The organism is Streptomyces sp. NPDC003327 (assembly GCF_053589515.1).
Genome location: NZ_JBSFSA010000010.1, coordinates 57,208 through 113,093, shown reverse-complemented (window position 1 = coordinate 113,093; position 55,886 = coordinate 57,208). Strand labels below are relative to the sequence as shown.

Sequence of the window (55,886 nt, the reverse complement as noted above, 5' to 3'; positions counted from 1 at the left end):
GCGGATGGCGAAGCTCGTCTCCACCCCGCGCGTCGTCCTGCTGTGGACCGCCGACGACCGCCCGTGGGACTTCCGCCAGACCGGCGACCCGCGCACCGTGGCCGACCTGATCACGCCGGAGGGCCTCGCCTGGATCGCCTCGTACGCGCAGGGCATCGGCCCGCTCCTCGACCTGGTCATCCCCAAGGACGCGACCGGCAGGCTCGGCACCCCGACGACCCTGGTGCGGGACGCCCACGCCGAGGGCCTGATCCTCCACCCGTACACCCACCGCAACGAGAACAGCTTCCTGCCCGCCGACCACCGCAGGGGCACCGACCCGACGGCCTACGGCGACTCGTTCGGCGCGCTGAAGCGCTACCTGGCCACCGGGATCGACGGCATCTTCTCCGACAACCCGGACACCGCGCTGCTCGCCGCCGCGGACTTCGCCCGCCGCTGACGCCCGGCGCCCGCCGCTGACGCCCGGCGGCCCGGTCCACGGCCCACCGCGGGCGGCGGCACCGGTGTCCCGCCCCGGCCCGTGCCCACCAGGCCGGTGAAGCCCCGTGCCCGGCCCGTACCCCCACCCGGGTGGTTTCGGGCCGGGCCCGCAACCGGTCCGCGCCCGCCCCGCATCGTGGCGGGCATGACCACCCCCGAAACGCTGCTCAGCACCCTCACGCCCCTCCTCGCCGCCGAGTCCCGGGCCGAGGCCGCGGCCGCCGGAGTCGAGCCCGACGACCTCGAACAGGCCGTCTGGCTGCGCCTCCTGGAACGCATCCGGCAGGACGGCGCCCCCGAACGCCCCGCCGACTGGCTGCGCCGGGCCGTCCGCGCCGAGGCCCGCCGGGGCCGCCGCGCCGCCCTGCGGGAAAGCCCCTACCGGGACGAACCGGCCCCCGCCCCCGGTGACACGGAGGCGCCCGGCTCGCCGGAGGGCTCCGCCCTCGTCGCCGAACGGCGGCGCACCGTACGCGCCGCCGTCACCCGGACGCCCGGCCGCTGCCCCCGGCTGCTGACGGCGATGCTCGACCCCGCCGACCCCACCTACCGCGAAATCGCAGGAGAGTTGGGTATCTCACAGGGCAGTCTGGGGCCGATGCGTTCCCGCTGCCTGGGATGCCTGCGCAGAATGCTCGCGGCAGAGGTTCCCGCGCCCGGCCGACGGGGAAGGGTGCGGTAGACCGTCGGGTGACCAGATGAGCGGGAGGCGTGCACACATGGGCCTGAGTGTGACCATCTCAGCAGCGGACGCGCGGGACGCGGAGCACATCCTGAAGCTGCAGTACCTCTGCTACCAGAGCGAGGCGGAGCTGTACGGGGACTGGTCCATCGAGCCGCTCACCCAGTCGCTCGCCGACCTGCGCGCCGAACTCGACGAGGGGTACGGACTCGTGGCCCGGCTCGGCGACGAGGTCGTCGCCTCGGTCCGCGCCCGCCTCGACGAGGACGGCACCGTCCGCATCGCCAAGCTGATCGTCCACCCGCGCATGCGGCGCCACGGCCTCGGCGGCCGGCTCCTCGACGGCATCGAGCGCCACTTCGCCGCCGACGCCGCCCCGTCCGAGCCCGCCGCCAAGCGCTTCCAGCTCTTCACCGGCCACCGCAGCGACGGCAACCTGCGGCTCTACCGCAGCAAGGGGTACGCCCAGGTCGGCACCGAGAAGGTCGGCCCCAGGCTCACGCTGGTGACCCTGGAGAAGGCCGCCTGACTCAGCCGGCCGTCGCCGCGCGCGACCGGCGCAGCCACCAGATGCCGCTCAGCGGCAGCAGCACCGGAATGAAGACGTACCCGTAACCGAAGTCCGACCAGACGGTCGAGTCCGGGAACGCCGACGGATCGGCCAGCGTCCACGTCCCCACCACCAGCACGCCCGTGAGCTCGGCGGCGCAGCACGCCAGCGCCGCCCTGCGGGCCGTCTCCCCGCCCCGTACCAGCGTGTACGTGATGAAGACGTAGACGACCGCCGCCACCGCCGACAGGGTGTACGCGAGCGGGGCCGCGTCGAACTTCGTCGCGATCTCGTAGATCGAGCGCGAGACCGCGCCGACCGACATCACCCCGTACAGCCAGACGAGCAGCATGCCAGGGCCCGTGACGAGCCGGGTCCTCGCGCCGCCCGGCCGCTGCCGCTCCTGTTCCCGCTCCCGCGTCCCGGTCATGGTCAGCCCACCGTCCAGATGTCGAACAGACGCACCTCGAGCACGGCGAGCACGACCGCGCCCGCCGCCACCGTCGCCGAACCCCAGCGGCTGCGCTCCGCCAGCGACATGAAGCCGGCGATCGGGACCGCGCACAGCGCGCCGAGGAGATAGGCGACGAAGATCGTGGCCCCTTCCTCCGCCTTCTCGCCGCGCGCCAGCTGCACGATGCCGACGATCAGCTGGACGAGCACCAGGAACGTCACCACGGCCATGCCGATGAAGTGCCAGTCCTTGGTCGGCTGGTCCCGGTACGCGGCGAAGCCGCACCAGGCGGCGAGGGCGAGCGCGGCCACGGAGACCGCGACCGTCAGGGCGTCAAGCATGCGCCCGAGGGTATTACGGTCCGAAACGCCCGACGCGCCCGCCCCCCGCCGCCCGGGCCCCGGGGGACCGTGGTCTTGGCCACACCCGGCGCCACCGGGAGGGGCCACCGCCGCGGGCGGGCCCGCGCCGCCTCCCCCGTACGCACAGGCCACGTACGGGGGAGCGGGGCGGGGCGGCGCGGGGACCGGGGTGTCCGCAGAGCGTCTCATCGACGTCCGCTATTCGGACACCCTGCTTCCCTTCGCAGCTGCGCATGTTTTACTTGCAGACATGACCACGACGAGCAGCCGCACCCTTGCGACCGAGGCGAACACGACGCCCGGTGCTCGTTGTACGTGTCGAATGTGCGCCATCTGAGGGCCCCCGCCAGAGTCTCGCGCCCCGAAGCGAGACCCCGACGGCCGAGCCGATCCGCCCGCCACCCGGCGCCGGACCGTGCCCGCCCCGCGCACCGCCGCTCCCCGGCCACCAGCCGGCCGGAACGGCCTCCCGTGCGCCTGACTGTCCGAAAGACGAATGCCCCGTGCACGGCGGACCCCGCGTCGCGCACTCGACAGTGACGGAAACCCCTGTGATCACCACTTCGGGCCTGACCAAGGTCTACGAGTCGCGCGGCCGACAGGTCACCGCTCTGGACGGCGTCGACCTCCACGTCCGCGAGGGCGAGGTGTTCGGCGTGATCGGCCAGAGCGGCGCCGGCAAGTCCTCGCTCATCCGCTGCGTCAACCTCCTCGAACGCCCCACCTCCGGCACCGTGACCGTCGACGGCGTCGACCTCACCGCCCTCGCCGGCAAGGGCCGCCGCGCCGGCAAGGACCTCCGCCGGGCGCGCAGCAGCATCGGCATGGTCTTCCAGCACTTCAACCTGCTGTCCTCCCGCACGGTCAAGGACAACATCGAACTCCCCCTGGAGATCCTCGGCGTCTCCGGCGCCGAGCGCACCCGCCGGGCCCTCGAACTCCTCGACCTCGTGGGCCTCGCCGACAAGGCCAAGGCCTACCCCGGCCAGCTCTCCGGCGGCCAGAAGCAGCGCGTCGGCATAGCCCGCGCCCTCGCCGGCAACCCCAAGGTCCTCCTCTCCGACGAGGCCACCAGCGCGCTCGACCCGGAGACCACCCGCTCCATCCTGCAGCTGCTGCGCGACCTCAACCGTCAGCTCGGCCTCACCGTCCTCCTCATCACGCACGAGATGGACGTCGTCAAGACGATCTGCGACTCGGCCGCGCTGATGCGGAAGGGCCGCGTCGTCGAGTCCGGCACCGTGAGCGAGCTGCTCGCCACCCCCGGCTCCGAGCTCGCCGCCGAACTCTTCCCCGTCAGCGGCCACGCCGGCGGCCCCGACCGCACCGTCGTCGACGTCACGTTCCACGGCGAGGCCGCGACCCAGCCGGTCATCTCCCAGCTCTCCCGCACGTACAACATCGACATCTCGATCCTCGGTGCGGCGATGGACACCGTCGGCGGCCGGCAGATCGGCCGGATGCGGATCGAGCTCCCCGGACGGTACGAGGACAACGTCGTCCCGGTCGGCTTCCTGCGCGAGCAGGGGCTCCAGGTCGAGCTCGTGGAAGACGACGCCGAAGAGCACGCGGCGGCGCCGGCCGCCACCGCGCCCGCACTGGTCAAGGAAGGTGCCAAGTGACCTGGGACGAGATGCGGCCCCTGCTGGAGCAGGGCACCGTCGACACCCTCTACATGGTCCTGTGGGCCACCTTCGTCACCGTGCTCGGCGGCCTGCCGCTCGGCATCCTCCTCGTCCTCACCGACAAGGGCGGACTGCTCCAGAACCGGCCGGTGAACAAGGTCGTCGGTGCGATCGTGAACATCGGGCGTTCGCTGCCGTTCATCATCCTGCTGATCGCCCTGATCCCCTTCACCACTTTCGTCGTCGGCACCTTCATCGGCCCGACCGCGATGATCGTGCCCCTCGCCATCGGCGCCATCCCCTTCTTCGCGCGCCTCGTCGAGACCGCGATCCGCGAGGTCGACCACGGACTGGTCGAGGCCGTCCAGGCCATGGGCGGCGGCATCCCCACCATCGTGCGCAAGGTGCTGCTCCCGCAGGCCCTGCCCTCCCTGGTCTCGGCCGTCACCACCACCGTGATCGTCCTCATCGGCTACTCGGCGATGGCCGGCGCGGTCGGCGGCGAGGGCCTCGGCTCCAAGGCCGTCACCTACGGCTACCAGCGCTTCGACACGACGTTCATGCTCGTCACCGTCGTCGTCCTGGTGCTCATCGTGACCGTCGTCCAGCTCATCGGCGACGGAGTCGTACGACTCCTCGCCCGCAGGGGCCGCACCGCGTAACCCCTCGCGGCCCCCCCACCCCCCGAACTTCGTCCCTTCGACGAACAGGCCCGGACTTGTTGTCCAGGCGACCACCGCTCCACCGGAAAGAGGCACTCTTCGTGCGTAAGAACGTCAAGCTCACCGCCGGCATCGCCGCCACCGCCGCCCTCGCCGTCGGCCTCACCGCCTGCGGCACCTCCTCGGACCCGTCGTCCGCCAAGGACTCCGCCGGTGCCGCCGACAAGGCCCTCGTCGTCGCCGCGTCCCCGACGCCGCACGCCGACATCCTCAACTACGTCAAGGACAACCTGGCCGAGAAGGCCGGCCTGAAGCTGGAGGTGAAGGAGTTCACGGACTACGTCCTGCCGAACACCGCCACCCAGTCCGGCCAGGTCGACGCCAACTTCTTCCAGCACAAGCCGTACCTCGACGACTTCAACCAGAAGAACAAGACCACCATCGTCCCCGTGGTCAACGTCCACCTGGAGCCGCTCGGCCTCTACTCGAAGAGCCTGAAGTCCGTGAAGGACATCAAGCCCGGCCAGACCGTCGCCGTCCCCAACGACACCACCAACGGCGGCCGCGCGCTCCAGCTCCTGGCCGACAACGGCCTCATCACCCTCAAGCCGGGCGTCGGCACCAACGCCAAGCTCTCCGACATCACCGACAAGAAGGGCCTGGAGTTCAAGGAGCTGGAGGCCGCCACCGTGCCCCGTGCCCTGAACGACGTGGACGCCGCCGTCATCAACGGCAACTACGCCATCGAGGCCAAGCTCCAGCCCGCCAAGGACGCCCTCGTCCTGGAGAAGTCGGACGGCAACCCGTACGCCAACTTCCTCGCCGTCAAGGAGGGCAACGAGAAGGACGCCCGCGTGCGGAAGCTCGCCGAGCTCCTCAACTCCCCCGAGGTGAAGAAGTACATCGAGGACACCTACAAGGGCTCGGTCGTCCCGGCCTTCGGCGCCGTCGCGAAGTAGGTCCCGCAGTACAGTCGTTGTGACGAAGGCCCCCGCATCCCGTCCGGTGCGCGGGGCCTTCGCCGCACCCGGCACGAACTGACGCCACATCGGACCCGGCCATGCGCACCGGCGACCGCATGCTGCATGCTGTGCGTTCACGGTCGATTCGGACGGTCCACAGCATGGAGCTGCGCATGACTACCACCTTTCCGGACATCTCCATCAGCACGGACCGGCTGGTGCTGCGCCCGTACGAAGAGGCCGACCTCCCCGCCTTCGTCGAGATGATGAACGACGAACTCGTCACGGCCTGGACCTCCGTTCCGCACCCCTACACCCGCTCCCACGCCGAGGACTGGGTGCGCAGGATCGCTCCTGCGGAGAGAACCGAAGGCCGCGGCATCGTCTTCGCGGTCACCGAGTTCCTGACGCAGCGTCTGGTCGGCACCGTCCACCTCCACGGCACCGACTGGCGCATCCGCGCCACCCAGGTCGCGTACGTCACGGCCCCCTGGGCCCGCGGCGAGGGGTACGCCACCGAGTCCGTGCTCGCCGTCGCCCAGTGGCTCTTCGGCGACCGCGGCTTCGAGCGCCTCGAACTGCGCACCGCCGCCGACAACACCGCCTCGCAGCAGGTCGCCCAGAAGATCGGCTGCATCAGCGAGGGCGTGCTCCGCAACGCCTGGATAGCGCGCAGCCAGACCGAGGCCGGCGACTGGACCGAGGTCCGCACCGACCTCATCGTGTGGAGCCTGCTCCCCGAGGACCTCGACGGCGTCGCCGACCAGATGGCCGACGCGGGCTACTCGTCCTTCGCCGACTGGAGCTGAGCCCCGACGGGCGGAGTGGTGGCGAGCTGGGCCACCGCCGTGTCCGGGTACCCTCGAAACGCCCCCGACCTGCGCCAACACCACAGGAGACAGACGACGATGGCCGACCGCGTCACGGTGATCGGCTGGGACGGCTCGCCCCTCACCTCGGCGGCCCGGTCCGCGCTCTCCGCCGCCACCCTCGTGGCCGGCGCCGGCCACCACCTCGCGCTGCCCGAAGTGCCCCCGAGCGCCGAGCGCGTCCGCCTCGGCAGCGTCGACCTCGCCGCCCGCCGCATCGCCGGCCACCGCGGCACCGCCGTCGTCCTCGCCGACGGAGACCCCGGCTTCTTCGGCGTCGTCCGCACCCTGCGCGCCCCCGAGCACGGCCTCGAAGTCGAGGTCGTCCCCGCCGTCTCCTCCGTGGCCGCCGCCTTCGCCCGCGCCGGCATGCCCTGGGACGACGCCCGGATCGTCGTCGCCCACCAGCGCACCCTGCGCCGCGCCGTGAACGTCTGCCGCGCCCACCCCAAGGTCGCCGTGCTGACCTCGCCCGGGGCGGGCCCCGCCGAACTCGCCCTGCTCCTCGACGGGGTGCACCGCACCTTCGTCGTGTGCGAGGAACTCGGCACCGACCGCGAGCAGGTCTCCGTCCTCACCTCCGACAAGGCCGCCGACCACACCTGGCGCGACCCGAACGTCGTCCTCGTCATCGGCGGCGGCAGCTCCGGCGCCACCGGCGGCCCCTGGCTGATGGGCGAGAATCCGGCCACCCGCTCCGTACGGGGCTGGGGACTGCCCGCGGAGGAGTACGGCTCCGGGGACCCCGAGCCGGTCGGCGGTACGACGCCCACAGCCGCCCCCGCCCCCGCCGCCGCCCCGCTCCGCGCGGGCGAGGCCCCGGAGGAGGCGCCGGGCGAGGACCCCACCCTGCGCGCCGCCCAACTGGCCCGCCTCGGCCCGCGCACCGGCGACCTCGTCTGGGACATCGGCTGCGGCGGCGGCGCGTTCGCCGTCGAGGCCGCCCGCTTCGGCGCCGCCGTCATCGCCGTGGACACCGACCCGGCCGCCTGCGGCCGCACCGAGGGCGCGGCCCGCCGCCTCGGCGTCCCGCTCCAGACCGTCCGGGGCAGCGCCCCGCACGTCCTGGAGAGCCTGCCCGAGCCCGACGTCGTACGGATCGGGGCCGGCGGCGTCCCGGTCGTCACCGCCTGCACCGACCGGCGCCCCGAGCGCATCGTGGCCCACGCCTCCACCCGCGACGCGGCCGAGTCCGTCGCAGCCGCCCTCACCGACGGCGGGTACGAGGTCGAGACCCTCCTCCTGCAGACCGTCGGCCTCGACCCCGACGACTGGTCGGAGCGCGGGCGTTCGGTCGTGTTCCTGCTCTCCGGCCGCCGGATCCACCGCGCCCCGTGACCGTGCCGCCCCGCTGGGCGAGGTAGGCTGGCCGATTGTTGTACCGGGCCCCAGCGTTCGGCAATTCGTTCGTCAATGTCCTGAATTGACGTCCGTTTTGGCTGGCTGTTGTGGTACGGAGCAACGGGGGGACCGCGCGACGTGGCGCAGTCCACAGCGCACCGTGGCGGATCTCCCTGCCACGATGGCCGAGGGCCGCGACAATGCTTGGGTGTCCGCGTTCTTCGTGCCGCGCGGCGCGCACGCTCGTTCTTGTGGACGGGCGCAGGTCTGTAGGAGCACAACCGATGGGCGAGGGGTACGCATGACGGACACCGGCCAGGTCCCGGGCGAGGGGCTGCCGGAGAACGCAGGCATGGTCGAGCAGCCGGGCATCCCCGCACCGGGCGCGTACACCTTCCTGGACCCCTCCGAGAACGCAGCCGAGGACGACGACCTGCTCCTGATGCCGGGCGCCCAGGGCGCCTGGAGCGAGCACCCGCCGGGCGCCGTGCCCGCGCCGCCGGTCGCCGTGCCGGCCCCGCCCGTCGCCCCCGGCCTCCCCGAGCAGGCGCTGCCGCACCAGGGCGTCCCGCACGCGCCGGCCGCGCACGCCGAGGCCCCCGAGCCGCAGGCGGCCCCCGCCGCGCCGCCGCAGGCCGTCGCCCCGACGGGCGACCCGCTCACCGATCCCCTCCCCGATCCGCTGACCGGCCCCCTGCCGGACCCGCTGACCGGTCCGTACCAGGAGTCGGCCGTCCTCGCCGACCAGCTGACCGCCCCGGCGTCCGCGACGCCGCCGCAGGGCGTCCCGCTCGCGCCGCAGCAGGTCCAGGGCACCCCGGCGCACGGCGTCCCGCTCGCCCCGCAGGAGCCCGCCGCCACCGCCCACGGCTACGAGCCCGGCATCCTCGACACCGGCGCCCACGAGGCCGCCGGCCGCGACTCCGGCTCCGTCGACCTCGGCGGCGTGCGCGTCCCGCCGCCGGCCGCCGCCCCGCCGCGCCGCCCGCTCCACATGGGCCCGCCCGTGCCCGAGGGCACCGGCGTCGTCCGCTCCCTCGCGGACCGCGGCCCGGCCGCCGCTCCGGTCCCGCAGCCCGCGCCGGTCCACGCCGCCGCGCCCGCGCCCGAGCCGGTCGTGGCGACCGCGACCGCGCCGATGCCCGTACGGAACCCGGGGCCGCCCACCACCGGCCCCGAGTACTTCGACATCGCGCAGGACCAGCAGCTCGCCCCCCAGGGCGCCGAGCCGTGGGCCGCGCAGCCCCAGGCGCCCCAGGAGGCCCCGGAGTTCCCCGCAGAAACGGTCGTCCCGGCGGCCGGCCAGTTCGTCCAGGTCGAGGGCAGCGTCCCGACCGCCCCGCACCTGGCCCCGACGCCGGCCCCGGAGGCGCAGGCCCAGGACCAGGCCCCGGCAGAGGCCGAGGCCGAGGTCCAGGTTCCGGCCCAGGCCCAGGCCGAAGCCCCGGTCGTGGAGCAGCCCGTCGAGCAGGCGCCCGAGCGGCCCGTCGAGCCCGCGGAGCCCGTCGAGGCGGTCGAAGCGGCCCCGGTCGCGCCCGATGCCGCCGTCGAGGAGCCCGCCGACGCACCGGCCGAGGCCGCTGTCGAGGCCGTCGCCGCGCCGGAGGAGCCCGCCGAGGCCCCCGCCCCGCAGGCGCAGGCGACCGTTCCCGCCCCGCGCGAGGGCGAGCCCGCCGCCGAACCGACCGAGCCGGTCGCCCCCGAGGCGGAGGCAGAGGCCGAGCCGCAGGTCGCGGAGCCCGTCGCCGCGCCCGTCGCCGCCGAGACCGACGACGTACCGGCGCAGGAGCAGGCCGCCCCGGAGCAGGCAGCCGAGCAGCCCGAGGCCGTCGCCGCCCCGGAGGAGCCCGTCGAGACCCCGGCCGAGGCCGCACCCGTGGCGGAGGACGCCGCGGCCGAGCAGCAGGCCGAAGAGGTCCCCGCCGTGGCGGAGGACGCCGCCGAGCAGGCCGTACAGCCCGAGCCCGCCCAGGCCGTCGCCGAGCCCGCCGTACGGCCCGAGCAGCCCGTGCAGCCCGAGCCCGTCGAGGTCGCGCACGAGGCCGAGCCCGTCGCGCAGCAGCCGGAGTCCCTCGAAGAGCTGCCCACCGGGGTCCCGGAAGAGGTGCCCGCGGAGGCGCTCGTCGAGGCCCCCGCGGACGTCTCCGCCGAAGGCCCCGCGGACGTCTCCCCCGAGGCCCCCGCCGAGGTCGGTCCTCCGGCGCCCGGTTACGACGAGGCCGAGCGCGAGGCCGTCCTGCGCGTCATGCGCGAGCGCCGCGACATCCGCAACGGCTTCCGCTCCGACCCGATCCCGCACGAGGTGCTGCTCCGGGTCCTGGAGGCCGCCCACACGGCCCCCAGCGTCGGCCACTCCCAGCCCTGGGACTTCGTCGTCATCCGCTCCGCCGAGACCCGGCAGACGATGCACGAGCTCGCCCAGCGCCAGCGCGAGGCCTACGCCGAGTCGCTGCCGAAGGCCCGGGCCAAGCAGTTCAAGGAACTGAAGATCGAGGCCATCCTCGACACCCCGGTGAACATCGTCGTGACCGCCGACCCCACCCGGGGCGGCCGCCACACCCTCGGCCGCTACACGCAGCCGCAGATGGCCCCGTACTCCTCGGCGCTCGCCGTCGAGAACCTCTGGCTCGCCGCCCGCGCCGAGGGCCTCGGCGTCGGCTGGGTCAGCTTCTTCGACGAGCGCGAGATGGTCCGCACCCTCGGCCTCCCCGAGCACCTCGAAGTCGTCGCGTACCTCTGCGTCGGCTACGTCGACGAGTTCCCGGCCGAGCCCGAGCTGATGCAGGCGGGCTGGTCGAAGCGCCGCCCGCTCGCCTGGGTCGTCCACGAGGAGACGTACGGCCGCCGCGCCCTGCCCGGCGAGGAGCCGCACGACCTGCTCCAGGAGACCGTCGCTAACATCCGCCCGCTGGACGCCAAGGCGCTCGGCGAGGCGTGGGAGCGCCAGAAGCGCATGACCAAGCCGGCCGGCGCGCTCGGCATGCTGGAGATCATCTCCGCGCAGCTCTCCGGTCTCTCCCGGATGTGCCCGCCGCCGATCCCGGAGCCGGCCGCCGTCGCGATCTTCGCGGGCGACCACGGCGTCCACGCCCAGGGCGTCACCCCCTGGCCGCAGGAGGTCACCGGCCAGATGGTGGCCAACTTCCTCGGCGGGGGAGCGGTCTGCAACGCCTTCGCCCACCAGGTCGGCGCCGAGGTCTGCGTCATCGACGTGGGCGTCGCCTCCGAACTCCCGGCCACCCCCGGACTCCTGCCGCGCAAGGTCCGCCCGGGCACCGGCGACTTCACCACCGGCCTCGCGATGACCCGCGAGGAGGTGCTGGCCGCGATCGAGGTCGGCATCGAGACGGCCCGCGACCTCGTGGCCGCGGGCAACAAGGCCCTCCTCACCGGCGAGATGGGCATCGCGAACACGACCGCGTCCGCCGCCCTGATCTCGGTCTACACCGGGGTCGACGCGGCCGAGGTCACCGGGCGCGGCACCGGCATCAACGACGAGACCCACGCCCGCAAGGTGGACGTGGTCCGCCGCGCCCTCGACCTGCACAAGCCGGACCCGGCCGACCCGATCGGCGTCCTCTCGGCGATCGGCGGCCTGGAGCACGCGGCGCTCGTCGGCCTGATCCTGGGCGCGGCCTCGCTGCGCACGCCGGTCATCCTCGACGGCGTCTCCACGGGTGCGGCGGCGCTCGTGGCCCGGGCCATCGCGCCCGAGTCGCTCGCGGCCTGCATCGCCGGCCACCGCAGCGCCGAGCCGGGCCACGTGGCGGCCCTCAACAAGCTGGGCCTGCGGCCCCTGGTCGACCTGGACCTCCGCCTCGGTGAGGGCACGGGCGCGCTGCTGGCCCTGCCCCTGGTGCAGAGCGCCGCCCGCGCGATGCACGAGGTGGCCACGTTCGACTCGGCAGGCGTCACCGAGAAGTAAGCCACGGGCCCGTCCCCCCGTCGCTCCGCGCAAGCGGCGACGGGCGGACGCGGCGGGGCAGATCCGCGGGGAACGTGCGCGGGACATCTGTCACACCCTGCCTGCCCGAGGTCACGGATATCGTGACCCTGTACGACCACGCACCACCGTGTACGACCGTGCCCGACCACGCACGACCACGCACGACCGTGCAGGACCACGCACGAGCCGCTTCACCGCCGCAGCGGCACCCTCGTCCGCACCGCCACGCTCTCCGAGGAGCCGCTCACCCATGGCCGAGAACGCCGAGCACCCCGCCTACCCCGTCGGACTGCGCCTCGCCGGCCGCCGCGTCGTCGTCCTGGGCGGCGGCCAGGTCGCCCAGCGCCGGCTCCCCGCCCTGATCGCCGCGGGCGCACGCATCACGCTGATCTCCCCGTCCGCGACCCCCTCCGTGGAGGCGATGGCCGAGGCGGGCGAGATCTCCTGGGTGAAGCGGCGGTACGAGGACGGAGACCTCGCCGACGCCTGGTACGCCCTGGTCGCCACCACCGACCCGGCCGCCAACGCCGCCGCCTCCGCCGAGGCCGAGCGCACCCGCACCTGGTGCGTGCGCGCCGACGACGCCGAGGCCGCCACCGCCTGGACCCCGGCCACCGGCCGCGACGCGGGCGTCACCGTCGCGGTGCTCACCGGCCACGACCCCCGCCGCTCCGCCGCCGTGCGCGACGCGATCGTGGAGGGGCTCCGCGACGGCTCGATCGCCGCTCCGGCGCACCGCGCCCGTACGCCGTTCGTCGCCCTGGTCGGCGGCGGTCCCGGCGACCCCGACCTGATCACCGTCCGCGGCCGCAGGCTGCTCGCCGAGGCGGATGTCGTCATCGCCGACCGGCTCGGCCCCCGCGACCTTTTGGACGAGCTGCCGCCCCACGTCGAGGTGATCGACGCGGCGAAGATCCCGTACGGCCGCTTCATGGCCCAGGAGGCCATCAACAACGCGCTCGTCGAGCACGCCAAGGCCGGCAAGGCCGTCGTCCGGCTCAAGGGCGGCGACCCCTTCGTCTTCGGCCGCGGCATGGAGGAGGCCCAGGCGCTCGCCGCCGAGGGCATCGCCTGCACGGTCGTGCCCGGCATCTCCAGCTCGATCTCGGTGCCCGGCGCCGCCGGCATCCCGGTCACCCACCGGGGCGTCGCCCACGAGTTCACCGTCGTCAGCGGCCACGTGGCCCCGGACGACCCGCGCTCCCTGGTCGACTGGGCGTCGCTCGCGAAGCTCACCGGCACCCTCGTCATCCTCATGGGCGTCGACAAGATAGGGAAGATCGCCGAGGCGCTCGTCGCCCACGGCAAGGCCCCCGACACCCCGCTCGCCCTGGTCCAGGAGGGCACCACCGCGACCCAGCGGCGGGTGGACGCCACGCTCGCGACCGTCGCCGACGTCGTCAAGGCGGAGGAGGTGCGTCCGCCGGCCGTCATCGTGATCGGACCGGTGGTCGCCGAGGGGCCGGACAAGCTCACGAAGTAACCGCGGGTGACGGAACCCCGTCGCCCCCATTGGCACCCCACCCGGACAAGGCAGTATCACCACGTGGCCGAACTCATCACGATCGACGACCCCGACGACCCCCGTCTGCGCGACTACACCGGCCTGACCGACGTCGAGCTCCGCCGCAGGCGGGAGCCCGCCGAGGGCCTGTTCATCGCGGAGGGCGAGAAGGTCATCCGCCGGGCGGGGCAGGCCGGGTACGCGATGCGGTCCATGCTCCTGTCCGCCAAGTGGGTCGACGTCATGCGCGACGTCATCGACGAGGCCGCGGCGCCGGTGTACGCGATCCAGCCCGAGCTCGCCGAGCGGGTCACCGGCTACCACGTGCACCGGGGCGCCCTCGCCTCGATGCAGCGCAAGCCGCTCCCGGACGCCGGCGAGCTGCTGGCGGACGCCCGCCGCGTGGTGATCATGGAGTCGGTCAACGACCACACCAACATCGGCGCCATCTTCCGCAGCGCGGCCGCGCTCGGCATGGACGCCGTCCTGCTCTCCCCGGACTGCGCGGACCCGCTCTACCGGCGCTCCGTCAAGGTCTCGATGGGCGCGGTCTTCTCCGTCCCGTACGCCCGCCTGGACAGCTGGCCGCGCGGTCTGGAGACCGTACGGGAGGCGGGGTTCAAGCTCCTCGCGCTCACCCCGGCGGAGAAGGCGACCCCGATCGACGAGGCCGCCCCCCACCGCCTGGACCGGGTGGCGCTGATGCTCGGCGCCGAGGGCGACGGCCTCTCCCCCCAGGCGCTGCGCGCCGCCGACGAGTGGGTCCGCATCCCGATGGCCCACGGCGTCGACTCCCTCAACGTGGGCGCGGCGGCCGCCGTGGCCTTCTACGCGGTCGCGACCGGCCGCCCGGAGTCGTAGAACCTCCGGCGCGCGTCCCCGCCCGTCCGGGGACGCCCGCCCCGGCCCCGCCCGTGGGGAACGCCCGTCCGGGGACGCCCGCCCCGGCCCCGCCCGTGGGGAACGCCCGTCCAGGCCCCGCCCGGCCGGGGACGCCCCGCCCGGGGTCAGCCCTGCAGGGCCTGCGCCGCCGCGATGCCCAGGGCCACGATCAGCGTCACGACCACGAAGACGAAGAGCCGCTGCCGCAGCAGCCGCGGGTTGGCGGGCCGGCGGCCCGTCGACGTCGTACGCGCACCCGGCCTCGTCCCGGCCCGCGACTGCGGACCGCGCGAGCCGCCCGTGCGGGGCCCGGCCGAGGGCCGCGAGGACGGGGACGGGCCGCGTCCCCGCTCGGAGGCGCGCTCCGCGCCCCGCTCCGTACCGCGCTCCGCGTCCCGGCCCCGGGTGTCCCGCTCGGTGTACCGCTCCGTCGGCCGGATCGTGCTCCGCTCCTCGGCCCGGTCCCGCTGCACGGGCGGACGGGAGGCCGGCAGCCCCTGGGCCTCGCGGGCCGCGATCTCCTTGAGCCGCATCGACAGCTGGAGCGTGCTCGGGCGGTCCTCCGGGTCCTTCGCCAGACAGGCCCTGATCAGCGGGGCGAGAGCGTCCGGCACCCCGTGGAGCTGCGGCTCCTCGTGCACCACGCGGTAGAGCATGACCTCCGAACTTCCGTGTCCGAAGGGCGAGTCGCCCATCGCCGCGTACGCCAGGGTGGCTCCGAGCGAGAACACGTCCGTGGCCGGCGTGACCGCGGCCCCGCGGACCTGCTCGGGCGCGAGGAAGCCGGGCGAGCCCACCGCCGTGCCGACGTGGGTGAGGGTGCTGGCCCCGGTGGCCCAGGCGATGCCGAAGTCGATGATCCGGGGGCCCTTGGGGGAGAGCAGGATGTTCGAGGGCTTCAGGTCCCGGTGGACGACCCCGGCCTCGTGCACGGCGACCAGGCCCTCCGAGAGCGCCGCACCGATCGCGGCGACGTCCGCGGCCCGCAGGCCGCCCTCCTCGGCGACCCGGTCGTGCAGCGAGGGCCCGGGCACGTACTGGGTGGCGAACCAGGGACGGTCGGCCTCCAGGTCGGCGGCGACCAGCCGGGCCGTGCAGCCGCCCCGGATCCGCCGGGCGGCCGACACCTCGCGGGCGAAGCGCGAGCGGAACTCCTGGTCCTCGGCGAGGTCGGGCCGGATGACCTTCAGCGCCACCCGCTGACCCCGCCGGTCGGACCCGAGGTACACGACCCCCATCCCGCCGGCCCCCAGCCTGCGGTGGAGCCGGAACGACCCGACGATCCGCGGATCCTCGCGCCGGAGCCGCATCATCGCCATGTCCGTCCCCTCGTCCGTTCGACGTGGCACAGCTTACGTAGTGCCGCCCTCGCGTGCTCATAGGCCGCGCCCTCGCACCGGGATCGATTGTCAGTGCTGAGGGGTACGAGGCCGCCTCTGTCGCCCCGGCCCACTCCCCAACGACCTTCCCCCGAAGCCCAATTGACGTCGTGTCGAAGAGGAGGGTCCGCGTCCCCCGGACGCCCCGGCCGACGGTGCCGCCGCACCCCGTGCGGCAGGGGGCGGGCCGACGTGAGCGAGGTCACCCCGCGCCGTCCCGGAGCCCCGGCGATCCCCTCCGGGAAGACCCCCAGACGGCGGCCGCCGTCTCCACCCAGGGGAGTACTCCGGAGGGGGGCGCGTCATCCTCCCGGAGGCCCGGAAGTCGGTACGCGGGCATGACGTCCCGGCGCCCCGCGCTCCCTAGTGTTGATGTCGAGCGGCGGGTGCAGCACTCGTCCCCCGAGGTCACGCACCCGCCGCGCCAGAACACGACAGGAGAGGAACCATGGCGTACACGGCACCGCGGTCGACCGCCCGTCCCTCGGGACACCGGCACCCCCTGGTGGCGACCGCCATGGTCCTCCCTCTCGCGGCCCTGCTCGTCGTCGTCTTCGGCGGCTGGGATGCAGTGGTCACACAGGCGTCGTCCGTGGGCGTGATGCTGGGGCGCTGAACGGCGCCCCGGACCCGGGAGAGCGGCCCGGGTCGGGGACATCCGGCCAACAGCCCCGTGGGGACGGGGGTGCGGCGGACGGCAACGCGAGGCCGGTCAGCTGGGGAGCTGACCGGCTCTCGCGCTTTCCGCCGACGGCCCGCGTACGCTCCCCCCGTGGACCCCGCCGCCCCGCCCCCGCCTCCGTCCCCGGCCCAGCAGCCGCTCCCCGCCGCGCCCGCGCCCGCCACGAGGCCGGTGACGCAGTCCGCGTCCCCCGCCCGGCTCCCGGCGTCGTCGACGGACCCCGTGACCGAGCGGCTCGCCGCCTTCGCGCGGGACGCCGCCCACGGCGTCGGCGGCCGCACCCGCTGCGCGTGCGGGCACCTGGGGGTCCTGGCGGACCGCGCGGACGGGACCGTCGTACGCCACGGGGCGCTCGTCGCCAAGGCCCACGCCCCAGGCACCGATCCGGAGGCGCACCGCGCCCGGCTGGCGCTCGCCGCCCACCCGGCGGTCGCCGGAGTGTTCCTGCCGCCGCTGCCGCTCCCCGTACCCGCCGCCCGCGCCGGAACGCGGGACGACGGAGGGCCCGTCGGCGCGGAAGTCGACGGCCGCCCGGTGACCGTCTGGCCGTACGGGCCGCCCGTCGACCCCGAGGATCCGAACGTCGCACCCTGGGAGGAGGCGGCCCGGCTCCTCGCCCTGCTCCACCGCACCCCGCCCCCGGCCGCGCTCGCGCCCCGGCTTCCCGCCATGCGCGCCCCGCTCAAGGTCGCCCTCGCCGTCGCCCGGATGCGGGCGACGGCCCCCGACCACGCGGCCGCCGCCACCGTCCTGCGCGCCTGGAGGACCGTGCCCGCCGACGCCGACGCCGAGGCCGGGGCCGACTTCGGGGCCACCGTCCCCGGCTTCCTCTGTCACGGCGACTTCCACCTCGGCCAGCTCGTCCGCGACGCCCGGCACCCGGTCGACCGCCCCTGGCGCCTGATCGACATCGACGACCTCGGCATCGGCGACCCGGCCTGGGACCTGGCCCGCCCCGCCGCCTGGTTCGCCGCCGGTCTGCTGCCCCCGGACGTCTGGGCGCGCTTCCTCGGCGCGTACGAGGCGGCCGGCGGCCCGGCCGTCGGCCCCGACCCGTGGTCCCGACTCGACCTGCCCGCGCGCGCCTTGACCGTGCAGACCGCCGCCCTGGCCCTCGCCAAGTCCAGGGTGGAGGACCGGCCCCTCGACGAGGTCGAGCAGGTGATGATCGACACCTGCGCCCGCATCGCCGGGGATTGAACCGCTCCCGTCCCTTTCCGCGTCCCCGTAGGGTGAAGCGACCATCCGACCGGCGACCGTCAGGGAGTTGAGCCGAGCATGCAGTGTCCCAAGTGCCATGCGGCCATGCACACGTACAACCGCAACGGGATCCAGATCGAGCAGTGCAGCGGCTGCCGCGGGATCTTCCTCGACTACGGCGAGCTGGAGGCCCTTACCCGGCTGGAGTCCCAGTGGGCCCAGCAGGCCCCGCCCGCCCCGCCGGCCTACCCGGCGCAGCCCGCCCCCGCCGCCCCCGCCTGGGGTGCCCCGCACCACGGTGGCCACCACGGCGGTCACTACCGCCAGCGCGGCTTCGGCCGGATGCTCTTCTCCTCCTGAGCCGCACCGGAAGGCCGACGCCGTCGTCCGGGCGGCGCCGGCCTCCCGGCCGTCGGCAGGGGCGGGCACGACGAAGAAGCCCCCGGCCGCGAGCTGCGGCCGGGGGCTTCTTCCATGGGGTGCGCGATACTGGGATTGAACCAGTGACCTCTTCCGTGTCAGGGAAGCGCTCTCCCGCTGAGCTAATCGCGCGGGCGCACCCGAGGGTACGTGGTGCTGCGTGCGCGATACTGGGATTGAACCAGTGACCTCTTCCGTGTCAGGGAAGCGCTCTCCCGCTGAGCTAATCGCGCGGGGGACCCGAAGATCCAGGACCCGAAGGTCCAGTGGACGATACTGGGATTGAACCAGTGACCTCTTCCGTGTCAGGGAAGCGCTCTCCCGCTGAGCTAATCGTCCTTGGAGGTGGAGACGGGATTTGAACCCGTGTAGACGGCTTTGCAGGCCGTTGCCTCGCCTCTCGGCCACTCCACCAGGAGTGAATACAGGGGTTCGGGAAGATCCCCCACATCGAGCGGACGACGAGATTCGAACTCGCGACCCTCACCTTGGCAAGGTGATGCTCTACCAACTGAGCCACGTCCGCTTGTCGTTTCCGTTTCGCTTGCGCGTCCCGGCGACGTGTTGAACTCTAGCGGATTCCTGGGCCAGTACAAAAACGCGTTTCCGCAGCGTGCTGACCTGCGCACCGAGCCGGGCGCCCGGGCGCGCCCCGCCGTCGGTGCGACGGGAGGTTCGCGCGGCGTTCACTCGCCGTGTTCCCGGGGTCGCGGCGCGCCCCCGCCGCGCGCCTCCCCTCGGACCCGCACCCGGCCCTCCAGCCGCGGCCCCCGCGCCCCGCCGCCGCCCGACCTAGACTCGAGCCGTGCACGACCTTGCTCCCCTGGCCCGCTTCGGCGGCCTCGTCGCGACCGACCTCCGGGACGTCACCCACGACCCCGAGGCGCTCGACTCCTCCGGCTTCTGGGCCGTCTGCGCGGACTTCGAGGGCCGCCTCACCTGCGCCCGCTTCGGCGACGTGCGCCGCGACCCGGTGCCCGCGCCCGTCCCCGGTGCCTGGACCGGCCCCCGGGCCGGTCACTGGACGTCCTCGCTCGACCGCGCCGCGTACGTCGCGGGCGTCCGGCGCGTGCGCGAGCACATCGCGCGCGGCGAGGTCTACCAGGCGAACCTCTGCCGGGTCCTCAGCGCGCCGCTGCCCGACCCGGCCAGCGCCGACGTCGACGCCCTGACCGCGCTGCTCGCCCGCGGCAACCCGGCCCCCTATGCCGGAACGATCCGGCTCCCCGCGCACGGCGTGGAGATCGCCACCGCGTCCCCCGAGCTGTACCTGCGCCGCGAGGGCGCGCTCATCTCCTCCGGCCCCATCAAGGGCACCGGCCGGACCGCCGCCGACCTCCTCCCCAAGGACCACGCCGAGAACGTGATGATCGTCGACCTGGTCCGCAACGACCTGGGGCGCGTCAGCGAGACCGGCTCCGTCGCCGTGCCCGCCCTCTGCGCCGTCGAGGAGCACCCCGGCCTCGTCCACCTCGTCTCCACCGTCACCGGCCGCCTCGCCGAAGGCGCGGGCTGGCCCGAGCTGCTCGCCGCCACCTTCCCGCCCGGCTCCGTCACCGGCGCGCCCAAGTCCAGCGCCCTGCGGATCATCGAGGCCCTGGAGACCGCGCCCCGCGGCCCGTACTGCGGAGGCATCGGCTGGGTCGACGCCGACGCGCGCACCGCGGAGCTCGCCGTCGGCATACGCACCTTCTGGATCGACCGGCCGGAGGGCGTCCTGCGCTTCGGAACCGGGGCCGGCATCACCTGGGGCTCCGACCCGGAGCGCGAATGGGAGGAGACCGAGCTGAAGGCCGCCCGGCTGGTCGCGATAGCGTCGGGCGGCTACGAGTCAGGCGCCTACGAGGCGAGCGGAAAGGCCATCTCTCGATGAAACTCTGGGTCAACGGCGGACTGCGCGACGCGGAGACCGCCCTGGTCTCCGTCCTGGACCACGGACTGACCGTCGGCGACGGCATCTTCGAGACCGTCAAGGCCGAGCGTGGTGAAACGTTTGCTCTCACGCTCCACCTGGAGCGCCTCACCCGCTCCGCGCGCGGTCTCGGCCTCCCCGACCCCGACCTCGACGAGGTCCGCCGCGCCTGCGCCGCCGTCCTGGAGGCCAACCCGACGGAGCTCGGCCGCCTCCGCATCACGTACACCGGCGGGCTCTCGCCGCTCGGCTCCGAGCGCGGCGACTCCGGCCCCAGCCTCGTCGTCGCCCTGGGCGGGACCGCCCGGCGCCCGGACTCCACCGCCGTGATCACCGTCCCCTGGACCAGGAACGAGCGCGGCGCCCTGACCGGGCTAAAGACCACCTCGTACGCCGAGAACGTCGTCGCCCTCGCGAAGGCGCGCGAACAGGGCGCCAGCGAGGCGCTGTTCGGCAACACCGTGGGACGGCTCTGCGAGGGCACCGGCTCCAACGTCTTCGTCGTCCTCGACGGCCGGATCCACACCCCGCCCGTCTCCTCCGGCTGCCTCGCGGGCATCACCCGCGCCCTCGCCGTCGAGTGGACCGGCGCCGTGGAGACCGATCTGCCGATGGACGTCCTGGAGAGCGCCGAGGAGATCTTCCTGACCTCGACCCTCCGCGACGTCCAGGCCGTCCACCGGGTCGACGGCCGCGTCCTCACCCCGGCCCCCGGGCCCGTCACGGCCAAGGCCATGCGGATCTTCGACGAGCGCGCCGCCGCGGACCGGGACCCGCGCCTCGGCTGACCGCGCCCCGCTCCACGGCGCGCGGAGCCGGAAAAAGGTGATGACGGCGGGCCGCGGGGTGGGTAGAACACCGGTGATGACCACCACCCTGCGGCCGGCCGGGCCGCTTCAGCAGACGCCCGACGGCGGCCGTGCCCGCACCTACGACGTGTGCGTCAACAGCCGCCGCGTCGGCAGCGTCCACCTCAGGACCGACCAGGGCTTCGGCGCCGCCTCCGGCGTGATCGAGGCCCTGCGGGTCGACGAGCCGGACCGGCGCAGGGGACGGGGCACGGTGGCGGCGCTCGCCGCCGAGGAGGTGCTGCGCTCCTGGGGCTGCGCCGAGGCGCAGATCTCGGTGCCCGCCGACGCGGAGGCGGCGCTGCGGATGGCCGACGCGCTCGGCTACACCGAGCGCAGCCGGAACATGGTCAGGGAGCTGCCCGCCGAACCGCCGGCGCTGCCGGAGGGCGTCGAGGTGCGGCCGATGACGGTCCCGGAGTTCGACGCGTGGTCCGCGCGCGCCAAGGCGGGCTTCGCGCAGAGCTGGATCGACCGCGGCGTCCCCGAGGAGCAGGCGCGGGCCAAGGCCGAGGACAGTCATCGCAGGCATCTCCCGCGGGGTCTCGAGACGCCCGGCGTCGCCGTCCACGTGGTCGTGCGCGAGGGCCGCCCCGTCGGCGTCCTGTGGACCGGCCGGATCGAGCTGGAGCCGGGGGAGTGGACGGCGTTCGTGTACGAGGTGGAGGTCGACGAGGACCAGCGCGGCCGGGGATACGGCCGGGCGCTGATGCTGCTGGCCGAGCGCGTCGCCCTCGCCGCCGGCGAGACCCGGATCGGCCTGCACGTCTTCGCGGGCAACACCCCGGCGCTCCGGCTCTACGCGTCGCTCGGCTACCGCACGACGTACGTCAACAGCGCCAAGCCGCTGCTGTGACGGCGCCCGGCCGCGCGCGGGCGGGCGCGCGGGCGTCCGCCCTTGCCGTGCGCGCCGGCGTCCGCCCTTGCCGTGCGCGCGGTCGTCGGCTCAGCCGTTGAGGAGCCGGTCCGCGATCGACTCGACGCGTTCCCGCAGGCCGTCCTGGCTCTGGCCGCCGTCCAGACGCTCGCCGCCGATGACGTACGTCGGCGTGCCGGTCACCTTGACGGCCTTGCCCTCGGCCTCGTCCGCGTCGACCGTCAGCAGGTGCCGGCCGTCGATCAGGGCGGTGTCGAACTCCTCGGCGTCCAGGCCGAGTTCCCTCGCCACGTCGAGCAGGACCGGCTCGCCCCGCTCGCCGAGTTCCTCCGTGCGGGCCAGCAGCGCCTCCACGTACGCCCAGCCCTTGCCCTGATCGGTCGCCTCCTCGGCGGCCTGGGCGGCGGCGTACGCGTGCTTGTGCTTCGCCAGGGGGAAGTGGCGCAGCTGGACGTCGAGCCGGTCGCCGTACTTCTCGCGCAGGGCGCGGACGTCGTCGAGCGCCCGGAAGCAGTCGGGGCACTGGAGGTCGAACCAGGCCTCCAGGACGACGGGGGAGGCGGGTGCGGTGGTGGTGTCGCTCATGGGAGCAGTCTCCCAGCAGGCCCGGGGGTGCCCCAACCGGGACCTGGGGAGGAGATCCCGGCGGGGACGACCCGGAGATCTCCCTGAGACGGGGCTCGGGGCATGGCCCCGGACGGGCGGGGCGGTGCAGGATGGAAGGGACGTATCGCCCGCGATCAGGAGGACCGCATGCTTGCCGAGACCGTTTGCTCCGCGGTGGCCGCGGCCGGCCTGGGCGTCGCCGCGATCACGGCGTACCGGAAGCGCTTCCTCTCCGCGGCGCGGATCGCGGCCTACTCCCTGGTGCCCCTGGGGCTCGTCATGACGGGTGCCGTTGCCTGGATCGTCGACACGGCGTTCAGTCCGGTCGCCTGGGCGGGCTTCGGCGTGCTGGGCCTGGCGTGGATCCTGTTCGGCACGACCCGGGCGGTGGAGCGCCGCAGGGGCGGACGGAAGGAGACGGGCGGGAGAGCGGAGCGGGCGGCCGTCGCGCCGACCGCCTCGGCGCCCTCGCGCGGCGTCGTGTCCACGCCCCCGTCGGGGGCCGCGGCGGGCGGTGACGACTTCAGCGACATCGAGGCGATTCTGAAGAAGCACGGAATCTGACCACTTCTGGCCGATCCCGTCGCCACGATCCACGGGAAGGGGTGAACTGCCCCCGCGGCGAGGTGTTTTGCGGGATCACCGGGGTGCGCGGTGCGCGATCATCCCCCCGAGATGCTGGATACCTCGCGGGACCCCGTCCCCGCCCCCACCGATGCCCCTGCCGACCTTGAGCGCGACGTCGAGTGCGACGTCGAGTTCGCCCTCGTCGCCGAGGAGCCGCGCGGCTGTCTGTTCGCGCTCTCCCAGCCACCGCTGATGATCTTCCTCGCGGTGATCGGCTGTCTGCTGCTCCTGTCGGCCGTGCACGATCTCTTCTTCCTGTGACGGCCGCTCCCGGCGTCAGCCGGCGGCCTCCTTGCGCCGCGCCCGGTAGGCGGCCACGTGCAGCCGGTTGCCGCAGGTGCGGCTGTCGCAGTAGCGGCGCGAGCGGTTGCGGGAGAGGTCGACGAAGGCGCGGCCGCAGTCGGGCGCCTCGCAGCGCCGCAGCCGCTCCTGCTCGCCCGCGACGACGATGAAGGCCAGTGCCATCCCGCAGTCGGCCGCCAGGTGGTCCGCCACGGAGGCGCCCGGCGCGAAGTAGTGCACGTGCCAGTCGTAGCCGTCGTGGTCCGTGAGCTGGGGGGTGGTGCCCGCGGCCGCCACCAGCTGGTTGATCAGGGGGGCCGCGATCCGGGCCTCGGGGGCGGTGAAGACCGCCGCGAACTTCTCGCGCACCTCGCGGACGGCCCGCAGGTCGTCCGGGCCGAGCTCACCGACGTCGCTGACCTTGTGCGCGCGCACGAAGACGCGCAGCGCGTCGATGTCCGCGAGTTCGTCCTCGCGGTCGCCCTGCGGGGCGGTGTTCATCAGATCGACGACGGTGTCGAGGGCGATCCGGGTGTCGTGGGGGATCAGCACGATTCGCTCCCTGGCCGGCCGCGGGCGGGTGCTCGCGGAATGGCGCTGACTTTAGCGCGCCCGGAAAAGCACACCGGCGCCCGTCACCGCGCAGGCTGCGCGGCGGGGGCGCCGGATGTCGTGCCTATGTGACTGTCCGCGCGGCGCCGTCTCCCCGAGTCGGACGGCGCCGTGCGGCTCTCGGCCTGGCTCAGCTGTCGGCCAGGATGTGGGAGAGCTCCGTGTCGAGGTCGAAGTGCCGGTGCTCGGTGCCCGGTGGCACAGCGGCGTCGGTCCGCTTCAGGAACGACTCCAGGGCCCGCGCCGGGGCCTCGAGCAGGGCTTCGCCCTCGGGGGAACTCAACGCGATGCAGACGACTCCCTGACCGTGACTGCGGGACGGCCAGACGCGGACGTCGCCCGTGCCGGTGGGCCGGTGCAGCCCCTCGGCGAGAAGGTCGCGGGCGAAGACCCACTCGACCGTCTCCTCGGCTCCGGTGTGGAAGGTGGCGTGCACGGCATACGGATCGGCCGTGTCATACCGCAGGCCCGCGGGTACAGGCAGTGAGGACTCGCTCGACACAACGAGGCGCAGGTGCAGCTCGCAGCTGACCGTGGTGTTCATAAGCGCCAGGGCCTTTCGCTCAGTGTGCGCTCGGGGATTCGCACGTCGGCGAAATCGACATGCCACCCCAGGTGGCGTTGTAAACCCCTCTGTCGGTTTTGTGAGTGTTCAGGTAGCTCGTACGGGCGTGTGTAACTTTCGGTAATACCGCCATTCGAGGAGGAGGGCCGCGTCCGGTAAGTTGGAGTGCATGAATGCGGAGAGTGACGAGCACACGGGGGATTCCGCGGACGGCCGCGAGGCCGAGCTGGGATCGCGTGCACCTGAGTTCATCAAGTCCCGCCGGACCCTCCATCTGAGCTGGCAGGTCGGCGTCTTCGTCGTGGGGCTCGCCGTGGTCGGCGCGGGCGTGGTGATGCTGCCCCTGCCCGGACCCGGCTGGCTGGTCATCTTCGCCGGCATGGCGATCTGGGCCACCGAGTTCGTCTGGGCCCAGCTCGTGCTGCGCTGGACCAAGCGGAAGGTGACCGAGGCGGCGCAGCGGGCGCTCGACCCCAAGGTCCGCCGCCGCAACATCATCCTCACCACCGTCGGTCTGGTGATCATCGCCGTCCTGCTCGGCTTCTACCTGTGGAAGTTCGGCTTCGTCATGCCGTGGAAGATCGAACAGTGACCGGCTGATGGTTCGGTAGCCCCGCTGACATGCGGTAATGTTTGCGGTGCGCCCGGGCGATTAGCTCAGTGGGAGAGCGCTTCGTTCACACCGAAGAGGTCACTGGTTCGAACCCAGTATCGCCCACCACCCGGACCGAAGGCCCGGAGACGTCACCGTCTCCGGGCCTTCGGCGTTCCCCCGGCTCCACGCCGACGTGCCGGTGTTCAGTGCATCCGGCCGAGCCGCTCGCGCAGCCTCCGCGCGTCCCGCAGCCGCTGCTCGTACGTCGCTCCCGTCGCCAGCAGGACCAGGCCGGCCAGCGCGGGCGGCAGCCACCGTGGCAGTGCGCCCACCGCCTGCACCACGTACGGCGCCAGCTCGTGCAGCCCCACCAGGGCCAGCGCCGCACCGCCCAGCACCAGCGGCGCCTGCAGCCGGAACCGCGCACCGAGCAGCGTCACCCCCAGCGCCGCCACCCCGAGCAGCAGCGGTCGGGTCCACTCCTGGTCCGGCCAGGCCGCGGCGAGGCTCGGCACCAGCGTCGCCGCGAGACCCGGGCCGTACGCCGTCCACGACGAGGCCGCCGGGTCGCGCCGCCGCCGCAGGAACCCGACGACCAGCGCGGGCACCGTCACCGGCAGCGCGTACGCCTCCGGGACCGTCACCTCCCAGGCCGCGAGCCGCACCCACAGGGCCGGCAGGAACAGCGCCGCCGCCGTCCAGGAGGCGAAGACCCGCCGCTCCGGACGCAGTGCCGTCGCCGCCGCGATCACCCCGCCGAGCGCCAGCGCCAGCGACAGGTGCGGGGCCGAGGCGGCGGCCGGAGCCAGGGCGAGCAGCCCCACGGCCGCGCCCGTGACCTCCACCGCGAGCGCCACCGGGCGGGCCTTCGCGCCCACCGCGGCCGTCGCCGCCGGGACCAGGAGCAGGGCCAGACCCGTGTGGTGCTCCGCCAGGCCGACCGTCTCCGCCGCCGCGAGGACGAGCCCCGCCGCCACCAGCACGGCGCCGCAGGCGGCGACGGTACGGCGCCCGCCCCGGTCCATGACCGCGACGGCGACACACAGCGCCAGCACCACCCCGAGCGCCACGAACGTGGCCCCGCGCGCGTCCAGCCCCCGGGCGAGCGCGCCCGCCGCCGAGGCGAGGCCCCCGGCGAAGGCGGTCCAGGCCAGCACCGCCCCGGCGTCCGGCGCGACCCGCCGCGGCCCCGGGCCCACCGGCCCCCAACCGGCCGATGGCGCCTTCGCGGCGGGCCGCGCCCCCGCACCGGCACCGGCTGGCTCCGGCACCCCACGGGTCAGCGGACCGGGCCGGACGGCCAGCGCCAGCCCCGCCGTCGCCGTCAGGAGCTGGAGCGCGAGCGTCACCGCGTACGGCAGGCCCGGCGAGACCGGTACGGCGGTGAGGACCGCCCAGCCGAGCACGAGCGCGCCGCAGCGGGCCCACAGCCGCGGCGCCGTCGCCAGCGCGGCGCCCACCACGAGCAGGACCACCACGGCGGTCGCCGGATACGACGCCAGGACGCTCTGCGCGTGCTCCCCCGACCAGACCGGCGCGGTCCGCGCGAGCGGCTCGAGGAGCCCCGCCGCCACGGGCGGCAGTGCCCACGCCACGCCCAGGGCGAGCACCCCCGCGCCCGAGCCCGCCAGACCGAGCCGGACACCCCGCGGCAGCCACGCGCCGACTCCGGACCCGCCCCCGTCGGCCGGAGCCGCGTCCGCCCCACCGGACCCCGGAGCCGCCGCCGCCCTAACCGCGTCCGCCCCGCCGCTTGCCGGGCGCCACAGCGCCGCCAGGGCCAGGCCGCACCCCACGTACCCCGGCACCGCCCACTGCGCCGGAACCCCCGACCGCACCAGACCGCCCAGCGCGGCCACCGCGGCGACACCCGCCACCGCCCCGGCCGCCCCCGCCACCGCGGGCCCGCTCCGCGCCACGTACAGCAGCGCCACCGCGCCCACCAGGAGCAGGGCCGCGCCGCTCCACGGCGCCGTCAGGGAGAGCCAGCCGCCCGTGAGGAGCGCCCAGGCGCCCAGCGCCACGCCCCCGACGGCCGCGGTCACCCGCACCGCCACCGGGCGCGCCCGCAGCACGAGCGCCGCGTCCGCCGCCGCCGTCACCAGCGCCACCCACGCGAAGGCCGTCGGACCCCCACCGGCCGCGAGCACAGCCAGCGGCAGCGGAAGCTGCCCCGCGACCACGGCCGCCGGCAGCGGGATCCGCAGCCGGGACAGCGCCGAGCCGTATCCGGCCCAGACCCCCGCGAGCACGGCCGACGCCACCGCCGCGTACCCGAGACCGTCCGCCCCCGGCAGCGCCACCCGGTGCACTGCGTACGCGTCCAGTACGGTGAGCGCCAGTCCCAGCGCCGCCACCGCCTCGGCCGTCGACACCAGGCCCCTGCGCAGCAGCGCCACCGGCGCCCCGAGGGCCGCCGAGGTCACCACGAACAGCACCGCCGCCCGGCCGCCGATCCCCATCGAGCCCCAGCTCACGAGGGTGAAGGCGATCGCCGCGATCGTCAGCAGCGTCCCGCCGAGCGTCAGCAGCACGTTCTGCGCGCTCCGCGGCGCCGCGTCCGCCACCGGACCGGCCGGCCACGGCCCGGCCGCCGCCGGGGAACCCGCGGGGCCCGGGGCGACGGGGGAGTGCAGCACCTGGAGCAGCCAGGCCCGCCGGGTCAGCAACTGGGACCGGCGGGCGTCGAGTCGAGCCAGCTCGCGGTCGACGAGCACCAGCTCGTCCGCGGGTGGCAGGGAGTTGTCCATACCCGGAGTGTGGCTCCGGCCACATGGCCCGGGAATGCGTCGACGTACTCAGATCGGCGCCTGAGTACGCCCACACTGGGGGCATGGACTGGTACCGGTACCGCTTCCGCAGCGTCTGGCGGCTCCCCGCCCCGCCCGACGACGTCTACGCCGTGCTCGCACGCCCCGAGGAGTACCCCCGCTGGTGGCCCCAGGTCCGCGAGGTCGTCCCCCACGACGACACCACCGGCACCGCCCGGTTCCGCTCCTTCCTGCCGTACGACCTCGTCCTCACCGTCCGCGCCCTGCGCCAGGACGCCGAAGCCCGCGTCCTGGAGGTGGGCCTCGACGGGGACCTGGAGGGCTGGGCCCGCTGGACGCTCGCCGCCGACGGCCCCGGCACCCGCGCCGTCTACGAGCAGGAGGTCGAGGTGCGGGCCCGCCTCATGCGGGCCTTCGCCGTCCCCGGCCGGCCCCTGTTCCGCGCCAACCACGCCGTGATGATGCGGGGTGGCCGCCGCGGGCTCGCCGCCCGCCTGCGAGCGGTTTGAACAAGGGGCGCCGAGCCCTGTATGGTTCAACCCGTTCCCGGGCGATTAGCTCAGCGGGAGAGCACTTCGTTCACACCGAAGGGGTCACTGGTTCGATCCCAGTATCGCCCACCGGGAGAGGCCGGTCCGTCGAAAGACGGGCCGGCCTTCCGCATGTCCGCACCCCTCGCGACGCCCGGCACCGCTCACGCGGCCGTACGCAGCTCCGGGCGCAGCGGCCAGGCCGGATCCACCAGCTCCGGCGTGCCCTGCCGGGCGAACCAGGCTTGAAGGCCCCGCGCCTGAGCCGCGTGCCACACGGCCTGGAGCGTGTGCAGCTCCGCCGGCGTCAGCCGCTCCAGCCGCGCCGAGAAGCGCCGCGCCACCGCCCGCACGACCTCCAGGGCCGCCGTCGCGTCCGCCGCCGCGTCGTGCGCCGCGCCCAACTCCACCTCGTAGTGCGCGCACAGGTCCGTCAGCGTCCGGCGGCCCTTGCGGTACCGGTCCAGATGCTTGTCCAGCACCCGGGGATCGAGCACGCACAGCGGCGAGCTCTCCAGATACCGGCCGAGCGAGGACGCCCTGTGCCGGCGCAGCTCGCGGTCGAGGATCGTCAGGTCGAACGGTGCGTTCATCACCACCAACGGCCGCCCCGCCGCGATCTGTTCGGCGAGCGCCCGCGCCACCTCCTCCATCACCGGAGCCGGCCACCGGCCGTTCCGCTGGAGGTGATCGTTCGTCAGCCCGTGGACGGCCGTGGCCCCTTCCGGCACCGGTATGCCGGGGTTGACCAGCCAGCGCGTCACCCGCGGGCGCGCTCCCGCCGTGTCCTGCACGACGAGGGCGGCCGAGACGATCCGGTCCTCCTCGACGTCAACTCCCGTGGTCTCCGTGTCGAAAGCGGCCAGTGGCCCTTCGTACCAGTGCGTCGTCATCCCGAACTCCTCGCGCACGTGCGGCAGATGGCCAACCCCCTGCCCGAACCGGTGATACCCGGACTGTTTGCGGCGTACGCGGACCGGTCACAACAGAAGGGACGGGGAAGGAAATCGACATGGCGCTCGCCCAGCCCGAGTCGGGAGGGCTGCCGCCGCAGCGGGCAGCACCGACACGCGGCTCACTCGCCACCACCGCCTGCATGGAGACCCTGCAGGTGGGCTACCTGCACGCCGTCGCCGCGGCGGCGGGCTGCTCGCTCTCGCAGCCCTTTCCGGACAACGGCATCGACTGGCACGTGAGCCACAGCGCTCCCGGACACACCATCGACGACGAAGTGACCATCAAGGTGCAGCTCAAGTGCACCTACCAGATCGCGCCGCACCCGCCCGGGAACACGTTCTCCTTCACCCTCGACAACGAGCACCTGGTGAAACTCGCCCGGACCCCCGTGTCCGTGCACAAGATCCTGGTCGTGATGCTCGTCCCGCGGGCCCCGGAGGACTGGCTCAGGGCGAGCCACGACCGGCTCGACCTGCGGCACTGCTGCTACTGGACCAACCTGGCCGGACACCCGGTCACGGGACGCCGCCGGACCACCGTGCGCATCCCGACGACACGGATCTTCGACGACCGGGCGCTCTGCGAGATCATGACCCGGGTCGGCGTGGGAGGGAGACCTTGATGCACCGACCGATCGACGACCCGGGATCCGGGGCGCGGGACGGGGAGGGGACCGGACACGGGCCCTTCCCCGTCCCGCCGCCGTACCGCCCCCACCCGTCCCCCGGCGAGAGCCCCGGACCGTGGACCGGGATCCCCGGCCCGCCCACCGGCCCCTGGGCCGACGCCCAGGGCACGCCCGACCCCGGCCGGGTCGACCCGCGCGTCCTCGGCGCCCTCCTGGCCCGCCACGGCTGGCGCCGCCGCGGCGGGGCGGCCGGCCGCTACAGCCGGTGGACCCCGCCGGGCAGCGGCACCGGAAGCGGCACCACCAGCCTCCTCGTACCGGAGAGCCGCGCCTTCCCCGACTGCGAGGACCTGCTCGGCGAGGCGCTCACCGCCCTCGCCCGCAGCGCCACGCCCTCCGCCCGCGAGGTCCTCACCGGCCTCACCGTCCCCAGCGACGAGATCCGCTGGTGGCGCGACGTGCCGCCCGGCCCCGCCGGCACCGTCCCCTGGCCCGTGCAGGAGCAGCTCAGGTCCGCCGCCCGGCAGCTCCTCCTCGCCGGCGCCCTCGCCGTGCGCGGCCGCGCCGGCTACTACGGCGCCCGCCACCGCCGCGCCGCCCAGGCCTCCCTGGAGACGGTCGTCGTCGGCGCGGCACCCGGCGGGCGCGGACTCACCGCCTTCCTGCCCGTCACACCGGGCCGTCCCGTCGCCGTCCGCCTCTACCACGCGCTCCACGCGGCCCGCGAGGCCACCGACTACCAGCGGACCACCGGCGGCATGGAGGCCTTCGACTCCGCCGTCGCCGCCGGGGTCAGCCGCGAACTCCTCGAAGCGCTCGTCGCCCTGGTCCGCGGCACCGAAGGCGCGAGGATCGCCCTCGCGTGGGCTCCCTCCGCCGGGCCGCCCGACGGCTGCGCCCCCCGCCCCGAGCCCGTCGAGTTCTCGCCCGGTGACCTGCCCGCCCTGCGCGCGGCGGGCGCCCGCTACCTCACCGACGAGCCCTCCGTGCCCGTACGGATCACCGGCGCCGTCGTCCGCATGCGCCGCTCCGAGCCGCGCGGCAGCGGCACCGTGCGGCTCCGGGTGCTCGCCGGGGCGGAGGTCCCGCACGTCCGCGTCACCCTCGACGACGAGGCCTACCGCGTCGCCGGCCACGCCCACCTGGCCGGCCTGCCGATCCGGGTCGTCGGCCGCCTGGAGAGCAGGGGCGGCTTCCGGCGCCTGACCGACGCCACCGGAGTCGTACCGGTACGGGTGGACGACGCCGAGCGGGACCGCCTGCTGAAGGCGGTGCACGGGAACGCCGGAGAGATCGACCTCTTCGAGGAGGGCCCCGAGGGCGACGCCTGAAACCGAAGCCGGTGACGGGGACGGCCTGGGGAAGCCGGAGCCGGTGACGGGGACGGCCCGGGAGGGAGGCGCCCGCCGCAAACCGTTTCGCGGTCGGACCGCTCCGCTCGGTACGATCAACGGCGACGCGGCACCTCGTCTCTGCCGCGCACCGCCGGCGCCGGCACGTCGTTTCTGTCTGCGCCCTGATGTATGGAGCAGCAGTGTCTGATGTCCGTGTGACCGTCCAGTCCGCCTCGGGAGCAGAGGAGAGGGCGGTGAGCGCGGGCACCACCGCCGGCGCCCTGTTCGCCGACGACCGCACCGTCATCGCCGCCCGCGTGGGCGGCGAGCTGAAGGACCTGTCGTACGAACTCGCCGAGGGCGATGTCGTCGAAGGCGTGGAGATCTCCTCCGAGGACGGCCTGAACATCCTGCGCCACTCGACCGCGCACGTCATGGCGCAGGCCGTGCAGGAACTCTTCCCCGAGGCCAAGCTGGGCATCGGCCCGCCGGTCCGCGACGGCTTCTACTACGACTTCGACGTCGAGAAGCCGTTCACCCCCGAGGATCTCAAGGCCGTCGAGAAGAAGATGCAGGAGATCCAGAAGCGCGGCCAGCGCTTCGCCCGCCGCGTGGTGACCGACGAGGCCGCCCGCGAGGAGCTCGCCGACGAGCCGTACAAGCTGGAGCTCATCGGCATCAAGGGCGCGGCCTCGACCGACGACGGCGCGAACGTCGAGGTGGGCGGCGGCGAGCTGACCATCTACGACAATCTCGACGCCAAGACCGGCGAGCTGTGCTGGAAGGACCTCTGCCGCGGTCCCCACCTGCCCACCACCCGGAACATCCCGGCGTTCAAGCTCATGCGCAACGCCGCCGCCTACTGGCGCGGCAGCGAGAAGAACCCGATGCTCCAGCGCATCTACGGCACCGCGTGGCCGTCGAAGGAGGAGCTGAAGGCCCACCTCGACTTCCTCGCGGAGGCCGAGAAGCGCGATCACCGCAAGCTCGGCAACGAGCTCGACCTCTTCTCCGTCCCGGACGAGATCGGCTCCGGCCTCGCCGTCTTCCACCCCAAGGGCGGCATCATCCGCCGGGTCATGGAGGACTATTCGCGCAAGCGGCACGAGGAGGAGGGCTACGAGTTCGTCTACTCGCCGCACGCCACCAAGGGCAAGCTCTTCGAGAAGTCCGGCCACCTCGACTGGTACGCCGAGGGCATGTACCCGCCCATGCAGCTCGACGAGGGCGTGGACTACTACCTCAAGCCCATGAACTGCCCGATGCACAACCTGATCTTCGACGCGCGCGGGCGCTCCTACCGCGAGCTGCCGCTGCGCCTGTTCGAGTTCGGCACCGTGTACCGGTACGAGAAGTCCGGCGTCGTGCACGGCCTGACCCGCGCCCGTGGCTTCACCCAGGACGACGCGCACATCTACTGCACCCGCGAGCAGATGGCGGACGAGCTCGACAAGACCCTCACCTTCGTCCTGAACCTGCTCCGCGACTACGGTCTGACCGACTTCTACCTGGAGCTGTCGACCAAGGACCCGGAGAAGTTCGTCGGCTCCGACGAGGTGTGGGAGGAGGCCACCGCGGTCCTCCAGCAGGTCGCGGAGAAGCAGGGCCTCCCGCTGACCCCCGACCCGGGCGGCGCCGCGTTCTACGGCCCGAAGATCTCGGTGCAGGCGCGGGACGCCATCGGCCGTACCTGGCAGATGTCGACCGTCCAGCTCGACTTCAACCTGCCGGAGCGCTTCGACCTGGAGTACACCGCCCCGGACGGCACCAAGCAGCGCCCGGTCATGATCCACCGCGCGCTCTTCGGCTCGATCGAGCGGTTCTTCGCCGTGCTCCTGGAGCACTACGCGGGTGCCATGCCGCCGTGGCTGGCCCCGGTCCAGGCGGTCGGCATCCCGATCGGCGACGCGCACGTGGAGTACCTGCAGGAGTTCGCCGCCGAGGCGAAGAAGAAGGGCCTGCGGGTCGACGTGGACGCGTCCTCCGACCGGATGCAGAAGAAGATCAGGAACCAGCAGCGCCAGAAGGTGCCGTTCATGATCATCGTGGGCGACGACGACATGGCGGCCGGCACCGTCTCCTTCCGCTACCGCGACGGTTCGCAGGAGAACGGCGTCCCGCGGGACGAGGCCATCGCCAAGCTCGTCGACGTGGTGGAGCGGCGCGTCCAGGTCTGAGGGCCGTAGGACACGATCACGAGGCCCCCGGGGAATCCCCCGGGGGCCTCTTCTCGTCCTCCCGCGTGAACGCCTGGATCAGCCAGGACGAGAACGAACCCGTCACCGCGCCCAGCAGCGCGAGGCCGCAGGCCATCAGGCCCACCGCGGTCAGGCGGCCGATCGGGGTCACCGGGGTCACGTCGCCGTAGCCGACCGTCGCCAGCGTGGCGCAGGTCCACCAGACCGCGTCGCCGAAGGTGCGGATGGAGGCGCCGGGGGCGCCCGCCTCGTGGTGGTAGACCGTGAGCGCGCCCGCGAAGCCCAGCAGGCCCACCGTCAGGCCCGCGTAGACCATCACCCGGGCGTAGAGCGAGAGCCGCGGCTCGTCCCGGCGGCGCTGGATCCGGTCGTAGATCGTCACCATCCGGACCGGGCGCAGCAGCGGCAGGAGCAGGACCACCGTGTCGAGGAGGTGGCCGCGCAGGAAGCGGAGCGGGCCGAGGCCGCTGAGCCGGAGCCGTACCGCGTAGTCGACGCCGAAGAGGGCCCAGGAGGCGTACAGCACCGCCGAGCACAGGTCGAGCCAGCCCGCGCCGAGGTTCCCGCCCGCCAGGACGCGGACCGCGTACGCGGTGAGGAAGGCCGCCGACGCCACGGCGAGCGGGGTCTCCATGCGGCGGTCCCAGCGTTCCTGCCGGTGGGGTTTCGGGGGCCTGGCGCTCATCGGATCAGCATCGCCGCTGCGGGGATCTTCCGCCCCGGCGACACGTTCCGAACGGGCGAAGCAATATGCTGCATCGCATGACGACTGAGCCGGAGCAGCAGATCGGAGTGGGGACGCAGGACGCGTTCCAGCGCCTGTGGACGCCTCACCGGATGGCGTACATCCAGGGCGAGAACAAGCCGACCGGGCCCGGGGCCGAGGACGGCTGCCCGTTCTGCTCGATTCCGTCGAAGTCGGACGAGGACGGCCTCGTGATCGCGCGCGGCCAGAGCGTCTACGCGGTGCTCAACCTCTACCCGTACAACGGGGGGCACCTGATGGTCGTCCCCTACCGGCACGTCGCCGACTACACGGACCTCGACGCCCCGGAGACCGTGGAGCTGGCCGACTTCACCAAGCGGGCGATGGTGGCCCTGCGGGCGGCCTCCGGCGCGCACGGCTTCAACATCGGCATGAACCAGGGCGCCGTCGCGGGCGCCGGGATCGCCGCCCACCTGCACCAGCACGTGGTGCCCCGCTGGGGCGGGGACACCAACTTCATGCCGGTCGTCGGTCACACGAAGGTGCTGCCGCAGCTCCTCGCCGACACGCGGAAGATGCTGGCCGACGCCTGGCCGGCCGGCATCTGACCCTACGGCCGGACCCGGGCCCTCCGTGCGGGTCCGGGTCCCCCGACGGGTCCGGGTCCCCGGCTCTCGTCCCGGCCGACGTCACGCGTCGTAGGCGTCGGCCCTCTTCGGTGCCGGTTCCTGCACGTTCCCGCTGAGGACGAGCGAGCGGTTGCTGAAGCGCTCCGTGTCCACGTTGTGCTCGTCGAGGACCTTGATCGTCGCCGCGTGGACCGCACGGAGCACCGGCGTCGCCATGCGGATCGCGTCGTCGGCCATGAAGCGGTTCTTCCAGAGGGGTCCGGCCCACACGTGCCGCAGGCCGAAGGGCTCGGGCAGGACCATCTTGCCGCCGAGGAAGTCCAGGACCGGCGGGTACCAGGTCAGCGGGGCCCGCACCGCGAGGCGGACGACCTCGTCGGTCTCCATCAGCGACTGCTGGATCTCCTTCGTCTCCCAGAAGCGGACGGCCTTCGAGACCTCCTTGGTCTTCGCCTTCGGCTTCGTGGTGAAGAGCCCGTGGACCGGACCGAGGGCGTGCCCGGTCACCTCGATCCTGAGCGTGTGGTGGAGCGAGGTGACGGTGACCATCATCGTCAGGACGAGGTTGCCGTCCCAGAGGGCGAACTGCACGCCGAGGTAGTGGCGGTTGCCCGCGCCGAACTGCTGCTCGTTGCAGATGCGCTGTATCTCGTGCGGCTTGACCTGGAAGTGGACGATGTTGTCGCCCTCGGGGCGGGCCACCTCGTCGGCCCCCTCCCCGACGGGGGAGACGATCCAGTGCTTCACCGTCGGCTTCGGGAAGCCGGTCTTGAGCGAGCCGCGCTCCAGCAGCGTGAGCTGCTCGTGGATCTTGCGCACGACGTCCCAGGCGCGGAAGGCGTGGATCTCCCGGCCCGGCTGCGGGACCAGCTCCTCGGCGAGCGTCCAGCTGCCCCAGCGGGTGCCGAGGCCCAGGATGCCCTTGGTGCCCGCGTAGAAGACGATGTTGGACTGCTGCTCGGCGGAGAGCTTCTCCAGGTTCACCCGCAGCTCCTCCGCCCCCTTCTCGGTGGGGTCGCGGGGAGCGGACTTGGGGACGTACGGCGCGACCCCGCCGCCGCTGAGCAGGCCGGTCCACCGGTCCCGCAGGTCCACCGCGGCGCGCTCGCAGATCCGGCGCGCCAGGAACCAGCCGACGACCGGGGCCACCACCATGACCCGCAGGTAGATGGTCAGCAGCCCGTCGAAGGGAAGCTTGACCAGGACGAGCGCGGCGAAGATCCCGGCGGCCCACAGCAGGCCGGTGCCCAGCGCGCTGGTCCGTTTGTTGTCCGAGCCCGCGAGGATGCGGCGGAGCTGGATGACGCCGAGCCACAACAGCAGCCCGGGCAGGAAGAGGACACCGCAGACGAACGTGACGACCGTGAGCTTGGTGTCGCGCTGTCTGCGGATGTGGGTGGCCGCGAGGCAGTGCTCGACGACCGGCTGCGGCTCGGCGCCGAACGACTGGATGAGCGCCTTGCGGCCGCCGCCGAGCATCCGCACCTGGACGGCCCGGGAGAACGCCTCGCCGAGGTCGGGGCGGAAGAGCTTCTCCCACTTCCCGGGCTTGAGCGTGGTCTTGTACAGGTCGTTGTCGGCTTCCTGAATGGTCTTCAGGGGGCTGTCCCGGTACGCGGCAGAGGCGAGGGCGTTGGTCGCCCCCGTCCGCCCGTCCGAGCCCATCAGGGGGACCTGTGCCCCGGGTCCGAAACCGTCGATCGCCACTGCCGCCCCCATCGCCGCGCGTACTTGTGCGGGTGTTCCCAACTGCCGCGCCCCGCACACCTTCTGAGCTGGGCACCACAGCGTAACCGGGTACCGGCGGATGCGTCACCGCCTGTGGATATCGTCGGCCGAATGCCGCCCGCCCGGTGGCGTTACGGACGGACGGCGTACGCATGCGGCGCGTTCGGCGAGGCAGGCCGCTCGACTAGGCGGCCTTTCCGGCCTGTTCGCGCATCCGGTCGGCCACCTGCGACGGCATCGGCTCGTGCCGGGCGTACGCACGGTCGAACCGGCCCGTGCCGTGCGACAGGGACCGCAGGTCGATCGCGTACCGCCCGATCTCGATCTCCGGCACCTCGGCGCGCACCACCGTCCGCCCGGCCCCCGCCTGTTCGGTGCCGACGACCCGGCCGCGCCGCCCCGACAGGTCGCTCATCACCGGGCCGACGTACTCGTCCGGCACCAGGACCTGGACCTCCGCCACCGGTTCCAGGAGGTGGACGGGCGCCCCGGCGGCCGCCTCGCGCAGCGCGAGCGCGCCCGCCGTCTGGAAGGCGGCGTCGGAGGAGTCCACCGAGTGGGCCTTGCCGTCCCGGAGGGTGACCCGGATGTCGACCAGCGGATAGCCGGCGGCGACGCCCCGCGCCGCCTGGGCCCGTACGCCCTTCTCGACGGAGAGGACGAACGGGCGCGGCACCGCCCCGCCCACCACCTTGTCGACGAACTCGATGCCGCTCCCCGGCGGCAGCGGCTCCACGTCGATCTCGCAGATGGCGTACTGCCCGTGGCCGCCGGACTGCTTCACGTGGCGCCCGCGCCCCGCCGCGGAGGCGCCGAAGGTCTCGCGCAGCGGCACCTTGTACGGCACGGAGTCGACGCGCACGCCGTACCGGCCGCGCAGCCGCTCGAGGACGACGTCCTGGTGCGCCTCGCCCAGGCACCACAGGACGACCTGCCGGGTGTCCTGGTTCTGTTCGAGGCGCATGGTCGGGTCCTCGGCGACGAGCCGGGCGAGGCCCTGGGAGAGGCGGTCCTCGTCGGCCTTGCTGTGCGCCTCGACGGCGAGCGGCAGCAGCGGCTCCGGCATGGACCAGGGCTCCATGAGGAGCGGGTCGTCCTTGGCGGAGAGCGTGTCGCCGGTCTCGGCCCGGCCGAGCTTCGCCACGCACGCGAGGTCACCGGCGATGCAGTGGGGCAGCGGGTGCTGCTGCTTGCCGAAGGGGGAGGTGAGGCCGCCGACGCGTTCGTCGACGTCGTGGTCCTCGTGCCCGCGGTCGGCGAGCCCGTGGCCGGAGACGTGGACCGTCTGGTCGGGGCGCAGGGTGCCGGAGAAGACCCGGACCAGCGAGATCCGGCCGACATAGGGGTCGGCGGCGGTCTTGACGACCTCGGCGACGAGCGGGCCGTCCGGGTCGCAGGTGATCGGGGGCCGGGGCGTGCCGTCGGGCGTGGTGACGGCCGGCGGCTCGTGCTCCAGCGGGGAGGGGAAGCCGCCGGTGATCAGCTCCAGGAGTTCGAGCGTCCCGAGGCCCTGGGTGCCGCCGTCGGCGGCCGGGGCGGCGGCGAGCACCGGATGGAAGGCGCCCCGCGCGACGGCCTTCTCCAGGTCGTCGACGAGGGTCCGGACGTCGATCTCCTCGCCGCCGAGGTAGCGGTCCATCAGGGTCTCGTCCTCGCTCTCGGCGATGATCCCCTCGATGAGCCTGCTCCGGGCCTCGGCGATCACCGCCCGCTGTTCCTCGTCGGGCGGCAGCTCCCGGCGGGCGCCGCTCGCGTAGTCGAAGATCCGCTCCGAGAGCAGTCCGACGAGGCCGGTGGCGGGTGCGTGCCCGTCGGCGCCCTCGTCGCCGCGCACCGGCAGGTAGAGGGGGAGGACGGCGTCGGGGTCGTCGTGCCCGAAGAGACCGGCGCAGACGGCGGTGAGCTCGGTGAAGTCGGTGCGGGCCGTGTTGAGGTGGGTGACGACGATGGCGCGGGGCATGCCGACGGCCGCGCACTCCTCCCAGATCATGCGGGTGGAGGCGGCGATCGCGTCGGCCTCCTGGGCGGCCGAGACGACGAAGAGGGCCGCGTCCGCCGCGCGCAGACCGGCCCTCAGCTCCCCGACGAAGTCGGCGTACCCGGGTGTGTCCAGGAGGTTGATCTTGAACCCGTTCCAGCCGACCGGCACGAGCGAGAGCTGTACGGAACGCTGCTGGCGGTGCTCGATCTCGTCGTAGTCGGAGACCGTGCCGCCGTCCTCGACGCGCCCGGCCCGGTTGACCGCTCCGGCGGCCTGCGCGAGCGCCTCCACGAGGGTCGTCTTGCCCGATCCGCTGTGGCCGACCAGCACCACGTTCCGCACGGCCGAGGGCCGGTCGGCCGTCAGAGCCCTGCCGGCGGCTCCGGAGGGGGTGTTCGCCTTGTCGCCCATGGTGTTCCTCCCGGCTGCGCGACGCGCGGTGGGCGCGAGGCGCGGTGAGGTGGGGCGCGGGCGCGGGGGAGTGGCGTGTCGCGGTGCGGCTCCTGCGGTGCCCGCGGTGGTCCTTCGAGCTTTGCACCGACGCAGGACGCCGTCCATACGTCGCGCGCCCCGGTCGCCACCGGCCGCCCGCCGCCCTCCGTCGGCACGGCTCCCACGTGCGGCGACGCGGCCATCCGTCGTACACGGGGCGGCCCTCGGGGGGATGCCGACGCGGCGGATCGGGTGCCCTCCGGTGCGCCGCGAGCCGCGTGGCTACGATGGGTGAGCCGGTGGTCATGGGACCGCGCGGCCCACCGAACCTCGGGAAGGCCATGCTGAACAAGTACGCGCGTGCGTTTTTTACGCGTGTCCTCACACCGTTCGCCGCGTTTCTGCTCCGTCGGGGCGTCAGCCCGGACGCGGTCACGCTCATCGGCACGGCGGGAGTGATGGGCGGTGCCCTGGTCTTCTTCCCCCGCGGGGAGTTCTTCTGGGGCACCATCGTCATCACCCTCTTCGTCTTCTCCGACCTCGTCGACGGCAACATGGCCCGGCAGGCGGGGATCTCCAGCCGCTGGGGCGCCTTCCTCGACTCGACGCTCGACCGCGTCGCCGACGGAGCGATCTTCGGAGGCTTCGCCCTCTGGTACGCGGGCCGGGGCGACGACAACGTGATGTGCGCCGTGTCGATCTTCTGCCTCGCCAGCGGCCAGGTCGTCTCGTACACGAAGGCGCGCGGCGAATCGATCGGCCTGCCCGTCGCGGTCAACGGCCTGGTCGAGCGCGCCGAGCGGCTGGTGATCTCGCTCGTCGCCGCCGGCCTCTCCGGCCTGCACGCCTTCGGCGTCCCCGGCGTCCAGGTGCTGCTCCCGATCGCCCTGTGGATCGTGGCCGTCGGCAGCGCCGTGACCCTGGGACAGCGCGTCGTGACCGTACGGCGCGAGTCGGCCGAGGCGGACGCCGCCGCGGGCCGGGGGAGCGAGGCGACATCGTGAGCGGCCTGAAGGACCGGCTGACCGACGGGGTGTACGGGCTCGGCTGGTCGACCGTGAAGAAGCTGCCCGAGCCGGTGGCCGCGGGCCTCGGCCGGCGGATCGCCGACATCGCCTGGAAGCGGCGCGGCACGAGCGTGCTGCGGCTCGAATCGAACCTCGCGCGCGTGGTGCCGGACGCCACGCCCGAGCGGCTCGCCGAGCTGTCGAAGGCCGGCATGCGCTCGTACATGCGGTACTGGATGGAGTCCTTCCGGCTGCCGACCTGGAGCAGGGAGCGGGTCGACAGCAGCATCGACATCAAGGACATCCACTACCTGAAGGACGGCCTCGCCTCCGGCCGCGGCGTCGTCCTCGCCCTGCCGCACCTGGCGAACTGGGACCTCGCGGGCGTGTGGGTCACGCGCTCGCTGGGGGTGCCGTTCACGACGGTCGCCGAGCGGCTCAAGCCGGAGAGCCTGTTCGACCGGTTCGTCGCCTACCGCGAGTCGCTGGGCATGGAGGTGCTGCCGCACACCGGCGGCGCCGCCTTCGGGATACTCGCGCGGCGGCTGCGCGCGGGCGGCCTCATCTGCCTCGTCGCCGACCGGGACCTCTCCGCGTCCGGCACCGAGGTCACCTTCTTCGGCGACACCGCCCGCATGCCCGCGGGCCCGGCGATGCTCGCCCAGCAGACCGGCGCGCTGCTGCTGCCCGTGACGCTCTGGTACGACGGCACGGCGGTCATGAAGGGGCGGGTCCACCCGCCCGTCGACGTGCCCGAGTCGGGAACGCGCGCGGAGAAGACGTCCGTCATGACGCAGGCGCTGGCCGATGCCTTCGCCGAGGGCATCGCGGACCACCCGGAGGACTGGCACATGCTCCAGCGGCTCTGGCTCGCGGACCTGGAGGAGCGCCAGGACCGGCCGGAGCGCCCGGACCGGCCGGAGCGCCCGGAGGACGGGGAGCGCCCGGACACGCCGCAGCGCCCCGAGCGGGGGCGCGGGCAGCGCGGGGAAGGCGGACCGGCGTGAGGATCGGCATCGTCTGCCCGTACTCCTGGGACGTGCCGGGCGGCGTCCAGTTCCACATCCGCGACCTCGCCGAGCACCTCATCCGGCTGGGCCACGAGGTCTCCGTCCTCGCCCCGGCCGACGACGAGACCCCGCTCCCGCCGTACGTCGTCTCCGCGGGGCGGGCCGTCCCCGTGCCGTACAACGGCTCCGTCGCCCGGCTCAACTTCGGCTTCCTCTCGGCGGCCCGGGTCCGGCGCTGGCTGCACGACGGCACCTTCGACGTCGTCCACATCCACGAGCCGACCTCGCCCTCGCTCGGCCTGCTCACCTGCTGGGCGGCGCGGGGGCCCATCGTCGCCACCTTCCACACGTCGAACCCGCGCTCGCGCGCCATGATCGCCGCCTACCCGATCCTCCAGCCCGCCCTGGAGAAGATCAGCGCCCGGATCGCGGTCAGCGAGTACGCGCGCCGGACGCTCGTCGAGCACCTCGGGGGTGACGCCGTCCTCATCCCGAACGGCGTCGACGTCGACTTCTTCGCCCGCGCCGAGGCGAAGGCCGAGTGGCAGGGCCAGACCCTCGGCTTCATCGGCCGCATCGACGAGCCCCGCAAGGGCCTGCCGGTCCTCATGCGGGCCCTGCCGAAGATCCTCGACGAGCGCCCGGAGACCCGGCTCCTCGTCGCCGGGCGCGGCGACGAGGAGGAGGCGGTCGCCTCGCTGCCCGCCGAGATGCGCTCCCGGGTCGAGTTCCTCGGCATGGTCAGCGACGAGGACAAGGCGCGGCTGCTGCGCAGCGTGGACGTGTACGTGGCGCCCAACACCGGCGGCGAGAGCTTCGGCATCATCCTGGTCGAGGCGCTGTCGGCGGGCGCGCCGGTCCTCGCCTCCGACCTGGACGCGTTCGCCCAGGTCCTCGACCAGGGGGCGGCGGGCGAGCTCTTCGCCAACGAGGACGCGGACGCGCTGGCCGACGCGGCGATCCGTCTCCTCGGCGACAAGGCGCGGCGCACCGAGCTGAGCGCCCGGGGGTCGGCGCACGTGCGGCGGTTCGACTGGTCGACGGTGGGCGCCGACATCCTCGCGGTCTACGAGACGGTGACGGACGGCGCGGCGGCGGTCGACACGGACGAACGCACCGGCGGTCTCCGCGCCCGCCTCGGCCTGTAGGCGCCCGCGGGAGGCCCCCCGGCGGCGCTCGTACGGCGTCGAAGGGGGCCGCCGTTCCCCCCAGGGCGAACGTCGGTCCGGATCGCGCCCCGGTCCGGCCCTCGTGCCCGGCCGGATCGCGCCCCGGTCCGGATTGCGCGTCCGGCTCCGGGGAAGGCTGCGCCCATGGTCTCGATCACGCGGCTCGACCTCGGGCACTTCACTCGCCCCGCCGAGGAGTGGGGCGGCGACCACGCGCGCGTGGAGCCCGTCCTCGCCTACCTCGTCCGTCACGCGGGCGGCAGCCTCCTCTTCGACACCGGCATGGGCACCGGCTCCCCGGAGGCCGACGCGCACTACCGCCCCGTCCGCCGGCCACTCACCGTCGGCCCCGCCGACGTGGACCTCGTGGTCAACTGCCACCTCCACTTCGACCACATCGGCGGCAACCAGCTCTTTCCCGACACCCCCGTCCTCGTCCAGCGCACCGAGCTCGCCACCGCCCGCGCGGGCGGCCACACCATCGACTCGCTCCTGCCGGGCGTCCGGTACGAGGAGCTGGACGGCGAGCACGAGATCGCGCCCGGCGTGCTGATCGTGCCCACGCCCGGGCACACCGAGGGCCACCAGTCGCTGGTCGTCGACCACGGCGAGCGGATCACGGTCCTCGCCGGCCAGGCGTACGACGTCGCCGACGAGTTCGGCACCCCGTACCGCCCCTGGCTCGACCGGCTCGGCGAGCTCGCCGCGGGGCGGCCCGCACGTGTCCTGTTCGCCCACGACCGGGAGGTTCTGGAGGGGCCGCTGCCACCGCCCCGGTAGCCTGTGCGCCCGTGACCGAAACCCTGATCTGGACCCTCGTCGCGCTGATCCTCGTCGGCGTCTACCTGAGCTGGACCGCCGGCCGGCTCGACCGGCTGCACACGCGCATCGACGCGGCGCGCGCCGCGCTCGACGCCCAGCTGCTCCGCCGGGCCTCGGTCACCCAGGAGCTCGCCACCTCCGGCGTCCTCGATCCGGCCGCCTCCATCGTCCTGTACGAGGCCGCGCACGCCGCCCGGCAGGCCGAGGAGGACCACCGCGAGGTCGCCGAGAGCGAGCTGAGCCAGGCGCTGCGGGCCGTGTTCGGCGAGCCGGAGCAGGTCGAGCTGGTCCGCGCGGCGCCCGGCGGCGAGGAGGCCGCGAACGAGCTGGCCGCGGCCGTCCGGCGGGTGCCGATGGCGCGCCGGTTCCACAACGACGCCGTACGGGCGGCCCGCGCGCTGCGCAGGCACCGCAAGGTCCGCTGGTTCCGGCTGGCCGGTCACGCACCCTTCCCACTGGCCTTCGAAATGGACGACGAGCCGCCGGTGGCCCTCGCCGATCGCCCGAACTGACCCCCCGTAACCTGCGAAAACGATCCACCGGGTCCACATTGGCCCTTGAAGTGGACCCCGGGTGGCCTGTTTCCTCACTATGTCGTCAACCCCTGTTGTCACGAGTGAGGTACCCGTGTCCACCACGCCTTCCACCACCCCCCAGTCTCCCGAGACCGGCACCGCGCGCGTGAAGCGCGGCATGGCCGAGCAGCTCAAGGGCGGCGTGATCATGGACGTGGTCAACGCCGAGCAGGCGAAGATCGCCGAGGACGCCGGCGCCGTGGCCGTCATGGCCCTTGAGCGGGTCCCGGCGGACATCCGCAAGGACGGCGGCGTCGCCCGCATGTCCGACCCGAACATGATCGAAGAGATCATCGGCGCCGTCTCCATCCCGGTCATGGCCAAGTCCCGCATCGGCCACTTCGTCGAGGCCCAGGTCCTGCAGTCCCTCGGCGTCGACTACATCGACGAGTCCGAGGTCCTCACCCCGGCCGACGAGATCAACCACTCCGACAAGTGGGCCTTCACCACCCCCTTCGTCTGTGGCGCCACCAACCTGGGCGAGGCCCTGCGCCGCATCGCCGAGGGCGCGGCCATGATCCGCTCCAAGGGCGAGGCCGGCACCGGCAACGTCGTCGAGGCCGTCCGCCACCTGCGCCAGATCAAGAACGAGATCGCCAAGCTGCGCGGCTTCGACAACAACGAGCTGTTCGCCGCCGCCAAGGAGCTGCGCGCCCCCTACGAGCTGGTCAAGGAGGTCGCCGAGCTCGGAAAGCTGCCCGTCGTCCTCTTCTCCGCCGGTGGCGTCGCCACCCCGGCCGACGCCGCGCTCATGCGCCAGCTCGGCGCCGAGGGCGTCTTCGTCGGCTCCGGCATCTTCAAGTCGGGCGACCCGGCCAAGCGCGCCGCCGCCATCGTGAAGGCCACCACCTTCTACGACGACCCGAAGGTCATCGCGGACGCCTCCCGCAACCTGGGCGAGGCCATGGTCGGCATCAACTGCGACACCCTCCCCGAGTCCGAGCGCTACGCCAACCGGGGCTGGTAAGCACCGATGAACGCCACTCCCGTCATTGGTGTCCTGGCCCTCCAGGGCGACGTACGGGAGCACCTGATCGCCCTGGCCGCGGCGGACGCCGTGGCCAGGCCGGTGAGGCGCCCCGAGGAGCTCGCCGAGGTCGACGGCCTGGTCATCCCCGGTGGTGAGTCCACCACCATCTCCAAGCTGGCCGTGCTCTTCGGCCTGATGGAGCCCCTGCGCGAGCGCATCGCCGCGGGCATGCCGGTCTACGGCACCTGCGCGGGCCTGATCATGCTCGCCGACAAGATCCTCGACCCGCGCTCCGGCCAGGAGACGCTCGGCGGCATCGACATGATCGTGCGCCGCAACGCCTTCGGCCGCCAGAACGAGTCCTTCGAGGCCGGCGTCACGGTCGCGGGCATCGACACGCCCGTCGAGGGCGTCTTCATCCGCGCCCCGTGGGTGGAGTCCGTCGGCGCCGAGGTCGAGGTCCTCGCCGAGCACGACGGCCACATCGTCGCCGTCCGGCAGGGCACCGCCCTCGCGACCTCCTTCCACCCCGAACTCACCGGGGACCACCGGATCCACGAGCTCTTCGTCGCCATGGTGCGCGCCGAGGGGTGACCGGGTCCCGGTAGGATCTCTGGGGTTCGTTCAAGTAGTGGGTAACGCGAAGGAGACAGGCAGATGTCCGGCCACTCTAAATGGGCTACGACGAAGCACAAGAAGGCCGTGATCGATGCCAAGCGCGGCAAGCTCTTCGCGAAGCTGATCAAGAACATCGAGGTCGCGGCCCGCACCGGCGGTGCCGACCCGGACGGCAACCCGACGCTGTTCGACGCCATCCAGAAGGCCAAGAAGCAGTCGGTTCCCAACAAGAACATCGACTCCGCGGTCAAGCGCGGCGGCGGCCTCGAGGCCGGCGGCGTCGACTACGCCACGATCATGTACGAGGGCTACGGCCCGAACGGCGTCGCGGTGCTCATCGAGTGCCTCACCGACAACCGCAACCGCGCCGCCTCCGACGTGCGCGTGGCCATGACCCGCAACGGCGGCTCCATGGCCGACCCGGGCTCCGTCTCGTACCTGTTCAACCGCAAGGGCGTCGTCGTGCTCCCCAAGGGCGAGCTGACCGAGGACGACGTCCTCGACGCCGTCCTCGACGCGGGCGCCGAGGAGGTCAACGACCTCGGCGAGAACTTCGAGGTCATCAGCGAGGCCACCGACCTGGTCGCGGTCCGCACCGCGCTCCAGGAGGCCGGCATCGACTACGACTCGGCCGAGTCCAGCTTCGTCCCGACCATGCAGGTCGACCTCGACGAAGAGGGCGCGCGCAAGATGTTCAAGCTGATCGACGCGCTCGAGGACAGCGACGACGTGCAGAACGTCTACGCCAACTTCGACGTCAGCGACGAGGTCATGGAGAAGGTCGACGCCTGATCGCGGACCTTCGGGGAGCGGGCCGACGGGGACACACCCCCGTCGGCCCGCTGCGTTGTCGGTGGCAGCCGATAGCCTGCACAAACAGATGAGCGAAAGCGGCGGTCCAGGGAGGGGCACCATGCGCGTTCTCGGGGTGGACCCCGGCCTGACCCGGTGCGGCGTCGGCGTCGTCGAGGGCGTCGCGGGCCGCCCGCTGACCATGCTGGGCGTCGGCGTCGTCCGCACGGCCGCGGACGACGACATCGGCGTCCGGCTCGTCGGCATCGAGCGCGGCATAGAGGAGTGGCTCGACCGCTACTCGCCCGAACTCGTCGCCGTGGAGCGCGTCTTCAGCCAGCACAACGTCCGTACGGTGATGGGCACCGCCCAGGCCAGCGCGGTCGCCATGCTCTGCGCCTCGCGCCGCGGCATCCCCGTCGCCCTGCACACCCCCAGCGAGGTCAAGGCCGCCGTCACCGGCAGCGGCCGCGCCGACAAGGCCCAGGTCGGGGCCATGGTCACCCGGCTGCTCCGCCTCGCCGCGCCCCCGAAGCCCGCCGACGCCGCCGACGCGCTCGCCCTCGCCATCTGCCACATCTGGCGGGCTCCCGCCCAGAACCGCCTCCAGCAGGCCGTCGCCCTGCACGCCTCGAAAGGCCGCACGCCATGATCGCCTTCGTCACCGGCCCGGTGGCCGCCCTCGCCCCCACCACCGCAGTGATCGAGGTCGGCGGCGTCGGCATGGCCGTCCAGTGCACCCCGAACACCATCGCGGCCCTCCGCGTCGGCGAGCCGGCCCGGCTCGCGACCTCCCTCGTCGTACGCGAGGACTCGCTGACCCTGTACGGCTTCGCCGACGACGACGAGCGGCAGGTCTTCGAGCTGCTCCAGACCGCGAGCGGCGTCGGACCCCGCCTCGCCCAGGCCATGCTGGGCGTGCACAGCCCGGACGCGCTGCGCCTCGCCGTCTCCACCGGTGACGAGAAGGCCCTCACCGCCGTGCCCGGCATCGGCAAGAAGGGCGCCCAGAAACTCCTCCTCGAACTGAAGGACAAGCTGGGCTCGCCCCTCGGCTCCAGCGGCCTCGTCGGTGCCCAGCGCGCCGCCGCCGCCGGGCCCGCCCCCTGGACCGAGCAGCTGCACTCCGCGCTCATCGGCCTCGGCTACGCCTCCCGCGAGGCGGAAGACGCGGTCACGGCCGTCACCCCGCAGGCCGAGGCCGCCCTCGCCGAGACCGGCTCCGTGCCCGTGCCGCAGCTGCTGCGCGCCGCCCTGCAGACCCTCAACCGGGCCCGCTGACCCGCCGGACCCCGCCGCCAGGCCCGTACGAACGAAAAGGCAACCACCGTGAACTGGGACGACGAGACGCCACCGGCCGCCGACGAGCGGATCGTCGGCGCCGCCGCCGAGGGCGACGACCAGGCCGTCGAGGCGGCCCTGCGCCCCAAGGACCTCAGCGAGTTCGTCGGCCAGGAGAAGGTGCGCCAGCAGCTCGACCTCGTCCTCAAGGCCGCCCGCCAGCGCGGCGCCACCGCCGACCACGTCCTGCTCTCCGGCGCCCCCGGCCTCGGCAAGACGACCCTCTCGATGATCATCGCCGCCGAGATGAACGCCCCGATCCGCATCACCTCGGGCCCCGCCATCCAGCACGCCGGCGACCTGGCCGCGATCCTCTCCTCCCTCCAGGAAGGGGAGATCCTCTTCCTCGACGAGATCCACCGCATGTCCCGGCCTGCCGAGGAGATGCTCTACATGGCGATGGAGGACTTCCGCGTCGACGTCATCGTCGGCAAGGGCCCCGGCGCCACCGCCATCCCCCTCGAACTCCCGCCCTTCACCCTCGTCGGCGCCACCACCCGGGCCGGTCTGCTGCCGCCCCCGCTCCGCGACCGCTTCGGCTTCACCGCTCACATGGAGTTCTACGACCCGTCCGAACTCCAGCGCGTGATCCACCGCTCCGCCGGACTCCTCGACGTCGAGATCGACCCCGCCGGCGCCGCCGAGATCGCCGGCCGCTCCCGCGGCACGCCCCGCATCGCCAACCGCCTGCTGCGCCGGGTCCGCGACTACGCCCAGGTGAAGGCCGACGGCCGGATCACCCGCGAGATCTCCGCCGCCGCCCTCGGCGTGTACGAGGTGGACAGCCGCGGCCTCGACCGCCTCGACCGCGCCGTTCTCGAAGCCCTCCTGAAGCTCTTCGGCGGCGGCCCGGTCGGCCTGTCCACGCTCGCCGTCGCCGTGGGGGAGGAGCGCGAGACCGTCGAGGAGGTCGCCGAACCCTTCCTCGTACGCGAGGGCCTGCTGGCCCGCACGCCCCGCGGACGGGTCGCGACTCCGGCCGCATGGACCCACATCGGACTGGTTCCGCCGCAGGCAGCGGGCCCCGGCGGGGCCGGAAGCGGACAACAGGGGCTGTTCGGGGCGTGAGACGCCTGTGACGGGTGAGTGACGGCGCGGAGTCTCGCCCGACCAGGAACCACGGTGCCATGCTGGGCGTTGTTCCATCGATGCGGACTCGCCTAGACTCCGCCGATGCCGCCCTTTCTGGTCGGCGTACCCACCCCGAAGATCAGGCCGCGGGTTCTCCGTGACCGTGCGAAGGATTTCCGTCCCGTGAATAACATCGGCATGCTCCTCCCGTTCATCGTGCTCATCGGGGCGATGTTCCTGATGACCCGCTCTGCGAAGAAGAAGCAGCAGCAGGCGGTGGCGATGCGCAACCAGATGCAGCCCGGCACCGGCGTACGCACGATCGGGGGGATGTACGCCACCGTCAAGGAGATCGGCGACGAGACCGTTCTCCTCGAAGTCGCGCCCGGCGTCCACGCCGTCTACGCGAAGAACGCGATCGGCGCGGTCCTCGAGGACGCGGAGTACAACCGCATCGTCCACGGCGACGACGAGGAGTCGGACTCCGACGCCGTCGTCCCGGACGACGCCTCCTCGCTCACCGAGACCACGGACGACGTCAAGGACGCGCCGAAGGCCGACCTGACGAAGAAGCCGGAGCCGGCCGAGGGCGACAAGGACGGCAAGGCCGACGGCGAGGCCGACGCGAAGTAAGTCGCGCCCGGGACCCCGCGTCCACGCCCACCGGCGTCCGCGCGGTCCCGGAACGGTTCCACGTCTGCGGGGGAAGGTCCCCACACACACTTCGTGGCCGCCCCGCGCACACCAGGCGCGAGGCGGTTGGACAGGGAGAAACGACAGGTGGCAGCACCGAAGAAGGGCCGAGGGCCGGCGGGGGGCCAGAGCCGGCCGGGCCGCGCCCTGGCATTCATCTTGATCGCCATGGTCGCGCTCACCGGCGGCATGTTCTGGTCGGGGCACACCACCCCGCGCCTCGGCATCGACCTCGCCGGCGGCACGTCGATCACGCTCAAGGCGAAGGCCGAGCCCGGCCAGGAGTCCGCGGTCAACCAGACCAACATGAACACGGCGGTCGGCATCATCGAGCGCCGTGTCAACGGACTCGGTGTCTCCGAGGCCGAGGTCCAGACCCAGGGCGAAGAGAACATCATCGTCAACATCCCTCGCGGGACGAACGAGAAGCAGGCCCGGGAGCAGGTCGGCACCACCGCCCAGCTCTACTTCCGGCCCGTCCTCGCCGTCGCGGCCGCGGCGCCGGCCCCGGCGCCGAGCGCCAGCTCCTCCGGCTCCCCCTCGGCCACGCCGAAGCCGTCCGCCTCCTCCTCCGGGACGACGGCGGGCGAGAAGTCGGCCACCCCGACCGCCACCGCCTCCACCCAGGGCCGCGCGCTCACCGAGGCCCTCAAGGCCCCGAGCCCGACGCCCACCGCGAGCTCCTCCGCCTCCTCCTCCGCGACCCCCAAGGCCCCGGAGACCCCGCAGGCGACCCCGACGCCCGACGCCGCCACCGCCGCGCTGGAGCAGAAGTTCGCCGCCCTGAACTGCCTCGACCCCAAGCAGCGCACCGCCGCCGGCCAGGGCGTCAAGCCCACCGAGCCGACCGTGGCCTGTGGCGAGGACGCCCCCGGCATCTGGTCGAAGTACCTCCTCGGCCCGGCCGAGGTCGAGGGCCGCGACGTCGACAACGCCAAGGCCGCGATCGACCAGCGCTCCGGCCAGTGGATCGTGGACATGGAGTTCACGAGCGCCGGCTCGAAGAAGTTCCAGGCGATCACCAGCAAGCTGTCGCAGCAGACCCAGCCGCAGAACCAGTTCGCCATCGTCCTCGACGGCGAGGTCGTCTCCGCGCCCCGCGTCCAGACCACGCTGAGCGCCAGCGCCCAGATCTCCGGCAGCTTCAACCAGCAGTCCGCCCAGGACCTCGGCAACATCCTGTCCTACGGCGCCCTCCCGCTCTCCTTCGACACCCAGAGCGTCGACACCGTCACCGCCGCCCTCGGCGGCGAGCAGCTGGAGGCCGGTCTCATCGCCGGCGCCATCGGCCTCGGTCTCGTCATCCTCTACCTGGTGATCTACTACCGGGGCCTGTCGCTGGTGGCCATCCTCAGCCTCGGCGTCTCCGCGCTGCTCACCTACGTGATCATGGCCCTGCTCGGCCCGGCCATCGGCTTCGCGCTGAACCTGCCGGCCGTCTGCGGCGCCATCGTCGCCATCGGCATCACCGCGGACTCGTTCATCGTGTACTTCGAGCGCATCCGCGACGAACTCCGCGAGGGCCGCACCCTGCGCCCGGCCGTCGAGCGCGCCTGGCCGCGCGCCCGCCGCACCATCCTCGTCTCCGACTTCGTGTCGTTCCTGGCCGCCGCGGTGCTCTTCATCGTCACCGTGGGCAAGGTCCAGGGCTTCGCGTTCACGCTCGGCCTCACCACCCTGCTCGACATCGTCGTGGTGTTCCTCTTCACCAAGCCGGTCATGACGCTGCTCGCGCGGACCTCGTTCTTCGGCAACGGCCACGCCTGGTCGGGTCTGGACCCGAAGCGGCTCGGCGCCAAGCCGCCGCTGCGCCGCTCCCGCCGTGTCTCCGCCCCGGCCGCTGGCCCCGTCGACCCGAAGGAGGCGTGAGATGTCGAAGCTCGGCGATCTCGGCGCCCGGCTCCACCGCGGTGAGGTCGGTTACGACTTCATCGGCAACCGCAAGATCTGGTACGGCCTGTCCGTCCTGATCACCATCACCGCCATCGTCGCCCTGGCCGTCCGCGGCCTCAACATGGGCATCGAGTTCCAGGGCGGCGCCGTCTTCACCACCCCGAAGACCGCCGTCTCCGTCAGCCAGGCCCAGGAGTACGCGGAAGAGGCCTCCGGCCACGACGCGATCGTCCAGGAGCTCGGCAGCGGCGCCCTGCGCATCCAGGTCGGCGGCCTCGACACGGAGCAGTCCGACAAGGTCCGCGCGGAGCTCGCCAAGGACCTGAACGTCCCCGAGGAGAAGATCGCGGCCGAGCTCGTCGGCCCGAGCTGGGGCGAACAGATCGCCAACAAGGCCTGGACCGGCCTCGGGGTCTTCATGATCCTAGTGGTGATCTACCTGGCCATCGCCTTCGAGTGGAGAATGGCGGTCGCGGCGCTCATCGCCCTGATCCACGACCTCACGATCACGGTCGGCATCTACTCGCTGGTCGGCTTCGAGGTCACCGTCGGTACGGTCATCGGTCTGCTGACGATCCTCGGCTACTCCTTGTACGACACCGTCGTCGTCTTCGACTCCCTCAAGGAACAGACGAAGGACATCACGAAGCAGACCCGCTTCACCTACAGCGAGCTCGCCAACCGCTCGATCAACGGCACCCTGGTCCGTTCGATCAACACCACCGTCGTCGCGCTCCTTCCGGTCGCCGGCCTGCTCTTCATCGGTGGTGGCGTCCTCGGCGCCGGCATGCTCAACGACATCTCCCTGTCGCTGTTCGTCGGCCTCGCCGCCGGTGCGTACTCGTCGATCTTCATCGCCACCCCGCTCGTCGCCGACCTCAAGGAGCGCGAGCCGGCGATCAAGGCCCTCAGGAAGCGGGTCCTCGCCAAGCGGGCCTCCGCCTCCGCCAAGGACGACGGCCTCGCCGAGGCGCCCGAGGCCGAGACCGCGGTCGTCGGCCCGCGCGCCGCGCGCCGCGGCCGGACCCAGGAGCACCGGGGATGACCGCCGAGACCCAGGACGTCTCCGCACGCCTGCTGAGCCGCATCAGGGACGTCCCGGACTACCCGAAGCCGGGAGTCCTCTTCAAGGACATCACCCCGCTGCTCGCGGACCCGGAGGCGTTCGGGCTCCTCACCGACGCCCTCGCCGAGCTGTGCGTCACGCACGGCGCGACGAAGATCGTCGGCCTGGAGGCCCGCGGCTTCATCCTGGCCGCGCCGGTGGCCGTCCGCGCGGGCCTGGGCTTCGTCCCGGTCCGCAAGGCCGGCAAGCTCCCCGGGGCCACGCTCAGCCAGGCGTACGAGCTGGAGTACGGCACCGCCGAGATCGAGGTGCACGCCGAGGACCTGGCCGCGGGCGACCGCGTCATGGTCATCGACGACGTCCTCGCCACCGGCGGCACCGCCGAGGCCTCCGTAGAGCTGATCCGCCGCGCGGGCGCCGAGGTCGCGGGCGTCGCGGTCCTCATGGAGCTGGGCTTCCTGCCCGGTCGCGCCCGGCTGGAGCCGGCCCTGGCCGGAGCACCGCTCACCGCACTCATCCGCGTCTGATCGTCCACCTCCGACGATCTCCCGGCCGACCGAGGCCGGGGACACGGCACGGGGCGCCCGGGACCTCCCGAGGCGCCCCTTCGCCGTTCGGCGGGGGCGCCCGGGAATGCCCGGGGCGCCCCGGCCGTTGTTCCGGACGTCCCCCCCCCGCAGCGGGGCGCGGCAGCCCGTCGGCCCCCCGGGGCCCTCCCCGCCGGGACCTGGGGCGATCCGTCCGACTCCCGGGCACGTGAGCACCGCGCGTCGTGGCTCGATACCATGGCCTTTCCGGGCCTGACCGGGGGACCCGGAACCGCACGAGGAGCGCTCTTGCCAGACGAGGCCCAGTCACTCTCCGCCGCGCAGCCCGACCCCAAGGCCGACCAGGCCGCGCAGGGAACCGGCACGCCCCAGGACAAGCCCGCGGAGACCAGGCCGCCCTCGCCTGCTGCGCCCGCCCCGGCCCCCACGCCGTCGGCCACCCCCGCCCGGCCCGCCCCGACCGCGCCCCCCCGCTCGGGCGGCGGCTCCTCCAGCCGCGTCCGCGCACGCCTCGCGCGCCTGGGCGTCCAGCGCTCCTCCCCGTACAACCCGGTCCTCGAACCGCTCCTCCGGATCGTCCGATCCAACGACCCGAAGATCGAAACGGCGACTTTGCGCCAGATCGAGCGGGCCTACCAGGTCGCCGAGCGCTGGCACCGCGGCCAGAAGCGCAAGAGCGGCGACCCGTACATCACGCACCCGCTCGCCGTGACCACCATCCTCGCCGAGCTCGGCATGGACCCGGCGACGCTCATGGCCGGGCTCCTGCACGACACCGTCGAGGACACCGAGTACGGCCTCGACACCCTCCGCCGCGACTTCGGCGACCAGGTCGCCCTCCTCGTCGACGGCGTCACCAAGCTCGACAAGGTCAAGTTCGGCGAGGCCGCCCAGGCCGAGACCGTCCGCAAGATGGTCGTCGCCATGGCCAAGGACCCGCGCGTCCTGGTCATCAAGCTCGCCGACCGCCTGCACAACATGCGCACGATGCGCTACCTCAAGCGGGAGAAGCAGGAGAAGAAGGCCCGCGAGACCCTGGAGATCTACGCCCCGCTGGCCCACCGGCTGGGCATGAACACCATCAAGTGGGAGCTGGAGGACCTCGCTTTCGCGATCCTCTACCCCAAGATGTACGACGAGATCGTCCGGCTCGTCGCCGAGCGCGCCCCCAAGCGCGACGAGTACCTCGCCATAGTGACCGACGAGGTCCAGGCCGACCTGCGGGCGGCCCGCATCAAGGCCACCGTCACCGGCCGCCCGAAGCACTACTACAGCGTCTACCAGAAGATGATCGTCCGCGGCCGTGACTTCGCGGAGATCTACGACCTGGTCGGCATCCGCGTCCTCGTGGACACCGTCCGCGACTGCTACGCGGCCCTCGGCACCGTCCACGCGCGATGGAATCCGGTCCCCGGCCGGTTCAAGGACTACATCGCGATGCCGAAGTTCAACATGTACCAGTCGCTGCACACGACGGTCATCGGCCCCAACGGCAAGCCCGTCGAGCTGCAGATCCGCACCTTCGACATGCACCGCCGCGCCGAGTACGGCATCGCCGCCCACTGGAAGTACAAGCAGGAGGCCGTCGCCGGCGCCTCCAAGGTGCGCACCGACGTGCCGAAGCACACCGGCAAGGACGACCACCTCAACGACATGGCGTGGCTGCGCCAGCTCCTCGACTGGCAGAAGGAGACGGAGGACCCGGGCGAGTTCCTGGAGTCCCTCCGCTTCGACCTCTCCCGCAACGAGGTCTTCGTCTTCACGCCCAAGGGCGACGTCATCGCGCTGCCCGCCGGGGCCACCCCCGTCGACTTCTCCTACGCCGTCCACACCGAGGTCGGCCACCGCACCATAGGAGCGCGGGTCAACGGGCGCCTCGTCCCGCTCGAATCGACCCTCGACAACGGCGACCTGGTCGAGGTGTTCACCTCCAAGGCCGCGGGCGCCGGGCCCTCCCGCGACTGGCTCGGCTTCGTCAAGTCCCCGCGCGCCCGCAACAAGATCCGCGCCTGGTTCTCCAAGGAACGCCGCGAAGAGGCCATCGAGCAGGGCAAGGACGCCATCGCGCGGGCCATGCGCAAGCAGAACCTGCCGATCCAGCGCATCCTCACCGGCGACTCGCTCGTCACCCTCGCCCACGAACTGCGCTACACCGACATCTCCTCGCTGTACGCGGCGATCGGCGAGGGCCACGTCACCGCGCAGTCCATCGTCCAGAAGCTGGTCCAGGCGCTCGGCGGCGAGGAGGCCGCCACCGAGGACATCGCCGAGACCGCCCCGCCCACCCGCGGCCGCTCCAAGCGCCGCTCCAGCGCCGACCCGGGTGTCGTCGTCAAGGGCGTCGAGGACGTCTGGGTGAAGCTGGCCCGCTGTTGCACCCCGGTACCCGGCGACCCGATCATCGGCTTCGTCACCCGCGGCAGCGGCGTGTCGGTCCACCGCAGCGACTGCGTCAACGTCGAGTCGCTGTCCCGGGAGCCCGAGCGGATCCTGGACGTCGAGTGGGCCCCCACCCAGTCCTCGGTCTTCCTGGTCGCCATCCAGGTCGAGGCCCTGGACCGGTCCCGGCTGCTCTCCGACGTCACCCGGGTCCTCTCGGACCAGCACGTCAACATTCTCTCGGCGGCCGTCCAGACCTCCCGCGACCGGGTGGCCACCTCCCGCTTCACCTTCGAGATGGGCGACCCCAAGCACCTCGGCCACGTCCTGAAGGCCGTCCGGGGCGTGGAGGGCGTGTACGACGTCTACCGCGTGACCAGCGCCCGCAGGCCGTAACGCCGTACGACACGCTCGTCGTCACGCCGTACGACACGAGGAAGGCCCCCGGCACGGAGCCGGGGGCCTTCCTCGTACACGAGCCTGTTCAGGGCATCAGCCGCCGAACTCCTCCAGGCCCTTCAGCGCCTGGTCGAGCAGGGCCTGACGGCCCTCCAGCTCCTTGGAGAGCTTGTCGGCCTTGGCGTCGTTGCCCGCGGCGCGGGCCGCGTCGATCTGCTTGCGCAGCTTCTCGACCGAGTCCTGGAGCTGACCGGTCAGGCCCGCCGCACGCGCACGCGCCTCCGGGTTCGTCCGGCGCCACTCGGCCTCCTCGGCCTCCTGGATCGCCCGCTCCACCGTGTGCATCCGGCCCTCGACCTTCGGGCGGGCGTCACGCGGCACGTGGCCGATGGCCTCCCAGCGCTCGTTGAGGGAACGGAAGGCCGCGCGGGCCGCCTTCAGGTCCGTCACCGGCACCAGCTTCTCGGCCTCGGCGGCGAGCTCCTCCTTCAGCTTGAGGTTCTCGGTCTGCTCCGCGTCCCGCTCGGCGAAGACCTCGCCGCGCGCCGCGAAGAAGACGTCCTGGGCGCCGCGGAAGCGGTTCCACAGGTCGTCCTCGTGCTCGCGCTGGGCGCGGCCGGCCGCCTTCCAGTCCGCCATCAGCTCGCGGTAGCGGGCCGCGGTGGCACCCCAGTCGGTCGAGTTCGAGAGCGCCTCGGCCTCGGCGACCAGA

The 55,886-nt window shown here is 73.3% G+C and carries 53 protein-coding genes and 7 tRNA genes (2 of these 60 only partly in view); 43 read left to right on the top strand and 17 right to left on the bottom strand.

Features of this window, described 5'->3' with window-relative positions:
• The 3 genes from ACWDVG_RS12240 to ACWDVG_RS12230 form a co-directional block, all read left to right on the top strand.
• Positions 1–442, top strand: partial view of a glycerophosphodiester phosphodiesterase gene (locus ACWDVG_RS12240; RefSeq protein WP_451698757.1) — the end only. The gene continues 740 nt to the left of window position 1, outside the view; the window shows 442 of its 1,182 coding nt (coding positions 741–1,182); the start codon falls outside the window, past its left edge; its stop codon occupies positions 440–442.
• A 186-nt stretch (positions 443–628) separates the two neighbouring features.
• On the top strand, positions 629–1,165 hold the full coding sequence (locus ACWDVG_RS12235) for a sigma-70 family RNA polymerase sigma factor (RefSeq protein ID WP_451698755.1): 537 nt from the start codon (positions 629–631) through the stop codon (positions 1,163–1,165).
• 37 nt (positions 1,166–1,202) lie between these two features.
• On the top strand, positions 1,203–1,694 hold the full coding sequence (locus ACWDVG_RS12230; protein ID WP_451698753.1) for a GNAT family N-acetyltransferase: 492 nt from the start codon (positions 1,203–1,205) through the stop codon (positions 1,692–1,694).
• 1 nt (position 1,695) lies between these two features.
• On the opposite strand, the gene ACWDVG_RS12225 is transcribed toward ACWDVG_RS12230, so the two are convergent.
• Together ACWDVG_RS12225 and ACWDVG_RS12220 are read right to left on the bottom strand one after the other, a co-directional pair.
• The gene (locus tag ACWDVG_RS12225; protein WP_451698752.1) at positions 1,696–2,145 is read right to left on the bottom strand and encodes a hypothetical protein; all 450 of its coding nucleotides are present in this window, start codon (positions 2,143–2,145) and stop codon (positions 1,696–1,698) included.
• 2 nt (positions 2,146–2,147) lie between these two features.
• A complete protein-coding gene (locus tag ACWDVG_RS12220; RefSeq protein ID WP_451698750.1) occupies positions 2,148–2,510 on the bottom strand; it encodes a hypothetical protein in 363 nt (120 codons plus the stop codon).
• Positions 2,511–3,082: 572 nt separating this feature from the next.
• On the opposite strand from ACWDVG_RS12220, the gene ACWDVG_RS12215 reads away from it, so the two are divergent.
• The 8 genes from ACWDVG_RS12215 (at position 3,083) to ACWDVG_RS12180 (ending at position 14,301) form a co-directional block, all read left to right on the top strand.
• The gene (locus ACWDVG_RS12215; RefSeq protein ID WP_451698748.1) at positions 3,083–4,153 is read left to right on the top strand and encodes a methionine ABC transporter ATP-binding protein; all 1,071 of its coding nucleotides are present in this window, start codon (positions 3,083–3,085) and stop codon (positions 4,151–4,153) included.
• Entirely contained in the window at positions 4,150–4,818 is a 669-nt protein-coding gene (locus ACWDVG_RS12210) for a methionine ABC transporter permease (protein ID WP_451698746.1), read from the top strand. The genes ACWDVG_RS12215 and ACWDVG_RS12210 overlap by 4 nt, the downstream gene beginning before the upstream one ends.
• Positions 4,819–4,919: 101 nt before the next feature.
• Complete coding sequence (locus ACWDVG_RS12205) at positions 4,920–5,777, top strand: MetQ/NlpA family ABC transporter substrate-binding protein (RefSeq protein ID WP_451698744.1); 858 nt, start codon at positions 4,920–4,922, stop codon at positions 5,775–5,777.
• 164 nt (positions 5,778–5,941) lie between these two features.
• Positions 5,942–6,589, top strand: coding sequence for a GNAT family N-acetyltransferase (locus ACWDVG_RS12200; RefSeq protein ID WP_451698742.1), 648 nt, complete (start codon positions 5,942–5,944; stop codon positions 6,587–6,589).
• A gap of 99 nt (positions 6,590–6,688) precedes the next feature.
• Positions 6,689–7,987 (top strand): precorrin-6y C5,15-methyltransferase (decarboxylating) subunit CbiE, encoded by a 1,299-nt coding sequence (gene cbiE, locus ACWDVG_RS12195; protein ID WP_451698740.1) that lies wholly within the window; start codon positions 6,689–6,691, stop codon positions 7,985–7,987.
• A gap of 304 nt (positions 7,988–8,291) precedes the next feature.
• Complete coding sequence (cobT, locus tag ACWDVG_RS12190) at positions 8,292–11,915, top strand: nicotinate-nucleotide--dimethylbenzimidazole phosphoribosyltransferase (protein WP_451698738.1); 3,624 nt, start codon at positions 8,292–8,294, stop codon at positions 11,913–11,915.
• Positions 11,916–12,186: 271 nt separating this feature from the next.
• A complete protein-coding gene (gene cobA / locus ACWDVG_RS12185) occupies positions 12,187–13,419 on the top strand; it encodes a uroporphyrinogen-III C-methyltransferase (RefSeq protein WP_451698736.1) in 1,233 nt (410 codons plus the stop codon).
• 63 nt (positions 13,420–13,482) lie between these two features.
• Positions 13,483–14,301, top strand: a complete 819-nt coding sequence (locus ACWDVG_RS12180; protein ID WP_451698735.1) for a TrmH family RNA methyltransferase — start codon at positions 13,483–13,485, stop codon at positions 14,299–14,301.
• A gap of 146 nt (positions 14,302–14,447) precedes the next feature.
• Here the strand turns inward: ACWDVG_RS12180 and ACWDVG_RS12175 are convergent, their stop codons facing one another.
• Positions 14,448–15,641, bottom strand: a complete 1,194-nt coding sequence (locus ACWDVG_RS12175) for a serine/threonine-protein kinase (protein WP_451698733.1) — start codon at positions 15,639–15,641, stop codon at positions 14,448–14,450.
• 508 nt (positions 15,642–16,149) lie between these two features.
• On the opposite strand from ACWDVG_RS12175, the gene ACWDVG_RS12170 reads away from it, so the two are divergent.
• The 3 genes from ACWDVG_RS12170 to ACWDVG_RS12160 all read left to right on the top strand — a co-directional run bounded on the left by ACWDVG_RS12170 (position 16,150) and on the right by ACWDVG_RS12160 (position 17,943).
• Positions 16,150–16,317, top strand: a complete 168-nt coding sequence (locus ACWDVG_RS12170; RefSeq protein WP_451698731.1) for a hypothetical protein — start codon at positions 16,150–16,152, stop codon at positions 16,315–16,317.
• A 288-nt stretch (positions 16,318–16,605) separates the two neighbouring features.
• Positions 16,606–17,583 (top strand): phosphotransferase family protein, encoded by a 978-nt coding sequence (locus ACWDVG_RS12165; protein ID WP_451698885.1) that lies wholly within the window; start codon positions 16,606–16,608, stop codon positions 17,581–17,583.
• Positions 17,584–17,661: 78 nt separating this feature from the next.
• Positions 17,662–17,943 carry a TFIIB-type zinc ribbon-containing protein gene (locus tag ACWDVG_RS12160; RefSeq protein ID WP_451698729.1) on the top strand — a complete coding sequence of 94 codons (282 nt, stop codon included), beginning with the start codon at positions 17,662–17,664 and terminating at the stop codon, positions 17,941–17,943.
• A 120-nt stretch (positions 17,944–18,063) separates the two neighbouring features.
• Here the strand turns inward: ACWDVG_RS12160 and ACWDVG_RS12155 are convergent.
• The 5 genes from ACWDVG_RS12155 to ACWDVG_RS12135 all read right to left on the bottom strand — a co-directional run bounded on the left by ACWDVG_RS12155 (position 18,064) and on the right by ACWDVG_RS12135 (position 18,529).
• Positions 18,064–18,135, bottom strand: a tRNA-Val gene (locus ACWDVG_RS12155).
• Positions 18,136–18,164: 29 nt separating this feature from the next.
• Positions 18,165–18,236: transfer RNA gene (locus tag ACWDVG_RS12150), tRNA-Val, on the bottom strand.
• Between the two features lie 34 nt (positions 18,237–18,270).
• Positions 18,271–18,342 (bottom strand) — tRNA-Val (locus ACWDVG_RS12145).
• Position 18,343: 1 nt separating this feature from the next.
• Positions 18,344–18,417: transfer RNA gene (locus ACWDVG_RS12140), tRNA-Cys, on the bottom strand.
• Between the two features lie 39 nt (positions 18,418–18,456).
• Positions 18,457–18,529, bottom strand: a tRNA-Gly gene (locus ACWDVG_RS12135).
• Between the two features lie 279 nt (positions 18,530–18,808).
• On the opposite strand from ACWDVG_RS12135, the gene ACWDVG_RS12130 reads away from it, so the two are divergent.
• The 3 genes from ACWDVG_RS12130 (at position 18,809) to ACWDVG_RS12120 (ending at position 21,619) form a co-directional block, all read left to right on the top strand.
• Complete coding sequence (locus tag ACWDVG_RS12130) at positions 18,809–19,876, top strand: chorismate-binding protein (protein WP_451698727.1); 1,068 nt, start codon at positions 18,809–18,811, stop codon at positions 19,874–19,876.
• Positions 19,873–20,703, top strand: coding sequence for an aminotransferase class IV (locus ACWDVG_RS12125; protein ID WP_451698725.1), 831 nt, complete (start codon positions 19,873–19,875; stop codon positions 20,701–20,703). The genes ACWDVG_RS12130 and ACWDVG_RS12125 overlap by 4 nt, the downstream gene beginning before the upstream one ends.
• 76 nt (positions 20,704–20,779) lie before the next feature.
• On the top strand, positions 20,780–21,619 hold the full coding sequence (locus tag ACWDVG_RS12120; RefSeq protein ID WP_451698723.1) for a GNAT family N-acetyltransferase: 840 nt from the start codon (positions 20,780–20,782) through the stop codon (positions 21,617–21,619).
• Positions 21,620–21,709: 90 nt separating this feature from the next.
• On the opposite strand, the gene ACWDVG_RS12115 is transcribed toward ACWDVG_RS12120, so the two are convergent.
• A complete protein-coding gene (locus ACWDVG_RS12115) occupies positions 21,710–22,225 on the bottom strand; it encodes a DsbA family protein (protein WP_451698721.1) in 516 nt (171 codons plus the stop codon).
• Positions 22,226–22,393: 168 nt separating this feature from the next.
• Between ACWDVG_RS12115 and ACWDVG_RS12110 the strand changes: the two genes are divergently transcribed.
• Both ACWDVG_RS12110 and ACWDVG_RS12105 read left to right on the top strand, forming a co-directional pair.
• Positions 22,394–22,810: a hypothetical protein gene (locus ACWDVG_RS12110; protein WP_451698719.1), complete on the top strand. Its 417-nt coding sequence runs from the start codon at positions 22,394–22,396 to the stop codon at positions 22,808–22,810.
• Between the two features lie 111 nt (positions 22,811–22,921).
• Entirely contained in the window at positions 22,922–23,134 is a 213-nt protein-coding gene (locus tag ACWDVG_RS12105) for a hypothetical protein (RefSeq protein ID WP_451698717.1), read from the top strand.
• Between the two features lie 15 nt (positions 23,135–23,149).
• Here the strand turns inward: ACWDVG_RS12105 and ACWDVG_RS12100 are convergent, their stop codons facing one another.
• Positions 23,150–23,707, bottom strand: coding sequence for a CGNR zinc finger domain-containing protein (locus ACWDVG_RS12100; protein ID WP_451698716.1), 558 nt, complete (start codon positions 23,705–23,707; stop codon positions 23,150–23,152).
• Positions 23,708–23,897: 190 nt separating this feature from the next.
• Positions 23,898–24,311 carry an SsgA family sporulation/cell division regulator gene (locus ACWDVG_RS12095; RefSeq protein ID WP_015032345.1) on the bottom strand — a complete coding sequence of 138 codons (414 nt, stop codon included), beginning with the start codon at positions 24,309–24,311 and terminating at the stop codon, positions 23,898–23,900.
• 190 nt (positions 24,312–24,501) lie between these two features.
• Here ACWDVG_RS12095 and ACWDVG_RS12090 point away from each other — a divergent pair, with 190 nt between their 5' ends.
• Positions 24,502–24,924 carry a TIGR02611 family protein gene (locus tag ACWDVG_RS12090; RefSeq protein WP_451698714.1) on the top strand — a complete coding sequence of 141 codons (423 nt, stop codon included), beginning with the start codon at positions 24,502–24,504 and terminating at the stop codon, positions 24,922–24,924.
• A 54-nt stretch (positions 24,925–24,978) separates the two neighbouring features.
• Positions 24,979–25,053, top strand: a tRNA-Val gene (locus tag ACWDVG_RS12085).
• Between the two features lie 77 nt (positions 25,054–25,130).
• Here the strand turns inward: ACWDVG_RS12085 and ACWDVG_RS12080 are convergent.
• The gene (locus ACWDVG_RS12080; protein WP_451698712.1) at positions 25,131–27,677 is read right to left on the bottom strand and encodes an SCO7613 C-terminal domain-containing membrane protein; all 2,547 of its coding nucleotides are present in this window, start codon (positions 27,675–27,677) and stop codon (positions 25,131–25,133) included.
• 83 nt (positions 27,678–27,760) lie between these two features.
• Here ACWDVG_RS12080 and ACWDVG_RS12075 point away from each other — a divergent pair, with 83 nt between their 5' ends.
• Together ACWDVG_RS12075 and ACWDVG_RS12070 are read left to right on the top strand one after the other, a co-directional pair.
• A complete protein-coding gene (locus tag ACWDVG_RS12075) occupies positions 27,761–28,207 on the top strand; it encodes an SRPBCC family protein (RefSeq protein ID WP_451698710.1) in 447 nt (148 codons plus the stop codon).
• 39 nt (positions 28,208–28,246) lie between these two features.
• Positions 28,247–28,318: transfer RNA gene (locus ACWDVG_RS12070), tRNA-Val, on the top strand.
• Positions 28,319–28,392: 74 nt separating this feature from the next.
• Here the strand turns inward: ACWDVG_RS12070 and ACWDVG_RS12065 are convergent.
• A complete protein-coding gene (locus tag ACWDVG_RS12065; RefSeq protein WP_451698708.1) occupies positions 28,393–29,121 on the bottom strand; it encodes an exonuclease domain-containing protein in 729 nt (242 codons plus the stop codon).
• Between the two features lie 119 nt (positions 29,122–29,240).
• Between ACWDVG_RS12065 and ACWDVG_RS12060 the strand changes: the two genes are divergently transcribed.
• The 3 genes from ACWDVG_RS12060 (at position 29,241) to thrS (ending at position 33,324) form a co-directional block, all read left to right on the top strand.
• A complete protein-coding gene (locus ACWDVG_RS12060; protein ID WP_451698706.1) occupies positions 29,241–29,807 on the top strand; it encodes a DUF4365 domain-containing protein in 567 nt (188 codons plus the stop codon).
• On the top strand, positions 29,807–31,144 hold the full coding sequence (locus ACWDVG_RS12055) for a hypothetical protein (RefSeq protein WP_451698704.1): 1,338 nt from the start codon (positions 29,807–29,809) through the stop codon (positions 31,142–31,144). Before ACWDVG_RS12060 ends, ACWDVG_RS12055 begins: the two co-directional genes overlap by 1 nt.
• Before the next feature lie 203 nt (positions 31,145–31,347).
• Entirely contained in the window at positions 31,348–33,324 is a 1,977-nt protein-coding gene (gene thrS / locus ACWDVG_RS12050) for a threonine--tRNA ligase (RefSeq protein WP_451698702.1), read from the top strand.
• A 16-nt stretch (positions 33,325–33,340) separates the two neighbouring features.
• Here the strand turns inward: thrS and ACWDVG_RS12045 are convergent, their stop codons facing one another.
• Complete coding sequence (locus ACWDVG_RS12045) at positions 33,341–34,030, bottom strand: potassium channel family protein (RefSeq protein WP_451698700.1); 690 nt, start codon at positions 34,028–34,030, stop codon at positions 33,341–33,343.
• Positions 34,031–34,095: 65 nt separating this feature from the next.
• On the opposite strand from ACWDVG_RS12045, the gene ACWDVG_RS12040 reads away from it, so the two are divergent.
• Positions 34,096–34,659, top strand: coding sequence for an HIT family protein (locus tag ACWDVG_RS12040; RefSeq protein WP_451698698.1), 564 nt, complete (start codon positions 34,096–34,098; stop codon positions 34,657–34,659).
• 81 nt (positions 34,660–34,740) lie between these two features.
• On the opposite strand, the gene ACWDVG_RS12035 is transcribed toward ACWDVG_RS12040, so the two are convergent.
• Positions 34,741–36,399 (bottom strand): hypothetical protein, encoded by a 1,659-nt coding sequence (locus tag ACWDVG_RS12035; RefSeq protein WP_451698696.1) that lies wholly within the window; start codon positions 36,397–36,399, stop codon positions 34,741–34,743.
• 193 nt (positions 36,400–36,592) lie between these two features.
• Positions 36,593–38,800, bottom strand: a complete 2,208-nt coding sequence (locus ACWDVG_RS12030; RefSeq protein ID WP_451698695.1) for an elongation factor G-like protein EF-G2 — start codon at positions 38,798–38,800, stop codon at positions 36,593–36,595.
• Between the two features lie 362 nt (positions 38,801–39,162).
• Between ACWDVG_RS12030 and pgsA the strand changes: the two genes are divergently transcribed.
• The 16 genes from pgsA to ACWDVG_RS11950 all read left to right on the top strand — a co-directional run bounded on the left by pgsA (position 39,163) and on the right by ACWDVG_RS11950 (position 55,171).
• A complete protein-coding gene (gene pgsA / locus ACWDVG_RS12025; RefSeq protein ID WP_451698693.1) occupies positions 39,163–39,825 on the top strand; it encodes a phosphatidylinositol phosphate synthase in 663 nt (220 codons plus the stop codon).
• A gap of 5 nt (positions 39,826–39,830) precedes the next feature.
• On the top strand, positions 39,831–40,835 hold the full coding sequence (locus tag ACWDVG_RS12020) for a phosphatidylinositol mannoside acyltransferase (protein WP_451698883.1): 1,005 nt from the start codon (positions 39,831–39,833) through the stop codon (positions 40,833–40,835).
• Complete coding sequence (locus ACWDVG_RS12015) at positions 40,832–41,986, top strand: glycosyltransferase family 4 protein (RefSeq protein WP_451698691.1); 1,155 nt, start codon at positions 40,832–40,834, stop codon at positions 41,984–41,986. The genes ACWDVG_RS12020 and ACWDVG_RS12015 overlap by 4 nt, the downstream gene beginning before the upstream one ends.
• Positions 41,987–42,151: 165 nt before the next feature.
• Complete coding sequence (locus tag ACWDVG_RS12010) at positions 42,152–42,787, top strand: N-acyl homoserine lactonase family protein (RefSeq protein ID WP_451698689.1); 636 nt, start codon at positions 42,152–42,154, stop codon at positions 42,785–42,787.
• Between the two features lie 11 nt (positions 42,788–42,798).
• A complete protein-coding gene (locus ACWDVG_RS12005) occupies positions 42,799–43,341 on the top strand; it encodes a hypothetical protein (RefSeq protein ID WP_451698687.1) in 543 nt (180 codons plus the stop codon).
• Between the two features lie 115 nt (positions 43,342–43,456).
• Positions 43,457–44,371 (top strand): pyridoxal 5'-phosphate synthase lyase subunit PdxS, encoded by a 915-nt coding sequence (pdxS, locus tag ACWDVG_RS12000; RefSeq protein ID WP_451698686.1) that lies wholly within the window; start codon positions 43,457–43,459, stop codon positions 44,369–44,371.
• 6 nt (positions 44,372–44,377) lie between these two features.
• Positions 44,378–44,968, top strand: coding sequence for a pyridoxal 5'-phosphate synthase glutaminase subunit PdxT (gene pdxT, locus ACWDVG_RS11995; RefSeq protein WP_451698684.1), 591 nt, complete (start codon positions 44,378–44,380; stop codon positions 44,966–44,968).
• A gap of 63 nt (positions 44,969–45,031) precedes the next feature.
• On the top strand, positions 45,032–45,784 hold the full coding sequence (locus ACWDVG_RS11990; RefSeq protein WP_451698682.1) for a YebC/PmpR family DNA-binding transcriptional regulator: 753 nt from the start codon (positions 45,032–45,034) through the stop codon (positions 45,782–45,784).
• Positions 45,785–45,905: 121 nt separating this feature from the next.
• Positions 45,906–46,436 carry a crossover junction endodeoxyribonuclease RuvC gene (gene ruvC / locus ACWDVG_RS11985; protein WP_451698680.1) on the top strand — a complete coding sequence of 177 codons (531 nt, stop codon included), beginning with the start codon at positions 45,906–45,908 and terminating at the stop codon, positions 46,434–46,436.
• The gene (gene ruvA, locus ACWDVG_RS11980) at positions 46,433–47,065 is read left to right on the top strand and encodes a Holliday junction branch migration protein RuvA (RefSeq protein WP_451698678.1); all 633 of its coding nucleotides are present in this window, start codon (positions 46,433–46,435) and stop codon (positions 47,063–47,065) included. The genes ruvC and ruvA overlap by 4 nt, the downstream gene beginning before the upstream one ends.
• A 48-nt stretch (positions 47,066–47,113) precedes the next feature.
• Positions 47,114–48,193 carry a Holliday junction branch migration DNA helicase RuvB gene (ruvB, locus tag ACWDVG_RS11975; RefSeq protein WP_451698676.1) on the top strand — a complete coding sequence of 360 codons (1,080 nt, stop codon included), beginning with the start codon at positions 47,114–47,116 and terminating at the stop codon, positions 48,191–48,193.
• 201 nt (positions 48,194–48,394) lie between these two features.
• A complete protein-coding gene (gene yajC / locus ACWDVG_RS11970) occupies positions 48,395–48,829 on the top strand; it encodes a preprotein translocase subunit YajC (protein ID WP_451698881.1) in 435 nt (144 codons plus the stop codon).
• A gap of 147 nt (positions 48,830–48,976) precedes the next feature.
• The gene (gene secD, locus ACWDVG_RS11965; protein WP_451698674.1) at positions 48,977–50,758 is read left to right on the top strand and encodes a protein translocase subunit SecD; all 1,782 of its coding nucleotides are present in this window, start codon (positions 48,977–48,979) and stop codon (positions 50,756–50,758) included.
• A gap of 1 nt (position 50,759) precedes the next feature.
• Positions 50,760–51,827, top strand: coding sequence for a protein translocase subunit SecF (secF, locus tag ACWDVG_RS11960; protein WP_451698672.1), 1,068 nt, complete (start codon positions 50,760–50,762; stop codon positions 51,825–51,827).
• Positions 51,824–52,375 carry an adenine phosphoribosyltransferase gene (locus ACWDVG_RS11955; protein WP_451698670.1) on the top strand — a complete coding sequence of 184 codons (552 nt, stop codon included), beginning with the start codon at positions 51,824–51,826 and terminating at the stop codon, positions 52,373–52,375. The genes secF and ACWDVG_RS11955 overlap by 4 nt, the downstream gene beginning before the upstream one ends.
• 309 nt (positions 52,376–52,684) lie before the next feature.
• A complete protein-coding gene (locus tag ACWDVG_RS11950; RefSeq protein ID WP_451698668.1) occupies positions 52,685–55,171 on the top strand; it encodes a RelA/SpoT family protein in 2,487 nt (828 codons plus the stop codon).
• A gap of 96 nt (positions 55,172–55,267) precedes the next feature.
• Here the strand turns inward: ACWDVG_RS11950 and ACWDVG_RS11945 are convergent, their stop codons facing one another.
• Positions 55,268–55,886, bottom strand: partial view of a DUF349 domain-containing protein gene (locus tag ACWDVG_RS11945; protein WP_451698665.1) — the 3' portion only. It continues 611 nt past the right edge of the window; the window shows 619 of its 1,230 coding nt (coding positions 612–1,230); the start codon falls outside the window, past its right edge; the stop codon is at positions 55,268–55,270.

Coding starts and splice junctions, on each gene's coding strand:
- ACWDVG_RS12235 (WP_451698755.1), top strand. CDS start 629: ATGACCACCCCCGAAACGCTGCTCAGCACCCTCACGCCCCTCCTCGCC.
- ACWDVG_RS12230 (WP_451698753.1), top strand. CDS start 1,203: ATGGGCCTGAGTGTGACCATCTCAGCAGCGGACGCGCGGGACGCGGAG.
- ACWDVG_RS12225 (WP_451698752.1), bottom strand. CDS start 2,145: ATGACCGGGACGCGGGAGCGGGAACAGGAGCGGCAGCGGCCGGGCGGC.
- ACWDVG_RS12220 (WP_451698750.1), bottom strand. CDS start 2,510: ATGCTTGACGCCCTGACGGTCGCGGTCTCCGTGGCCGCGCTCGCCCTC.
- ACWDVG_RS12200 (WP_451698742.1), top strand. CDS start 5,942: ATGGAGCTGCGCATGACTACCACCTTTCCGGACATCTCCATCAGCACG.
- cbiE (WP_451698740.1), top strand. CDS start 6,689: ATGGCCGACCGCGTCACGGTGATCGGCTGGGACGGCTCGCCCCTCACC.
- cobT (WP_451698738.1), top strand. CDS start 8,292: ATGACGGACACCGGCCAGGTCCCGGGCGAGGGGCTGCCGGAGAACGCA.
- cobA (WP_451698736.1), top strand. CDS start 12,187: ATGGCCGAGAACGCCGAGCACCCCGCCTACCCCGTCGGACTGCGCCTC.
- ACWDVG_RS12175 (WP_451698733.1), bottom strand. CDS start 15,641: ATGGCGATGATGCGGCTCCGGCGCGAGGATCCGCGGATCGTCGGGTCG.
- ACWDVG_RS12170 (WP_451698731.1), top strand. CDS start 16,150: ATGGCGTACACGGCACCGCGGTCGACCGCCCGTCCCTCGGGACACCGG.
- ACWDVG_RS12160 (WP_451698729.1), top strand. CDS start 17,662: ATGCAGTGTCCCAAGTGCCATGCGGCCATGCACACGTACAACCGCAAC.
- ACWDVG_RS12125 (WP_451698725.1), top strand. CDS start 19,873: ATGAAACTCTGGGTCAACGGCGGACTGCGCGACGCGGAGACCGCCCTG.
- ACWDVG_RS12120 (WP_451698723.1), top strand. CDS start 20,780: ATGACCACCACCCTGCGGCCGGCCGGGCCGCTTCAGCAGACGCCCGAC.
- ACWDVG_RS12115 (WP_451698721.1), bottom strand. CDS start 22,225: ATGAGCGACACCACCACCGCACCCGCCTCCCCCGTCGTCCTGGAGGCC.
- ACWDVG_RS12110 (WP_451698719.1), top strand. CDS start 22,394: ATGCTTGCCGAGACCGTTTGCTCCGCGGTGGCCGCGGCCGGCCTGGGC.
- ACWDVG_RS12105 (WP_451698717.1), top strand. CDS start 22,922: ATGCTGGATACCTCGCGGGACCCCGTCCCCGCCCCCACCGATGCCCCT.
- ACWDVG_RS12095 (WP_015032345.1), bottom strand. CDS start 24,311: ATGAACACCACGGTCAGCTGCGAGCTGCACCTGCGCCTCGTTGTGTCG.
- ACWDVG_RS12090 (WP_451698714.1), top strand. CDS start 24,502: ATGAATGCGGAGAGTGACGAGCACACGGGGGATTCCGCGGACGGCCGC.
- ACWDVG_RS12080 (WP_451698712.1), bottom strand. CDS start 27,677: ATGGACAACTCCCTGCCACCCGCGGACGAGCTGGTGCTCGTCGACCGC.
- ACWDVG_RS12075 (WP_451698710.1), top strand. CDS start 27,761: ATGGACTGGTACCGGTACCGCTTCCGCAGCGTCTGGCGGCTCCCCGCC.
- ACWDVG_RS12065 (WP_451698708.1), bottom strand. CDS start 29,121: ATGACGACGCACTGGTACGAAGGGCCACTGGCCGCTTTCGACACGGAG.
- ACWDVG_RS12060 (WP_451698706.1), top strand. CDS start 29,241: ATGGCGCTCGCCCAGCCCGAGTCGGGAGGGCTGCCGCCGCAGCGGGCA.
- ACWDVG_RS12055 (WP_451698704.1), top strand. CDS start 29,807: ATGCACCGACCGATCGACGACCCGGGATCCGGGGCGCGGGACGGGGAG.
- ACWDVG_RS12045 (WP_451698700.1), bottom strand. CDS start 34,030: ATGAGCGCCAGGCCCCCGAAACCCCACCGGCAGGAACGCTGGGACCGC.
- ACWDVG_RS12040 (WP_451698698.1), top strand. CDS start 34,096: ATGCTGCATCGCATGACGACTGAGCCGGAGCAGCAGATCGGAGTGGGG.
- ACWDVG_RS12035 (WP_451698696.1), bottom strand. CDS start 36,399: ATGGGGGCGGCAGTGGCGATCGACGGTTTCGGACCCGGGGCACAGGTC.
- ACWDVG_RS12030 (WP_451698695.1), bottom strand. CDS start 38,800: ATGGGCGACAAGGCGAACACCCCCTCCGGAGCCGCCGGCAGGGCTCTG.
- pgsA (WP_451698693.1), top strand. CDS start 39,163: ATGCTGAACAAGTACGCGCGTGCGTTTTTTACGCGTGTCCTCACACCG.
- ACWDVG_RS12010 (WP_451698689.1), top strand. CDS start 42,152: ATGGTCTCGATCACGCGGCTCGACCTCGGGCACTTCACTCGCCCCGCC.
- pdxT (WP_451698684.1), top strand. CDS start 44,378: ATGAACGCCACTCCCGTCATTGGTGTCCTGGCCCTCCAGGGCGACGTA.
- ACWDVG_RS11990 (WP_451698682.1), top strand. CDS start 45,032: ATGTCCGGCCACTCTAAATGGGCTACGACGAAGCACAAGAAGGCCGTG.
- ruvC (WP_451698680.1), top strand. CDS start 45,906: ATGCGCGTTCTCGGGGTGGACCCCGGCCTGACCCGGTGCGGCGTCGGC.
- ruvA (WP_451698678.1), top strand. CDS start 46,433: ATGATCGCCTTCGTCACCGGCCCGGTGGCCGCCCTCGCCCCCACCACC.
- yajC (WP_451698881.1), top strand. CDS start 48,395: ATGCTCCTCCCGTTCATCGTGCTCATCGGGGCGATGTTCCTGATGACC.
- secF (WP_451698672.1), top strand. CDS start 50,760: ATGTCGAAGCTCGGCGATCTCGGCGCCCGGCTCCACCGCGGTGAGGTC.
- ACWDVG_RS11955 (WP_451698670.1), top strand. CDS start 51,824: ATGACCGCCGAGACCCAGGACGTCTCCGCACGCCTGCTGAGCCGCATC.